This is a genomic window from Aeromonas sp. s7(2024) (genome assembly GCF_040907825.1).
Taxonomy (GTDB): domain Bacteria; phylum Pseudomonadota; class Gammaproteobacteria; order Enterobacterales; family Aeromonadaceae; genus Aeromonas; species Aeromonas veronii.
This window is the reverse complement of sequence record NZ_JBFOCM010000012.1, coordinates 169,658-227,328: the sequence shown is the minus strand read 5'-3', so window position 1 is coordinate 227,328 and position 57,671 is coordinate 169,658. Positions and strand designations below refer to the sequence as shown.

The following is a 57,671-nucleotide window of genomic DNA, read 5'->3' as shown; positions in this document are numbered from 1 at the left end:
GGGCCAACAGCGATATCACCGGCCGCAGCAAGGGTCAGGAGCTGCTGCTGTGGGCCGACTTCCCCATCCAGCGCGACAACCTGCTCATCATGCCGGGGATGGGGGTGATGCTGCGCAGCGACAAGATGGCCAACTACTACTTCGGCGGCATCTCCGAGAGCGAGGCCACCGCCCAGCGGCCAGCCTGGGATACGGGGTCAACCCTCTCCCCCATGGCGGCCCTCATCACCAGCTACCGCTTCAGCCCCAACTGGATTGGCATGTTTGCCATGAACTACGAATGGTATGATCGGGACATCAAAAACAGCCCCATCGTCCAGCACGATGGCGAGCTCTATGCGGGTTTTGCGCTGGGCTATATCTGGTAACGGTTATGAGTCTTGAACAGTGAGACACGACCAAACAAAAGGGAGCCCTCGGCTCCCTTTTTCACGGCCATCATCAGGCTGGTAGTACAGCCTGCTCAAGCTGCCTATTCAGGCTTACAGCGCCGCCAGAAACCCGGCCAGCTGCTGATTGACGAAGGCCGGATTTTCCAACGACGAGATGTGGCCAGCCATCGGGATCTCCCTGAACGGGCAACCCAGCACCTCGGCCATCAGATAGCCCTCCAGCACCGGGCGCGCCTTGTCCTCGCAGCCGGTCATCACCAAGGCAGGAGTGGTGATCTCCTCCAGCCACTCGATGCGATCCTCGCGGGTCACAAAGCTGCGGCCCACCGCCACCATGGCGGCAATCTTATCCTTTGGCCAGGCGGCAAGGCGCGCCTTGAAACCGCTCATCAGCGCCTCATCAGGCTGATTGGCAAAAAAGAGCGGCGCCACCTGTTCGACGATGGGCGCCGGCACGGTGCCGAGCTGCTCGATCATCGCCAGCATGCCGAGGTAGCGCTCGCAGGTGATCTGCGGTTCCAGGCCGACAAAACTGTCCATCAGCACCAGCCCCTTGAGGCGGTTTGGCACCATGCGCGCCAGCTCAACACCCCACATGCCGCCGATGGAGAGGCCCACCAACACGAACTCCTCAATGCCGAGGGCATCGAGCAGCGCCAGGTGATCCCGCGCCAGCGTCGCCAGGGTGCAGCCACCTTCGGGGAGCAGGTCGGAATCACCGTGGCCCCACAGCTCGGGAACGATGCAGCGATAGCTGCCCTTGAGCGCCTCGATTTGCGGCGCCCACATGGCGCTGTCCCACAGATAGCTGTGACCAAACAGCAGTACCGGCCCTTGCCCTTCATCCAGATAGGCCATCCGGCGGCCCGCTATCTCCATAAAATGCTTCATGTTATCTCCTGTTGCCAGCGATGGGCGGGCAGTGTATCACGTCCCCCTTGGCAGGTGACGCCTCCCTGGTGCAAGCTGGCAGTGACTCAAAGAAGTCACCCATGAAAGGATGCCAAAAGGAGAAGCCCATGGCGAAGGAGAAGAGCAAGAAGCGGCCACGTCTGGACAAGAAGTGCTACGAGCACCACCTTGCCCATCTGCAGGAGGAGCTGGTCAAGCTGCAGGAGTGGGTCAAGCAGGAGGGGCTGAAGGTAGTGGTGCTGTTCGAAGGACGGGACGCCGCCGGTAAAGGGGGCGTCATCAAGGCGATTACCGAACCGCTCAACCCCCGGGTCTGCCGGGTCACGGCGCTGCCCGCCCCCTCCGATCGGGAGCGCTCCCAGTGGTACTTTCAGCGTTATGTGGCCCACCTGCCCGCCGCTGGCGAGATGGTGCTGTTTGACCGCTCCTGGTACAACCGGGCCGGAGTCGAGCGGGTGATGGGATTTTGCAGCGACGCCGAGTATCGCGAGTTTCTGCGCGCCTGCCCCGAGTTTGAGCGGATGCTGATCCGCTCCGGCATCACCTTGATCAAATACTGGTTCTCGGTCAGTGACGAGGAGCAGGAGAAGCGCTTTAAAGAGCGGATCAACACCCCCATCAAGCGCTGGAAATTCAGCCCGATGGATTTGCAGTCCCGCTCGCGCTGGGTGGAATACTCCCGCGCCAAGGATGACATGTTCACCTACACCGACACCGAGGATTGTCCCTGGTTCGTGGTGGAGGCGGACGACAAGCGCCGTGCCCGCCTCAACTGCATCGCCCATCTGCTGAGCAAGGTGCCCTACGAGGCGATCCACTACGAGCCCATCAAGCTCCCCCCCATCAAGACCGAAGGGTATGAGCGCCCGCCGCTGGCCAGCCAGACCTTTGTGCCCGATATTACCGCCGAACTCGAGGCTTGAAGCGGGTTACCTTGCCTACCTGCATGTTCAAATCGCAGGCAATAAAAAGCCGGTCTGACGACCGGCAAAAAGGCATTGATTATTAAGAAAGGAAAACCGGCACAACAAAAAATCAGGTACGGATATATTTGGCGGTACGGGGGAACGCCTGCTCCTTGGCATCGAACAGGTAGCAGGCTTCGGCCGGGATACCCACGCTGTAGGTCTGACCGGTCGCCACATCCACATCCGAGGTGGCCTTGACGGTAAAGTCGTGACCATCCACATCCATATAAACGAAGGACTCGGCACCCAGGTGCTCGGCCACCTGCACGGTCCCGCTCACCTTGCTGTGCGCATGGGGGTGATCCAGCGGCATCAGGTGCTCGGGGCGAATACCCAGCTCCACCTTGTCACCCACAGCGCCACTGCGGGCATCGACCCGGGCACGCACGGTATCGCCAGAGGTCAACTTGACCAGGCACTCCTGCTCGCCAATCTCCAGCAACTCGCCCGCCAGGAAGTTCATCTTGGGAGAGCCGATAAAGCCCGCCACGAACTTGTTGTCCGGGTTGTGGTAGAGATCCAGCGGTGAACCGAACTGCTCCAGGTTGGTGGCAGCTTCGGCCTTGAGCGGGCTCAGCACCACAATCTTGTCGGCCAGGGTCATCGCTTCCACCTGATCGTGGGTCACGTAGATGATGGTGGAGTTAAGCTCTTTGTGCAGCTTGGCGATCTCGATCCGCATCTTGACCCGCAGCGCGGCATCCAGGTTGGACAAGGGTTCGTCAAACAGGAACACCTGCGGCTGCTGCACGATGGAGCGACCGATGGCGACCCGCTGACGCTGACCACCGGAGAGCGCCTTGGGCTTTCTGTCCAGCAGCGGCTCAAGACCCAGGATCTCGGCGGCGCGCATCACCCGCTTGTGGATGTTCTCTTTGTCCATCTTCTTGAGCTTCAGACCAAAGGCCATGTTCTCGTAGATGTTCATGTGGGGATAGAGGGCGTAGGACTGGAACACCATGCCAACGTTGCGCTCTACCGGCGGCACATCGTTCATGTAGCGACCGCCGATGGTCAGCTCACCGCTGGTGATGTCTTCCAGACCCGCGATCATCCGCAGCAGGGTGGATTTGCCACAGCCGGACGGGCCGACGAAGACAATGAACTCCCCTTCCTTGATGGAGAGGTTGATGTTGCGCAGGGTGTCCTTGTGAACAGCCGGATCGTAATTTTTGCGAACGTTGTTGAGTACTACTTCAGCCATGACGAGCTCCGCTCTTGAATCTTTGCAAATCGTGATAGCGGGGGGAGTCAGCTCCCCCGGCCATAAACTTAACCTTTCACACCACCTGCAGTCAGACCGCCAACCAACCAGCGCTGTGCCAACAGGAAGACCACTGTGATGGGGAAACCGGAGAGCACTGCAGCCGCCGCGAAATCACCCCACAGATAGTTCTGCGGATAGAGGTACTGCTGGGCCCCGACCGCCAGGGTCAGATTGTTCACATCCTGCAGCAGGATGGAGGCCATGGGCACCTCGGTAATGGAACCGATAAAGGCCAGAATAAACACTACCGCCAGGATGGGCACCGACAGAGGCAACAGGATCAGACGGAATGCCTGCCACGGGGTCGCCCCATCGATGGCCGCCGCCTCCTCCAGGGAGGAGTCGATGGTCTCGAAGTAGCCCTTGATGGTCCAGACGTGGAGGGCAATCCCCCCCATGTACGCCAGGATCAGGCCACCGTGGGTGTTGAGACCGAGCCAGGGGATGTAGTCACCAATCTTGTTAAAGAGCGCGTAGATGGCTACCAGTGCCAGCACTGCCGGGAACATCTGGAAAATCAGCATGCCCTGCAGGATGGTGGACTTGCCACGAAAACGCAGGCGGGCAAAGGCGTAAGCACAGGTGGTGGAGAGCGTCACGATCATCAGGGCAGTGATGCCGGCGATCTTGATGGAGTTCCACAACCAGGTCAGCACCGGGAACGGCGGCGGCGTGATGCTGCCGTCGGCGTTGGTGATGGACATGCCCAGCGCCAGCTTCCAGTGATCCAGCGTCGGATTGGAGGGGATGATCTCCCCTACCGCGAAGTTACCGTTACGGAACGAGATGGCGATAACCATGATCAACGGGAAGATGATCAGCGCCAGGAAGCCCCACATGACCAGGTGGGTTGCCCACACCCGGTATTTGACTGATTTGGGTTGTACGATTGCCATGTTGAAGCCTCCTTACAGCTGCTTGTCGGCTTTGGACAATTTCAGGTTGAGCAGCGCCAGCGCACCTACGATGAGGAAGATAGCTGTGGCGATGGCACTGGCCAGACCGTAGTCCTGACCACCAGATCCCTGGAACGCAATCCGGTAGGTATAACTCACCAGCAAGTCGGTGGTACCGGCCGGGGTGCTGGCGCCGATGATGTCGGGCGCACCGTTGGTCAACAACTGGATAAGCACGAAGTTGTTGAAGTTGAACGCGAACGAGGCAATCAACAGGGGTGTCAGCGGCTTCATCAGCAGCGGCACGGTGATCTTGAAGAAGTTCTGTACCGGACCGGCACCGTCCATGGCGGACGCTTCATAGAGATCTTCCGGAATGGCTTTGAGCAGGCCCATGCAGAGGATCATCATGTAGGGGTAGCCGAGCCAGGTGTTGACAATCAGGATCATCACCTTGGCCAGGAAGGGGTTGGTATACCAGTCCGGCTTGATGCCAAACGCCGCTTCCAGGAACATGTTGATCTCACCGAAGTTCTGGTTGAACAACCCCTTGAACACCAGGATGGAGATAAACGCCGGGATCGCATAGGGCAGGATCAACATGACCCGATAGAAACCGCGCCCCTTGAGCTCTTCCCACTGCACCAGACAGGCCAGCACCATGCCGATAGCCAAGGTGAAAGCGACGGAGCAGGTTGAGAAGATCACGGTCCAGATGAAGATCTGCAGGAAGGGTGACTGGATGCCCGGATCGGTGACGATGCGCGCGAAGTTCTTCCAACCGACGCTCACCACAAAGCCCGGAGCAATACCCTTGCCGACAAACTGACCCTGTTCGTCGATGTACTGATAGAAGCCGGTCTCGCCATTGGGCAGCATCAGCTCGCCATTCTGGGTATCACGCAGCAGGTTGCTGTCTTTGATCACCACGCCGGACTTGAGCACGGCACCATCCATCAGACGGGTGTAGTGCTGCTTCTGGGCGGCAAACTTGCGCAGGCTGCTCAGGGTCAGGTGGGTACCGCCATCCGGCAGTACCAGATCAAGGTCACTCAGGTGAGTACGATGCTCAACAATGGCGCGGATCGGTGCGGCCTTGCTGGCCGCTTCGCCAGTGAAGGGCTGCAGCTCGACCACTTGCTGGGTGTTCTGCACACGGCCCTCGCGGGACGCCAGCTCACGGGCCTTGTTGGTCATCAGGGAAACAGGTTGGCTGATAAAGGATTGATCATCCTGTGTCAGCAGCAGCTGGAACTGGCCGTTGTCGCCACCCAGCAGGGTAAAATCGAATTCACCGCCCGCCACCTTGTAGGTTTTCTTCAGGTGGTAGTCCCGCGCCTGCTCCACGGAGAGCAAGTTGGACCCCGAATAGTTGGTGAAGGCAATGCCAATGGTGTAGGCAAGAGGGAAGATGATAAACACAACCATGCCCGCAACACCCGGAAAGATGTAGCGATGGGCATAGGTCTTCTTGTTCATGAAGACATACAGACCGACGGAAACCACCACCAGATCCAGCAGCGCGAATACCCACTCGCCACTGGCGTACATCATCACGGCTGCGTAGCCGTTGAGGATGGCAACCAGGGCCGCTATGGTCCACTTAAGCCAGGTGTGCTTATCCTTCGGACCGGCATAGGACTCAACAGAAGGTACTACTTCCATGCCAATTAACCTTTATAACGCCAAGAGAGATTTGAGAGAGTGGGAGGCCATGACGGCCTCCCGGGTAGTGCGTGCTTACTGAACGATACGCTTGGCAGCGGTATCCAGAGCTTCGTCAACACCCTGACGACCGGAGGTCACGTTCTTGAGGGCAGTTTCGAAGGAAGACCAGAAACGGCTCATCTCGGGAACGGATGGCATCGGCTCGCCAGCCTGGGCGTTCAGCATGGTGGCCTTGATGTGCGGATCGGATTCCAGGGTCTTCTGGAAGGATTTCAGCGCAACGGCACCCAGCGGCTTGTCGGCGTTAACCGGCGCCAGACCGGCATCGGTCAGCAGGTAGTTTTCCAGGAACTCGATAGCCAGATCCTTGTTCGGGCTGGCGGCGTTGATGGTGGCACCCAGTACGCCAACGAAGGCTTTGGCCGGCTTGCCGTTCAGGGTCGGCAGCGGCGCTACGCCGTACTTGATGCCGCTCTTGTCCAGGTTGCTCCAGGCCCAGGGACCATTGATCATCATGGCCACTTCGCCCTTGTTGAACTTGGCGTCCATCACACCGTAGTCGATGCCTTTTTCCAGGTGACCGGACTTGATCATCTCGGAGATGTAGCCCACGCCCATCTTGGCACCTGCGTTGTTCACGCCGGTATCTTTGACGTCATAACCGGTAGCGGTTTTCTTGAAGGCGTAACCACCGTTGGCAGCCACCAGCGGATAACTGAAGTACGGGGTGTCATAAGCCCACATGATGGCGCGCTTGCCGTTTTTCTTCAGAGTCTCGTCAATCTTGGCGATCTCTTCGAAGGTTTTCGGCGGCTCGGGCAGCAGGTCCTTGTTATAGATCAGGCTGACGGCTTCCATGGCAACCGGGTAGCCATAGGTTTTGCCATCAACAGTCATGGCATCCCATGCCAGCTGTTCAAATTTGCCTTTGGTGGCAGCGTTCGGCGTTACCGGAACCAGCAAACCGGCTTTGACCCACTCACCGTAACGGTCGTGAGCCCAGAAGAAGATGTCCGGGCCGTTGCCAGTGGCGGCGGCTTGCTGGAATTTCACTTCAACCTGATCCGGGTGAGCCACAGTAACCTTGATGCCGGTTTCTGCTTCAAACTTCTTACCCACTTCAGCCAGACCGTTGTATCCCTTGTCACCGTTGATCCAGATGGTCAGCTGGCCTTCATCGATGGCAGCAGTAGCAGAGCAAGCGACGCCAAGAGTGGCCAGACCGATCAGGGATGACAGCAATTTCTTTTTCATGAGCCTTTCCTTGTATTAGTTCCGCGCTGTAAGAGCATTGTGTGCGAGATGAATATTATCCCAAGCGGCAAACGGCTCACATGACGCAACTCGCATTTTTGAAATGCAATTACGTATTTCCTTCCAGAAAGTTTTGAAAACATTTTCTTATTTCAGGGGATTACGGCCATTTATCGGCTTAATTCCAGACAACCACAGAATAATAATTACCAAAATGAAATAAAATTTCATGAATGAAAGGGTTTTCACCTCAATGAAAACCCTTTCAGGTGGTTTATTTTGTTTGATTTGTTAACAAAGTACCGCGCCAGTTTCGAGGTCTGCCCGGGCGCAATAAAAAAAGAGACCCCGCCGTGGCGGAGTCTCTTTTTGCGAGAAATGACGAGTTGATCACACTCGGGAGCATGACTACGACTGGCGCAGCAGCTGATCCTTAAGATTGGGCGGCACACCCTTGATGGTCAGGGTGTCGGTCTGGGGGTCGTAAAAGATCCGGCTGTTCAACAACTTCTGCTCAAAGCTCAGAGTCAGACCGCCGCCGGAGCCAACAAACTTGGTCAAACCACGCAAGGTAGAGCGATCTGCCGGGAAGCGCTCTTCCAGCTCATACTCCTGACCAATAAAGCTGTAAAAATCTAGGTCACCGTCACCGGGCAATTCTGCAGACAGCTCCTTGATTTCGATCTCTTCACCGGCACTCGCCTGTTCGGTGCAATATTTGAAGACCTGCTTTTTATAGTCATTGCGCTCGGTCGGTTCGAGCTGACGACTGTCGCAATAATCTTCGACCGCCTGCAGCAAGCCTTTATTTTGTACCTTGGCATCCATGCCCTCGCGGGCACCCAGCAGATCCATAAAGAAGTCGCCCAGTTTGCGACCAATGCGCCCCTTGCTGAAGGTGATATAGCGGCGCGAATCAGGTTGGGTTTTCCATTCGGTCAAATCAATGCGGGCCACCAGATTGAGTTTGCCGATATCCAGATACTGGATATGGCGCAATTCCAGCGCTTCGCTGACGGTGACGCTCTCCTTGCCCTCCAGCAGAGCAATCAGCAGATAATCGACCCCGACGTAGTTATATTTGGCAAACAGCAGCACCCCCTGCTCATCGAGGGCGTGCTCCACCAGCTGCTTGACCAGCATCTGGGTCACGGTGACCGAGAAGGGAACGAATTCGGTCTGCTCGTCGAGTAGCTGTTCGAGGGCGATACGAAATGCGGGTGAAGGCTGCTTGGGAGCCTCTTCACCGTCGGCCAGCTCGGCGACGGCCGTTTCGGGGTCGGCAAAGAAGCCAAAGCCCTTGCCACCCTTGCCGTTATAGATCCGATGCAGTTCCGCCATCAGTCCCTGTACCGCCTCATCAGGGGGCAGGGTCTGGCTGCGGGTATCGGCGTGGGGTTGACCATCGCCGCCCTGGCGCAAGGAGTGAAGAATGATCTTGTCGATATCGAGACTCATGTCACAAAGCCATAGTGTTAGCCGAAAGGGTGAAGTATTATAAGGCGCTTTGAACCGAGATGAACTGAAGATTATGCCTATCGTATCAAAGTACAATAACGAGCAATTTGACGCCCTGATGAACGACCTGATCACCGCGCTGGAAAAGCATAAAGCGCCGGTAGATCTCAGCCTTATGGTGCTTGGCAATCTGACCACCAATATCATCAACGGTATGGCACCGGCCCAGCGCCAGGCCATCACTGAAAAGTTTGTCCAGGCCCTGACCGCATCGGTCGATAATCGCCACGACGCACACTGAGTCCCCGACTCTGTTGATTTGACGTTTCTCAACGCAGATGGATCACTATGGTCGAAACCGGTAACCCCTATCGTGATAATGTCTCTCGCCTGATCACCTGGGGGCATTGGTTCTCCTTCTTCAACATTATTCTGGCCATGCTCATCGCCACCCGTTATCTGGGTGCCATCAGCTGGCCATCGACCACGCTTGGCGTGATCTATCTCGTTGTAAGCTGGATTGGCCACTTCTCGTTTCTGAGTTTTGTCACCTACCTGTTGACGATCTTCCCGCTCAGCTTCGTGCTGCCCAAGGAGAAGTCGTTGCGGTTCATCTCCGCCATCATCGCCACCCTGGCGCTGGTGCTGCTGCTGATCGACACCCAGGTATTCCGGCTGTTCAAGTTCCACCTCAACAGTCAGGTATGGCAGTTGCTGCTGGATCAGGCGCAAACCGAAGAGGGCTCAATCTGGAGCATCATCTTCGTTGCCGTGCCCACCATCTTCCTGCTGCAACTGCTGCTGTCGGCCTATGTCTGGCGCAAGATCAACAAGCGCAAGCGCCGCCAGTACGGCAATCAGGTGGGGCTGGCCCTGCTGATCTGCTTTATTCTGACCCACGTGGTCAACAGCTGGGCGGATGCGACCCTCTATCAGCCCATCACCATGCAGAGAGCCAATTTCCCCCTCTCCTACCCCATGACGGCCCGCTCCTTCCTGGCCAAACATGGCTGGCTGGATCTGGATCAGTACGAGAAGCAGGCTGCTTCCCAGGGGGATAACAGCGACAGCCGGATGCATTACCCACTGCGCCCGCTCAACGTCAACGCCCCCCTGACTCACAACAATCTGCTGATTGTGGTGGTCGACTCATTGCGTTTTGACATGCTCAACAACATCAACATGCCCAATCTGCAGCGCTATGCGGATCAGCATCTGACGTTCCGCAATCACCTGAGTGGCGGCAACGACGACCTGATGGGCATGTTCAGCCTCTTCTACGGGTTGCCCGGTCACTACTACAAGGACATCAGCAGCGACAAGCGTCCACCGGTGCTGTTTGACGAGATGTTGCGTCAGGATTACCAGTTCGGGCTGTTCGGCGCGATGGAAGATGCCCAGAAGTATCGCAAGAGCATCCTCGCCGGTCTGCGCAAACAGGTGTTTGTCTCCGAGCAGAGTGACGATGGCAAGCTGCTGACCGACTGGCAACAGTGGCTGGAGAAGCGCTCTCCCGAGCGTCCCTGGTTCTCGCTGGTCTATCTCTCGAGCCCAGGCGACTACCAGTTGCCCGCCACCATGAAGGGGCCGTTCCAACCGGAGCTCGCCAACTTCAATCCGGCGACCGCCTATCGGGCGGAGAACCTGCAAAAACTGGAGAACCGCTACAAGAACTCGGTCTTCTATACCGACCAGTTGCTTGAGCAGATGCTGACCAAATTGCAGTCGCAGGGGATGGACAGCAACACCATCGTCGTCATCACCTCCAACCACGGTCAGGAGTTCAACGACACCCGCAGCAACAGCTGGGGCGCAGGCAGCAACTACTCACCCTATCAGGTGCAGGTACCGCTGGTACTGGCCTGGCCGGGGCGCGGCAGTGACGTTCGGGAACAACCGAGCAGCCATTTCGATCTGGCGCCGACCCTGATGCAGGGGATGCTGGGCGTGCGCAATCCGGCGCGTGATTACAGCGTTGGCCGCTCGCTGTTTGATACCAGCCCGCGCAACTGGCTGCTGGCCGGGGATCAGAACGACTTCGCCATCTATGAAGGGGAGACCATCACCCACTTCAACAAGCAGGGTGACTTCGAACTGCTGGAGCGCAACAGCTATCGCCCGATCAAGCACGGCACACCGGATATGGGCGCCATGATCCAGGTGATGAACGAGCTGAACCGCTTTTATCGCAACCAGTGAAGCGCCCGTTGATGGCTTGATACCATAAAAAACGCCCCGAATTCGGGGCGTTTTTCGTTGTATAGCCGGGCCACGTTCACGACAGTTAGCGACCCCACCCTTGCGGGTACTTGTAGCCGACGAAACGCTTGGCTGCATAGGCTTTGAAAGCCGCCGAGTTGTAGGCCGCCGCCACATCTTTGGCAAACGGCTGCTCCGCATCTGCGCTTTTCACCACCACCCAGTTGATGAAATCGTAGCTGCGCTCCAGAAACAGTCCTTCACTGAACGGGATACCGCTGGAGGCAGCAAAATTACCGTTGATCACCGAGAAGTCCACATCCTCCCGCGAGCGGGGCAACTGCGCGGCTTCCAGCAGTACCAGCTTGAGATTGTGCGGATTGTTCACCACATCAAACTCGCTCGCTTTTAGCGGGTTTATCCCCTCCTTGAGAGTGAGCCAACCAAGATCCTGCAGCATCAACAGCGCCCGCGCCTGATTGGTGGGATCGTTGGGGATGGCCACCGTGCTCCCCTCTTTCACCTTGTCGAGTGCTGCCAACTTGCCAGAATAAAGTCCCATCGGACCGGTTGGCACCTGGGTAATGGGCGCCAGCGACAAGCCGCGATCTTTGGCAAAACTCTCCAGATAGGGTTTGTGCTGGAAGCAGTTCACATCCAGTGATCCGTCAGCCAGAGCAATATTGGGGGTCACATAGTCGGTGAACTCCACCAGCTTGACCTTATACCCCTTGGCCTCCAGCTGCGGCTTGATGGAGTCGGTGACCATGTCGGCAAAATCCCCCACCGTAGTACCAATCACAATCTCCTGTTTGGTCGGCAAGGACGCATTGGCGGCAACCGCGGAAAAAGAGAGGCTCCCGACCGCTATCGCGGCAATAAAGGTGCTGACGCCAGCAGTGGCGCGCAAGGAAGCAGTAAAAAGAGAAGATAAGAAGGAACGAAACGGCATAGGGACTCCCTGTCAGGTACGCATCAAGCTATGGGACTGCGGCGGGGGTTGCCCCCAGAGGCAACGCCTCTCACATCGCGGCAATCCAGCCATCTAAACGGCCATGACGATTACCATAACAGAGCTATCCACCGCAGCCAAGCAATAAACAGCTGGCCCCCCCCCGCCATATCGCCCTTGCAGTGCCTGCCACCCGCCTATCCGCACTCACGTTGGCACACACAACCATGCCGCTCACGTTCAAGAGCGCACGACCTCCCCTCGGGATTGCCCCGAATCGAGATGGCTGCGGCGAAGGAGAGTCACGAGAGAGTGAATTACAGATAAAAAGATCAGTAGCGAGCGGTGAGAACCATTCTCAATAGAACACATAACCAGTGTCATTGGAATACCTACCACAAACTGAATCGGATTTCTTTGAACCTCATTGCGTTTTTTGAAAATGGCTCTTTTTGAACCCCTGTCACCCGTGTATAGATTTCCGTCGCACTCAGGATGAGTGCGATCCAAGATGGAGTTAAAAAAATAATGAAGCAAACATCGTTAGCACTGGCGATCACAGCACTGCTGTCGACCCTGCCCAGTGCGCTCGTTCAGGCAAATGAAGGTTGTGCGCCGCTCACCGGCAAGGAGAGCGGCATGGATATCGGACGCAGCAGCACCGAGCGCTGCCTGCCAGGAGCCAATCCCCTGCAGGATCAGCAGTGGTATCTGCTCAACAGCGGCCAGGATGGATTCAGCGCCCGTGGCGGTATAGCGGGCAATGATCTCAACCTCTGGTGGGCTCATCGCACAGGCGTGCTGGGCCAGGGGGTCAATGTGGCCGTGGTGGATGATGGTCTGGCCATCGCCCACCCGGATCTGGCGGAGAACGTGCGCCCGGGGTCGAGAAACGTGGTAACCGGCAGCGATGACCCGACACCGACCGATCCGGATACGGCCCACGGCACCTCGGTCTCCGGCATCATTGCGGCGGTAGACAACGCCATCGGTACCAAGGGGATTGCCCCGCGAGCCCAGTTGCAGGGGTTCAACCTGCTGGATGAGAACAGCCAGCAGTTGCAGAAAGATTGGCTCTACGCCCTTGGCGACAGCGATGCCAGCCGCGACAACCGGGTGTTCAACCAGAGCTACGGCATGAGTGTGGTGGATCCCCGCTCTGCCAACTCTCTGGATCAATCCCAGCTTGATCGCCTGTTTGAACAGCAGACCCTCAAGGCGCAGGGCGCGGCCTATATCAAGGCCGCCGGCAACGGCTTCAACAAGATAGCGGCGGGCGGCTATGTGCTTAACCGCACCGGCAATGGTCCCAAATTGCCGTTTGAAAACAGCAACCTCGATCCCTCCAACAGCAACTTCTGGAACCTGGTGGTGAGCGCGCTCAACGCCGATGGCGTCAGATCCTCCTACTCCAGCGTCGGCAGCAACATCTTCCTGAGCGCGACCGGCGGCGAATACGGTACCGACGCTCCGGCGATGGTGACCACGGATCTGCCCGGCTGCGACATGGGTTACAACCGCACCGACGATCCCAGCACCAACCGACTGCACGGCAACCCGCAACTGGATGCCAGCTGCGACTACAACGGTGTGATGAACGGCACCTCCTCCGCCACCCCCAGCACCTCCGGCGCCATGGCGCTGCTGATGTCCGCCTACCCGGATCTGTCGGTACGTGACCTGCGGGATCTGCTGGCGCGCAGCGCAACCCGGGTCGATGCCACACAGAAACCTGTGATGGTCAGCTACACCAGCAGCACCGGCAAGGTGCGTGATGTGAAAGGGCTGGAAGGGTGGGAGCGCAATGCCGCCGGCATGTGGTTCAGCCCGACTTACGGTTTCGGTCTGATCGACGTCAACAAGGCGCTTGAGCTGGCAGCCAATCACCAGCCCCTCCCCCCGCTGGTACAGCTGCCATGGCAGAAGATCAATGTCAGCGGCAGTGCCGCCGCCATTGCGGATGTGGGCAACAGCCCGACCAGCTCAACAACCCGCATCGCGACACCATTGACGGTAGAAGCGGTTCAGGTGATGGTGAGTCTGGATCATCAGCGTCTGCCCGATCTGCTGATCGAACTGGTCTCCCCCGCCGGCACCCGCAGCATCCTGCTGAGCCCCTTCAACAGCCTAGTCGGCCAATCTCTCGACCAGCAGCAACTGGGCTTTGTGCGAACCAAGGGATTGCGCGACATGCGGATGCTATCCAACAAGTTCTACGGCGAATCGGCGCAAGGCACATGGCGACTGGAAGTGACCGACGTTGCCAACGGTACCCGTCAGGTCTCTCTGCTCAATCGCGAGACCCGTGAGCGTACCACCCTGACCGAGCGCAACAATCGCCAACCGGGCAAGCTGATCTCATGGTCCCTGCGGGTCCTGGGTCACGATGCCAACCGCAGCTAACACGCTAGGAGTATTACCATGAACAAACCTGTTACCTTGCTTCTGGCAACCCTGCTGGCCCCCCTCTCGGGACAGCTCTGCGCCGAGGAGTCCGTCACCATGGATGGCAAGCAGTACAGCACCATAGAGGTGAACGGCCAGACCTACCTCATTCCTGACAACGGCAGCAAGAAGCGGGTCGCCCGCAGCCTTGACAGCAAGGTCCCGCAACAGACCCTGCGCCGCGGTGACGTGTTGATGCAAGGGGCCGCCAGCCCCGAGCTCACCGTCAGCGGCACCCTGCTGGTGGAAGCTGACGATGCCACCGCCAAGGCGCTGGCGACTCGCCACGGCTTGAACTTCAAGCAGAGCAGCGGCGGCATAGCCCTGCTGGAGGCCAAATCGGGCACCGATCTCAACGCCATCGCCACCAAGCTCAAGAGCGAAGGGGTGAATGTGCAGATCGAGCTGTCGGGGGCCGAACAGCAGCCGAAATAGGTCGCGACACACAGATAACAAAGGGGGCCATCATGGCCCCCTTTCTGCTGCTCATTTTGACAGTGACTTACTTGGCGCCATGCTGCTCCGCCAGATAGAGCCAGGTATCGACCACGGTATCGGGGTTGAGCGACACCGAGTCGATCCCCTGCTCCACCAGCCAGGCAGCGAAGTCCGGGTGATCGGATGGGCCCTGACCGCAGATCCCCACGTACTTGCCCGCCTTGCGCGCAGCCTGAATAGCCATCGCCAGCAGCGCCTTGACCGCCTCGTTACGCTCGTCGAACAGATGGGCGATGAGCCCGGAATCCCGATCCAGCCCAAGGGTGAGCTGGGTCATGTCGTTGGAACCGATGGAGAAGCCATCCACGTGCTCGAGGAACTTGTCTGCCAAGAGGGCGTTGCTCGGGATCTCGCACATCATGATCACCTTGAGCCCCCGCTCGCCGCGGCGCAGACCGTTCTCGGCCAGGATGTCGATCACCTGCTCCGCCTCGCCCACGGTACGCACGAAGGGGATCATCACCTCGACGTTGGTCAACCCCATCACATCGCGCACCCGCTTGATCGCCTCGCACTCGAGGGCAAAGCAGGGGCGGAAGCTGTCGGCAATGTAGCGGGACGCACCACGAAAACCGATCATCGGGTTCTCCTCGTGGGGCTCGTAGCCACGACCGCCCACCAGATTGGCGTACTCGTTGGACTTGAAGTCCGACATCCGCACGATCACCCGCTCCGGCCAGAACGCGGCCCCCAGAGTGGCGATCCCCTCGGTCAGCTTGGCCACGTAGAACTCCCGCGGGCTGTCGTAACCGGCGATCATCTTGCCGATGGTGGCCTTGAGCTCTGGGGTTTGCTGGTCAAACTCCAGCAGCGCCTTGGGGTGCACCCCGATCATCCGGTTGATGATGAATTCAAGGCGTGCCAGTCCTACCCCGGCATTGGGCAACTGGGCAAAGTCGAAAGCGCGGTCCGGGTTGCCGACGTTCATCATGATCTTGATGGGCAGGCGCGGCATATTGCCCACCTCGGTCACCGCCACGTCGAAGTCCAGCTCGCCGTCATAGATAAAACCGGTATCCCCTTCCGCGCAGGAGACGGTGATCCGCTGGCCCGGCTGAATATGATCGGTAGCGTTGCCACAGCCCACCACTGCCGGAATGCCCAGCTCGCGGGCGATAATGGCGGCGTGACAGGTGCGCCCCCCCCGGTTGGTGACGATGGCGGAGGCCCGCTTCATGATGGGCTCCCAGTCCGGGTCGGTCATGTCGGTCACCAGCACATCGCCGGGCTGCACTTCGTCCATCTGGCTGATGGAAGAGATGACCCGCGCCGGGCCCGCGCCAATCTTGTGGCCGATGGCTCGTCCCTCGATCAGCACCTTGCCCGCTTGCTTGAGGGCAAAACGCTCGAGGGTGTTGGCCTCCTGACGGCTGCGCACGGTTTCCGGGCGGGCCTGCACGATGTAGAGTTGGCCATCCTGACCATCCTTGGCCCACTCGATGTCCATCGGGCGGCCATAGTGCTGCTCGATGATGAGGGCCTGTTTCGCCAGCGCCATCACCTCCTCATCGCTGATGCAGAAGCGGCTGCGCTCGGCCTCATTGGTGTCGACAATCTTCACCTGGCGGCCGTGACCGGCATCGTCCGAGTAGGTCATCTTGATAAGCTTGGAGCCGAGGGTCTTGCGCACCACCGCCGGGCGCCCCCCCTTGAGGGTCGGCTTGTGCACATAGAATTCATCCGGGTTGACCGCGCCCTGCACCACCATCTCGCCAAGACCATGGGCGCCGGTGATAAAGACCACGTCGTTGAAACCGGACTCGGTATCCAGAGTAAACATGACGCCGGAGGCGGCGAGATCCGAGCGCACCATCCGCTGCACCCCGGCCGAGAGGGCAACACCCTTGTGGTCGTAGCCCTGATGCACCCGATAGGAGATGGCGCGATCGTTGAACAGGGAGGCAAACACATGCTTGACCGCCGTCATGACGGCATCGATGCCACGTACGTTGAGGAAGGTCTCCTGCTGACCGGCAAAGGAGGCGTCCGGCATATCCTCGGCGGTGGCGGAGGAGCGCACCGCAAACGAGGCCTCGACACCGGCACTCAACTTTTCATATGCAACCCGGATAGCCTGCTCCAGCTCGGGCTGGAACGGGGCTTCGATCACCCAGTCACGGATCTGCTGACCGGCCCGGTTGAGGGCGGCGATATCGTCCACGTCCAGATTGTCGAGCAGATGGTGGATCTTGCCGTTGAGGCCGCTTGACTCCAGAAACTCGTTAAACGCAAAGGCGGTGGTAGCAAAGCCCCCCGGCACGGATACGCCGGCGCCAGAGAGGTTGCTGATCATCTCGCCAAGGGATGCGTTCTTGCCGCCAACTCGTTCTACGTCCTGCATTCCGAGTTGTTCGTACCAGAGCACGTACTGTTGCACTTGGATGTCTCCAGGTTGGTGGGCACCGATGCCATAGCACCTCGTGCGCCCGATTTAATCGATGAGGTTATGGGTAAGTCAGGTGCGTTATTGTCTGTTTCTTTTGTTGCCAACGACCATGAAAACGTTTTCTACTGGTTTTCAAAAAAATCCCCGAGCAAGAGTTGGGGATGGTCGAATGACCGGAACATTCTACAATGGCGACACAAAAAGATAACGATTCAGGTTTGCAAGCCACTTCACAACTTGGGCACAGCAGGCCGGTTGACAAAACTGGTATGGTTTCGGGAGATACTTCTCACCCCTTACCCCATGCGACCCCACCCGCGGTATCACAGGAGCCCTACGTGCACACCGTATTTTATGTTTCAGACGGCACCGCCATCACCGCCGAAGTGTTCGGCCACGCGGTACTGAGCCAGTTTCCGCTGGCCTTCGAGCAGATCACTATCCCCTTTGTGGAGACACTGGAGAAAGCCCGTCAGGTACGGATGCGGATCGACGAGCAGTTCCGCCAGACCGGGGTACGCCCCATCCTGTTTCACACCATCGTCGACCCGCAGGTACGGGAAGAGGTGCTCAAATCGGAAGCGTGCGGCCACGACTTTCTCAACACCTTCGTCAGCCCGCTGGAGCAGGAGCTGGGGGTAAAAGCCGAGCCCCGCCTCCACCGCACCCACGGTATGGAGAACCGCAAGCTCTATGACGATCGCATCGAGGCGGTCAACTTCGCACTGGCCAACGACGATGGCATCACCACCAGGGAGTACGATGAGGCGGACATCATCCTGATCGGGGTCTCCCGCTGCGGCAAGACCCCCACCAGCCTCTATCTGGCGCTGCAGTTCGGCATTCGCGCCGCCAACTACCCCTTTATCGAGCAGGACATGGGGATGCTGGAGCTGCCGGCCCCCCTCAAGGCCAACCGTCACAAGCTGTTTGGCCTCACCATAGCGCCGCAGCGGCTGCACGAGATCCGTAACCAGCGCCGAGCCAACAGCCGCTACTCCTCCATCGAACAGTGCGAACAGGAGCTGGCCTGCGTGGAGAGGCTGTTTCGCCAGGAGGCGATCCGCTTCCTCGATACCAGCTCCCACTCGGTGGAGGAGATCAGCGCCAAGGTCCTCGAGGCAACCGGTCTGCGCCGCCAGCTCTGTTAAGCCAGCTTGACAGCTATCGGCATCAACAAAAGATAAAAATTACAGTGTCGCGGCGAAAGTCAGCTGTGGCGAACTGCAATCCACATAGATGACAGTGAAAAGCGTGGATAAAAAAGGGATAAGCACCACAAATGCTTATCCCTCTTCTTGTCGACCTTGCCGTTGTGCCCTTGTCACCTGCTGCCAGTTAGCCGCTATTCGATTCCGTTCTGCTGCGCTCGGCAAACAGCCTGCGTTAACTAACGATTGAGCTCAGGGTTGTTCATCAACCGGGCATAGAAGGCCAGCAAACCGTGGCGCTGGCGAACCCGCTCCGCCAGCCAGCCGCCAACGAGCGCCCCCGTCACCCCGCCAATCAGCAACAGCGACTGCCAGTAGTGCAGCAACTCCTGATCACCGAGTAACAGCCAACCCAGCAACATAATCGCGGCCACCAGCAACAACAGCGGACTGGCAGCAATCCCTAACCAGAGCGCCACCAACACTCCCCCGCCAACCCCTTGTTGCAGCACGCTTTCGCGCTCTCTGTACTCCAACTCCCTGCACTCTTCCTTGCACTCCCGCTTGTTTGGCATCATTTGCATCCATTTGTGGCTTGGCACCACAAAAGCACACCAACAAGACAAAATGTCAACAAAACAGAATTCAATTGCACAAACATCAACCAAAAACTACCAAGAAGCCTCTTCAAATCATGAAAAAGCTGCCTTTGGTACAAAATACGGCCATTAGAGATGGAAAATAGGTGCATTCATGGCGGATTATCACTATTCTGCTTCGGTTGCCAGCCAACACTAAAAATTGAAAATGGCATGGCGTAACGAAATAAATACAGCTTTCGTCAGGTTTTGGCTACGCACTGCGGCCTGCTCAGGATGAGCCCAACACCGACCAGAGACAACAGAGACGTAAGGACAGACCCATGGATTTGAAACAAGACGGTGAGGAGCTGAAACGCGGCCTTAAAAACCGCCACATTCAGTTGATTGCTTTGGGCGGCGCCATCGGCACCGGCCTCTTTCTGGGCATTGCCCAAACCATCAAGATGGCAGGCCCCTCAGTCCTGCTGGGTTATGCCATCGGCGGCTTTATCGCCTTCCTGATCATGCGCCAGCTCGGTGAAATGGTGGTGGAAGAGCCGGTAGCCGGCTCCTTCAGCCACTTTGCCTACAAATACTGGGGTGAGTTTGCCGGTTTCGCGTCCGGCTGGAACTACTGGGTGCTCTACGTGCTGGTGAGCATGGCCGAGCTGACCGCGGTGGGCATCTATGTCCAGTACTGGTGGCCCGAGATCCCGACCTGGATGTCGGCCGCCTTCTTCTTCGTGCTGATCAACGCCATCAATCTCTCCAACGTCAAAGCGTTTGGCGAAATGGAGTTCTGGTTCGCCATCATCAAGGTGGTCGCCATCATCGGCATGATTGGCTTTGGCGGCTATCTGCTCCTCTCCGGTGCCGGCGGACCCGAGGCGAGCGTCACCAACCTGTGGGCTCAGGGCGGTTTCTTCCCCAACGGCATCAGCGGTCTGGTGATGGCCATGGCGGTGATCATGTTCTCCTTCGGCGGTCTGGAGCTGGTGGGCATTACCGCCGCCGAAGCGGACAACCCCGAGAAGAGCATTCCCAAGGCCACCAATCAGGTGATCTACCGCATCCTAATCTTCTACATCGGTGCTCTGGCTATCCTGATGTCCCTCTACCCTTGGGGTAAAGTGGTGGAAGGCGGCAGCCCGTTCGTGATGATTTTCCACGCTCTGGACAGCAATCTGGTCGCCACCGTACTCAACATCGTGGTGCTGACGGCGGCACTGTCGGTCTACAACAGCTGCGTCTACTGCAACAGCCGGATGCTGTTCGGTCTGGCCAAACAGGGCAACGGCCCGAAAGCCCTGCTCAAGACCAACAAGAGCGGCGTGCCACTGGTTGCCCTCTCGGTCTCGGCCATCGCCACCCTGCTCTGCGTGCTGATCAACTACCTGATGCCGGGCAAGGCGTTCGGCCTGCTGATGGCGCTGGTGGTCTCCGCACTGGTGATCAACTGGGCGATGATCAGCCTCGCGCACCTCAAGTTCCGCAAGGCCAAGGTCGCAGAAGGCGTCCAGCCCAAGTTCAAGGCGTTCTGGTATCCCTTCGGCAACTACCTCTGCCTCGCGTTCATGGCTGGTATCCTGGTGATCATGTACATGACCCCCGATTTCCGCATCTCAGTCGAACTGATCCCCGCCTGGCTGGTGGTACTGGGCATTGGCTTTGTCATCAAGCGCAAAGGACAAGCCCAAAGCAAGGTCGCAGCCAATCTGGGTTAATGCCCGCAGCTGAGAAAAACAATGCAAAACGCCGATCGCATGATCGGCGTTTGTCTATTCCGTATGGCAATCTGCAACCGGCGTTACAGATATTGCCCGACGATGGGGAGCAGATCCTCGACGTCACGGGCGATATGGTCGGGTTGGTGTTCCCAGCGCTCCGGGGTCGCGCGGCTATAGGCGACAGCCACCGAGATCACACGGCTCTGCTCGCCAAGCGCCGCTTGCAAATGACGGGCAAACTGCACATCTGCTTCATGGTCACCGATATAGATCAGCGACTGGCACCTGGCTGGGCCGAAGATAGACTCCAGACATTTGAGGCCACCGTAAGGATGGGGTTTTTGCTGCTGTCCGGGCACGTCATCATAGCCGATCACAGCCTTGAACAAGCTGTTCACGCCATGCTGCTCCAGTACCCGGCGAATGTTCTTTTGGGAGTTCTGCGAACAAATTCCGTGGGGAATGGCAGAGAAATGGTCAATCACCGCCTCCAGCCCCGCAAAAAAACGCACCTCGGTCCGGTTCATCTCCTGATGCTTGGCCCACAGACTGCCAGCCAGCACCATCTCGTCCCGCGACAAACCGTAGTAATCCATATAGAGCGCCTGCCAGTTTTTGGCGGCGTGATTGACATGGTGATACTCCGCTTCGCTGCGCAGATAGCGCGGCAGATACTCTCCGGTCAGATGGGGGGCGACCTCAGCCAGGATCTGCTTGGTGATATCGATATTCTTCGGCACCGAATTGACCAGAGTACCGTCATAATCCCATAAAATCGCATCCAACTTCATTGCGTTACCTGTCTCGCTGCACAGCCATAAGTCACGCCATGTTACTTGGCTTGCCTCTCCTCGCCAAACCGCGCTGTAAAAATGTGAGACCCATCCCGTCCCCACGCAGTAGCACAAGAGTTAATGTGCAACAACACAATAAATGAACATCCTCTGCCATACTCAGACGAAGTATTCCGTTACGCCGAAACCGGAGTCTGATCATGGTAACCAGCTCGCTTCACACCACAGATACCGAGGTTGAATTTGCCGACGATATCCAGTTGGTATCGACGACCGATCTCAAAGGGGACATTACCTACGCCAATCCGGCGTTTTGTCAGGTGGCAGGCTATCGCCTGGAAGAGATGTTGGGGCAACATCACAATCTGGTGCGCCACCCCGACATGCCCAAGGCAGCGTTTGCCGATCTCTGGGCCCACCTGCAGGCGGGCAAACCATGGCGGGGCATGGTAAAAAACCGCTGCAAAGATGGTCGCTATTATTGGGTTGATGCCTATGTCACCCCGATTTATGAAGATGGCAAGATGGTGGGTTACCAATCCGTCCGCTGCCGCCCCGCCGCAGAGCACAAAGCGCGTGCCAGCCAGATGTACAAAACCCTTAAAGCCCGTGAAACCGGCTCTGCCATTCACATGGGCCTGCGTCAACTCACGCCGGCCATGATGACCATCCCCCTGCTGCTCGTCAGCGTGATCAGCGCGCTCTGGCTGATCTCACCGCTGCAGGCGCTCTGGGTAATCATACCCCTCTTGGCAACAATCTGGTTCAATCGCCACCCTCTCTTCCTAACGCCGCGATTCTTGCAGCAGCTCGAGCAGGATTACGACAGCATCAGCCGCCTTATCTTCTCGGGGGATGCCCCCCACAGCATCGCCGATTTCCATATCAAACTCGGGCAAGCGAAGATCCGTACCGTACTCGGCCGGGTGGATGACACCACGGCTTCGCTCAATGCCATGGCCAATGACCTGCGCGGCTCCGCCTCGCTGGCCAGCCAGGATATCTCTTCGCAAGACACGCAGATCCAGCAGATTGCCACCGCCGTCACCCAGATGGCCTCGGCCGCCGAGGAGATCAACCGCAATATTCAAGACAGCAACAGCCAGATCGAAGAGGCCCGCAGCCACTGCATCACCACCAGCACCCAGCTTTCGGAAGCAGGAGAAGAGATGTCGGCGCTGGCCACCCAGGCAGAGCAGGCCTTCCAGTCAGCCGTTGAGCTGGCGAGCGAATCCGAGCGGATCGGCACCATCATGAGCGAAATTCGCGGCATTGCAGATCAAACCAACCTGCTGGCGCTTAATGCCTCCATCGAAGCCGCACGGGCAGGCGATCAGGGGCGCGGCTTTGCAGTGGTGGCGGACGAGGTTCGCAGCCTGTCGACCAGAACCCACAAGGCGACAGAGCAGATCCAGAACAGCATTGGCCATATCCAGCAAACCCTGGGGGGATGGAAAGAGATGATGCATCTCAATGTGACCAGAACCAACGCCTGCCTCGCCACTACCCGGGCAAGTACCGGCAACCTGAATCAGGTTGTGGTCGAGATAGACAAGGTCTCTGATTTTTCCAACCAGATCACCGCCGCGGCCACCGAGCAACAAGCGGTCATCGAGGAGATCAGTCGCAATATCAACCAGATATCCTCGCTCTCTCACGATAACAGTCTCAAAATCGATCAAGTGAGTGAAACCAGTGCCAACTTGCAGAGCAAAGCGAGCCAGCTCAAGGACTTAAGCCGGACGTTCGGATAGCAGCATGCAGATAAAGTCCATGTAAACGAAGGGCCACCCGTCTGGGTGGCCCTGTTGTTTATACGGCTTAACTGTTGCACCTAAACTGATCACAACCATTTAAGTTGGAAACTCTCTGGTCAAAAAATTCAATATCTTAGCGATTCCCAATATGACAATTAAGTTGGAAACTCAATAGCAATCCTCCACCAGCTCAACGAACAAGCAGGACATTGAAGTTGGAAACCGAGCACTGCATGGCGTGATACAGTTTGTGAAATTTTATTACAAATAAGGGCGGTCGTTTAACGTAACCGCCCCTTATGTACAGTGCTCTTACTGATCGCCCTGTCGGTTACGACTGGGATGAGTGCTGCTGAATATAGCGGTCGGCCAGCGCCTGCGCCTCTGCCAGTTCGGCTAGTGTTAATTGTTTGGCAGCACGATCGCGGGACTTAACAGCCTTGTCGCCATAACCGCTGGCCGCAGCGACCGAGAACCAGGCATATGCCTGCTTGACGTCCTGTGGCACCCCTTGGGCATGGTAATACATCACCCCTAGGTTGAATTGCGCTTCGGCATACCCTTGCTCAGCCGCCTTACAGTACCAAACCAAGGCTTGGGCATCGTCCTGCACCACTCCTTGGCCATTGGCGTACGACACACCAAGGTTGTACTGCGCATCGGCATATCCTTGCTCGGCCGCCTTGCGGTACCAAGCCACGGCCTGGGTATAGTCCTGCGCCACCCCTCGACCATTGTCGTACGACACTCCAAGGTTATACTGCGCACTGGCATTACCTTGCTCGGCGGCCTTGCGGTACCAGGCCACGGCCTGGGCATCGTCCTGTGGCATCCCTTGGCCCTCGTCGTACATCACGCCAAGATTGAACTGCGCATCAGCATCTCCTTGCTCGGCGGCCTTGCGATACCAGGCTGCGGCCTGGGCATAGTTCTGTGGTACCCCTTGGCCCTCATCGTACATCATGCCGAGGTTGTACTGCGCAATGGCATGCCCTTGCTCGGCCGCCTTGCGGTACCAGACTACGGCCAGAGCATCATCCTGCTCCACCCCTTGACCCTCATTGTACATCCAGCCGAGCTTTGCCTGCGCCATGGCAGCCCCTTGTTCAGCCATCTCAATGATTATTTCCCGTGCACCATCATGCCCATTTTTGGCTATTTCCCCGAGAGCGTTTAGGGCATGGGTATTACCTTGCTTTACCATCTTATAGATGGCGTCCAATGCATTGGCATTGCCTTGCTCGAACGCCTTGTGGTACCAGACGACCGCCTTCTTGTCATTCTGTACCACCCCTCGACCATCATCGTACATTCTGGCAAGGTGGTACTGCGCCTCCGCATGGCCTTGCTCGGCAGCCTTGCGGTACCAGGCTGCCGCCTGCTTGTCATTCTGAACTATCCCTCGGCCATAGGAGTACATCGTACCGAGTAGGAACCGCGCCTCCGCATGACCTTTCTCGGCTGCCTTTCGGTACCAGGCCGCTGCCTGTTTGTCATCCTGTGTAACCCCTCGGCCCGTGGCGTATATTCCGCCGAGTAGAAACTGTGCCTCCACATGAGCTCGCTCGGCCGCTTTGTGATACCAGAGCGCCGCCTCCTTGTCATTCTGGGCGATCCCTCGGCCATAGGTGTACATAATACCGAGTAGGAACCGTGCCTCCACATGGCCTTGCTCGGCCGCCTTGCTGTACCAGGTCACAGCCTGCTGGCCATCCTGTGCTACCCCTCGGCCCTCAGAGTACATCCTGGCTAGGTCGCACTGTGCCTCAGCATGGTCTTGCTTGGCTGCCTTGCTGTACCAGGCCACAGCTTGCTCATGATCCTGCGCCACCCCTTCGCCATTGGCGTACATCCCGGCGAGGTTGTACTGCGCCTCTGCATGATCTTGCTCAGCCGCCTTACGGTACCAAGCCACGGCCTGGGTATCGTCCTGCGCCACCCCTTGGCCATTAGCGTACATCACGCCGAGGTTGTTCTGCGCACCAGCATGCCCATGCTCTACCGCCTTGTGGTACCAGACTATCGCTTGTTTATAATCCCTATTAACCCCGTTGCCCTCATCGTACATCCTAGCTAGGCAGTACTGCGCTTCCACATGACCTTGCTCGGCCGCTTTACGGTACCAGGCCCACGCCAGCGTGTGATTCTGAGCTATCCCTCGGCCATTGGTGTACATCATGCCGAGCTTAAATTGAGCTTTTACATGGCCTCGTTCGGCCGCCTCGTGGTACCACGCCGCAGCTTGTCTGTCATCCTGTGCAACCCCTCGGCCAGTGTCGTACATCCAGCCAAGTAGGAACGGCGCCTCCACATGACCTTGCTCGGCAGCCTTGCTGTACCAGGTCACTGCCTGCTGAAAATCCAGTGCAACCCCTTGGCCAGTGGCATACATTCCGCCGAGTTGAAATTGAACCTCCATATGCCCTTGTTCAGCCATCTCGATAATTATTTTTTGTGCACCATCATTCCCAGCTTTGGCCATTTCGCTAAGAATGTTCAAAGCATGGGTATTACCTTGTTTTACCATCTTATCGATTGCGTTAAACGCCATGGCATTGCCTTGCTCGGCCGCTTTGCGATACCAAAAAATGGCCTGTTCATCATTCTCTTCCACCCCATTACCTCTAAAATACATTTCTGCGAGTCGTAATTGCGCATACGCATGCCCTTGGCTTGCCGCTTTTAGCAGCCAATTGAAAACCCATTGTGCGCGGCTATTTTGTATAGAACTATTATCCCAATACATCATGCCGCGAACATACTGTGCCTCTGCATGGCCTTGCTCAGCCATCACAGTGATGATTTCATGTGCCCCCTTATGTCCATTTTTTGCTATATTGCAGAGAGCACTAAAGGCATGGTGATCACCTTGCTTTGCCGTCTTAACGATTATTTCCAATGCATCAGCATTGCCTTGCATGGCAGCCTTGCAGAACCATGCCAAGGCTTCATGAGCATCTTGTTTCACTACATGACCAAGACTATACATTTGGCCGAGACGGTATTGTGCTTTGGCATTTTCTCGCTTGGCTGCTTCGATATACCAAGTCATGGCTTGATCATTATCTTGTGCTGCACCTTGGCCAAGTTCGTACATCTCGCCTAATGCGTACATCGCATTGGTATTTCCTTGACTAGCCGATTTATGATACCAAGCCTCTGCGTGCTCATCATTTTGTGCTACCCCATGGCCATATTTGTACATCTCACCAAGTCGGAACTGCGCTCCAGCGATCCCTTGATCGGCAGCTTTTCGGTACCATGTTACGGCTTGTTCATAATTTTGCTCCGTCCCTTGGCCACGGCTATACATCCGGCCTAAGGCGTATTGTGCATCAGCATGGCCTTGATCGGCAGCCTTACTGTACCAATCCACGGCTCGTTCATACTCTTGTTTAAGATCGTGAGCTAGCATCACCGTACTTCCGAGATAAAACCCCATACCGCTATGCCATTGCTCGTGCAATTTCCCGAGGCGATACTGCGCATCAGCATACCCATTGATGGCTGCCTTGCGGTACCATGCTAAAGCTTGCTCATAATCTCTTTCTTCCCCATTTTCGTATATCTCCCCCAATGCGAACTGAGCACTGGCAACACCTAACTCAGCTTCTAGCTCTAATTTTCCCAGATCCATATTCATCTATTTTATCCTTGTAAATATTTAACACTGGGCCACCCACACAATCGACCACATATTCACATCTTATATTTTAAAATCACACTACGCCATAAAATGGTTGCTCGCTAGCAAGAATGTAAAAGTAATAAAAATATTTTACGTGATTTACATCACAATACAAAATGTAGTAGTTCAATAATTTTGGTAATGTTTGTAGATCGAGTTAACTATGCTACGCCAATAGATATACCACTCAACATCAGTAGCAAACTCCAATCCATTAGTTGACTCCATGAGTTTCCTGAGCGGTGGTCCAGGCAGTTTTGATTTCTCGCCAACGAACAACGCACTGAGGGGTAATTGATTAGCAGTAATGTCGATATGATATCGAGTACATAGCTCTGTACTAAGTTCCCGACGGAGTTGGTTAAGTTTGATCTCGTCATTTATTTTTACTTCAATGTAAGGAGGGTGTTCGTTCTCCACACCTAGGAATATATTTCTCACCACGGTGTTTAAATTAACTAGCGTACCGCTCTTCGCGGCATGATTTAAAGTGGCGTAAAGTACACATGGTTTCAACATTTCATATCCTTTAGGAGTAATTTTTTCGTAAAAAATATCCGGGGATATCCCCAATCATTAAAAACTCTTTACCCAGCAAACTAAATACTAGAGATAAAAACACAGGATTTTATTAATTGAATAATGCAATTAAATAACATCGCCAATGCTAACAAAAGCAACAATTGTGCTGATAATGCAGGATGATTAATTAGAGACTTGCGATCATTCCAATCTTTAATATAAGACATCTCGTCACGAGCTAGTTATAGTAGTAACTCCACAGGCAAAGACAGGATCTCCGTTACGGCTCGTCGGACACACTCATCCTTATCACTTGCCAGTTTGAGCAGAACCTGAGTTGGCAACATGGGGTTGTAGATAAGGGCCTTGCGAACATATTTATCCTCATCAGACGCCAGCTCTGCCATCAGCTCTACAGGCAGTCTAAGATTGCTAGCTGCTGCCATACGAATTAGCGGTCTGTCATCAGACACCAAGCTGGCTAACTCATCGGATGGCAGGGAATGGTTGCTCGCTACCGCAGCCAAGATTCTAACTTCATCATGCCTTGCCAAGCTCAATATCCGAGCCAACAAACTAGGCGGGATCATGGGATTACAGGCAACTCCAGCGCGAACCTCTTCCTCTGTATCACGAGCCAGCGTATCCAGCACGGTTGGCGGAGTATTAGGATTGCTGGCAACGCCACGACGAACATGCTTATCCACATCACAACCTAACATAGCTAGTGCCTTGGTCGGAGTTGAGCAATTCCTTGCCACAGTAGCGCGGGTTACTACATTTTTGTGTCTTGCGAGTGCTATGAGCATATCGGCTGGGAGGGCTGGGTTACTAGATGCAACCCCGCTTATCTCGTCATCATCGTCACTCGCTAGCTCAATGAGCACTTCGATTGGAGTCGCAGGATTGAGAGCTAGATAGTAGCGAACTTCCAACTCTTCATCAGTCGCCAACACAACCAACACCTCAGAAGCTGTTGTCGGGTCTCGGGCCATATTAGAGCGTTCGTAAACAGAGAGATTATTCAGAAAAAGCATATCTACCTCCTCATTTTTAGAAATTAACGTGTACATTTATAATCAACAAAATGAAGTCGACTTTGTCTAGTACGATTTTCGTCAACTGGTGTGTCTGTCAGAAAGCCCAAGTGTAGCGGTCACTTGGGGCTGGGGAAGTTGTGACATGATGGCGGATTGGGGAAACAACACCGATTGAAAGTTGATGCCTGTTTACAGGTGTGTAGGGCCTCGAATAGGTTGATTCGATTCGCAGCAATAGTGGCCTTAAAGGAAACATATTGAGTGAATATTGGTTTCCATATGGGGGTCAGCCTGCTGATTTGTGCTCGAGCCTAATGATAAATGATGGTTATAATTGGTCGGCAAGATCATAACAGACTGATTTTAATGGTGTTTTTTTTGTTGTGTCAATTTTGTAGCCAACGGCTTGCGAAATGCCCCAAACTAGATGATGACCCAATGAACTCCTGAGTGATGATTCGCATTGGGCTGCCATCAACAACCCCCAGACGGAGACGGAGGCGCAGACTCATCATGACTCATGTAGAGCAATCTCCCACAACCAGCAATCTATCTGTTCTAGAGTCGCTCGGTCTACCACGTAACTGGCTAGCAGCCCATCAGCACATAGTGTCTGGTGTATCTCCTGAGATCGTCGTCAAACTGAGCTCGCTATTGGGGTCTAATACCCGAACAATTTGCCAGATGATTGGCATTAGCCGAGACACACTGAATCGCCAAATCAAACGGGGCAATCGCTTATCGACAGCTCAGGGAGATCGCGTTTACTGGGCAGCCTTAGCAGTGGACGCAGCCATATCCCTACACCGGGGAGATACTGCTAAAACGATGAGATGGCTCACCCGCTCTGCGTGGGGATTAGGTGGTGAAAAACCGGCCGATGTGATTACTACGCCTATGGGAGCGCAGGCAGTTATCGATCTTGTCGGCCGGATTAGGCATGGCATCCCCTGTTGATTAACAGTTCATACGTGACCATAAAGCACCAACAATAGGCTCATTTGATGAGCCGATCACCCCGACCAATCGGCTCATTTGATGAGCCGATCACCTCGACCAATCGGCTCACTTGATGAGCCGATGACCTCGACCAATCGACTCACTTGATGAGCTGATCAACACAACCACTCAAATCGTGGTTAGATAAGCTCTCGATTGCCTTCAATTTTCCCAAATTGATCAGGGTCTGCGGGTTGATAATCATCCGAAAACATATTCATCAACCGATACTCCTGTCTCAGGTTGGCCAGCGCCCCAAAAAAGCAGCCTTCACATAGGTGTACCTGATATCGTTCACCATCGTGCTGCGAACCATAACCCCAGCAAGCTTCCAGCGTGCCGAATTCCTGCGTACCGAGCGATTTAGTAGTACTAGCACCACAGACATCGCACAAAATATCGACGACCTGTGTGGTAGGAACGATTGCTTCGACCTTCATGGCAATACTCCTCGTTGTGATGCCTGATATCAGAACCTGTATAGTTATCGACGGCGAGCATCAGGGCATAGGATGTTGAGCGGCATACGCCGCAACCAGCCGCACAGCCAATGCGTAACTGAGCGGTAGACGTGTTTTGTATTTCATCAGGCAGTCTGGCCTATCGACTGCCCGTTCCAGTGCAGATAGAGAGCTTGCCTGCTCGGCCAGCAGCCCCAGTTGCTCAGCCAGTTTCCTATCCCGTTCTTCCCAATCCACACTGGGATGGTGAACTGCTCGCTTGGCGGCAGGTAACTGTTGATACAACCAGGCACGATCATGTTTATAGAGCCAGGTGAAAGCCGTTCTGCACACCTGCTCGACAAAGCCTCGACTAGCATCAGCATGTTTTGCCAAATATGCAGCCACCGTTACACGGTGCTCACGGAGACGGTTAACCCTTCTCAAATGCCGTCGCCAGTCAGACAGCCCTTGGTGGCTCTGAATAATGGCTTCGACCGCCCCGACAGAAACGCCATGACTGTGCGCGATCTGCTGCCGTGATCCCCCCATGAACGCCTGACGCCATATTCCCCGCTCAACTTCAGCTGTAATGCGCTTGGCACGGTGATCAACCGGTTGATTGTGTCTCAGGGCGAGTTGCTTGATATAGCCGATGCTGTATCCGGTCTGGCAGGCAATCTGTCGCATGGAAACCCGCTTCACCAACAATGTCAGTATTGCTGTTTCTGATAGCTGTCCGTCGCTAGGCATAGTGGATTGTATCTGCACCGCAGCTGGGCTACTGATAGAAAAAAATTCCGCTGGGCTACGGCTTACAAACGCCATCATTTGCCTTGCTCTCCGTGGAGAAATTGCTTTAGCTAACTGGGCAGCTTGTAAAAGGTCATTGGCCTTTAACTCATCCCGATTATTCCAGCAATCTTCCACAAAAATGCTAAGAGACTCCCAGTCACCACCAAATATAGATAGATTGATCTCAAGAGTTTTAAGATCAGTCTGTTGCGACTTATACTGCTTCAATCGAACAATCTGTTCATGAGCACCGATTAAGTCTCCTTTTCTAAAAAGAGACCAAGCCCAATGGGCTTGCAGCCTCTCGCTTCTTTTTACAAGATCTATCTTATCTAATAAAAACTGATGAAGTTCAGCAAACCGCCCCAATAAACAGGCCGCATTACAGACTCTGATAGCATCAGTTTCCTGGCCTGTACGGTAAAAAAGATCTCGGCAGTATGAGTAGTATTTACTACCTCGATTTGTCCTTTCTAACAAATTAACCAAATGAGCAAGATCAGTTGTATCTTCACTTTGTTGATATTGACTTATAGCTAATGCAACTGGGTCAGCCCCCTTAACTGATTCGATGATATTTTGCAACTTTCTGACATCAGCATCTGACGCTCCAGAATTCCCGACCTTCTGTAAAAGCTGTTGTGCATCATCGACCAACCCTGACTTCGCTAATGCCTCTATCTCTAGCATACTAATTGCAATGGAATTAACGGCGGCTTCCATTTGAGTTCTGTGGCGGTTAATATAATCCACTGCTGCCGATATTGGCTGTTGTACCTGTGCCAATACAAATCTGGCTAAACCAAGAGTTGCATCATTCTCTGGACTTAGTGCTGTTTGTCTATTTACTTCCTTTTCTATCGCATCAAAATCGATTTCAATTCCAAAAGCAAATGCCAATGACAAATTCTCAAGTGTTTTCTGAGTGTAACTAACAAAGTAGCTCTCAAGTTCTGAAATTGCTTGTTCGTGTGTTTCACTGTTTCTAAGCTGTAACCACAGCACATATTTATCTGATATATTAGCGACATCTTCAGCACCGAGGTGCCTTGCCTGACCTGAACAATATTTGAATAGTTCGACAGCTCTATTTCTAAGCGCTGTCGATTCAGAATCATCTGCAAGTGGAAACTTATCTGCTGCTAAAGGAATAAAAGCCAACACGCTCTCGCGGAGTTCAACCGCCTTAATTGCATTTACCAAGAATGCAAACGCAGAAATCTGCGCCAGTGCTGGTGAAATATAAAATGATGCGTCGCCTATCGCCTGCGCCGAATCTAAAGCCTTTTCCCATTGATGCTCTATCAACAATGTAGAAACCAAAAAGACTTTGCCATCATTGTCTAAATCTTGAGAGCTTAATCCTGCACTTTCTAACCAGAGCAAAGCAGCGTCGTTTCCTTCTACTATTTTTTTAATCATAAAAAAGGCAGAATAATTTTAAGCCCCCCCTGCAAGCAAACCAGACGCCGCATCTACTCTGCTCAATTCAATAGCATCGATAAAGGCCTGTGCTATCGCAGCCTCCTCCGTTTGACACAATTTTTTAGAACATGATAGCCATTTTTTCGCTAGCTGAGCCCTTTCTCCTACACATAAGTATCTTGCAATTAGCGCTAGCGCCCTAGCTTTTACTTGAGGGATGCCGCCGGACAGCTCTCCATCAATAATGCTTTCTGCTAAAGCAATCGATTTCTCTTCCTTAGGAAAAGAACCGAAAAATCTCAGCAAGGTAATTTCGTGGGCAAGTTTTTCTATTCTTTCGTCTTGAAGATGCTGAGCGGTAAATCCGGCCCCCCTCATCTGATCAACTATCAAATCCGCTGTTTGTTTGGGATGATTTTTAACGGTATCCAGTAGCTTTTTTTTCACTTTCCTGGCGCATTGATTTAATTTGAAGCCACACTTCAATAAAATAAATAAAAATACTTAGACCAATTAACACCCACCCGGTTATAAACATTGGAGTTGATATTGGTCCACTATATGGTTACTCAAAAGCCAATTTAAAATATCTAGCCATAAAGGAGTGTTGAGAATGCCTACTCCTGCCAACAACAACGGTACACTTAGTGCTTTCGCTAATGAAGGTCTATATAGTGCAACTAAAAATTTTATGTTTTTTCGCACAACATCCCAATCAATATTCATGTTGTTCTAAACCCTCTCTGAAGGTGGAGTTTCCTTATCAAATGGCTTGGATATCTGCGCCGTTTCGGTATTGGTTGGTAGCGTCACCTCTTTTGGTGGGCTCTTCTCTTATCAACTCGGTCATCTGTATGCCCATCTACCGCACAGAGAAGTAATCTCGTAGAGCTCATATTCCATGGCGCCATCGCAGATGGTTATTCCACTGCTGCATGTAGTGAATTCGCAGCATGGTGTCGAGTGGATAGGAACGGCTGCCGTTGTCAGCTTTCGGGTAGACCGGTTCAATGACACTGAGCATTCTGGCCCATGGGAGCAAAGCGTCCATGCGGGCTAGGAATGTCTCTTTGCGGGTTTTGCGGCGTTTACCATTGAACTTGCTATCCGCGAAAGTAAACTGTTGGACCATGCTGAACCTCATCCCTGATACCAAGTGAGACTGATAGTCTCACACCAGAGACTTGTTCGCACCTTCCCCAACACGGCTGAAAGATCAAAATGCGATCATTTTTATAATTTAATGACTCTCAGTCCACGGAATAATAAAAAGGCCCTGCTCTTGCAGGGCCTTTGAGTTTCCAACTTGAATGGTCGGTTTCCAACTTCAATGTCACGGTTTCCAACTTAAATGTCCGTGATCATAAACGCCACTTACTTGGCGTAATCCTCAGTCGGGATACAGGAGCAGAACAGGTTGCGATCGCCGTAGACGTCGTCGATGCGGTTCACAGAGGGCCACAACTTGGCGGCGCGCACGGCGTCCGACGGGAAGACCGCCTCGGCGCGGCTGTAGCCACGGGACCACTCTGTATCCATCACATCGTCCTGAGTGTGCGGCGCATGGACCAGCGGGTTATCGGCGAGGCTCCACTGCCCCTCCTGCACCTTGGCAATCTCGGCGCGGATGGAGGTCATCGCTTCGACGAAGCGATCCAGCTCGCGCTTGGATTCCGACTCGGTCGGTTCGACCATCAGGGTACCCGCCACCGGGAAGCTCATGGTCGGCGCGTGGAAGCCGTAGTCCATCAGCCGCTTGGCCACGTCCATCTCGCTGATGCCGGAAGCCTCCTTGAGCGGGCGAATATCCAGGATGCACTCGTGGGCCACCCGACCGTTGCGGCCGGAATAGAGCACCGGGAAGGATTCACCCAGCTTCTTGGCCAGATAGTTGGCGTTGAGGATGGCCACCTGAGTGGATTTCTTCAGTCCTTCGTCACCCAGCATGGCGATATACATCCAGCTGATGGGCAGGATGCTGGCCGAGCCGAACGGTGCCGCCGACACGGCGCCGTTGTCACGGCTCTCCTTGTCGGTCTTGACCACGGCGTGACCAGCCACGAACGGTGCCAGATGCTTCTTCACACCGATGGGGCCCATGCCCGGGCCGCCACCGCCGTGCGGAATGGCAAAGGTCTTGTGCAGGTTGAGGTGAGAGACGTCTGCCCCGATAAAGCCCGGTGCCGTCAATCCAACTTGCGCGTTCATATTGGCGCCGTCCAGATAGACCTGACCACCGTGCTGGTGAACGATGTCGCACACCTCCTTGATGGTCTCCTCATACACCCCGTGGGTGGAGGGATAAGTCACCATCAGACAGGAGAGTTGATCCCCCGCCTCGGCGGCCTTGGCGCGCAAGTCGTCGAGATCCACGTTGCCGGACTTGTCACAGGCGGTGACGATCACCTTGAGCCCCGCCATCTGGGCAGAGGCCGGGTTGGTGCCGTGGGCAGAAGCTGGGATCAGGCAGATGTCGCGATGCCCTTCACCACGGGATTCATGGTACTTCTTGATGGCGAGCAGACCCGCGTACTCCCCCTGAGCACCTGAGTTGGGCTGCATGCAGACCGCATCGTAACCAGTCACCTTCACCAGCCAGTTTTCGAGGTCGGCCAGCAGCAACTGGTAGCCCTTGGCCTGTGCCAGCGGGGCGAACGGGTGCAACTTGCCAAACTCGGGCCAGGTCACCGGGATCATCTCGGCGGTGGCGTTGAGCTTCATGGTGCAGGAGCCGAGCGAAATCATGGCGTAGTTGAGCGCCAGATCCTTGGCTTCGAGACGGTGGATGTAGCGCAGCATCTCGGTTTCGGAGTGGTACTTGTTGAACACCTCGTGGGTCAGCACGGCGTCGGTGCGCAGCAGATCCTGCGGGATAGCGTGATGAGCCTGAGCCGCCTTGTCGAGAGCCTCGATATCAAGCCCGTGACCTTGACCGAGGAAGAGCTCAAACAGCTCGGCCACATCAGCGCGGGTGGTGGTTTCAGAGAGGGAGACCCCTACCGCACCGTCGAGGTCTGCACGCAGGTTGATGCCATTAGCTTCAGCCTTGGCAATGAGTGCTGCTTTATCTGTCGTCTGCACGGTCAGGGTATCGAACCAGCTGGCATGCTTAAGGGCTACCCCCTTGGCCTGGAGGCCGAGCGCCAGAATGGTGGTGAGACGGTGCACACGGGAGGCGATGGTTTTCAGCCCCACCGGGCCGTGATAGACGGCGTAGAAGCTTGCCATGTTGGCCAGCAGCACCTGAGCGGTACAGATGTTGGAGTTGGCCTTCTCGCGGCGGATATGCTGCTCGCGGGTCTGCATCGCCATGCGCAGCGCGGCCTTGCCACGGGCATCCTTGGAAACGCCGATAATGCGGCCCGGCATGGAGCGCTTGTAGGCATCGCGGGTGGCGAAGAAGGCGGCATGGGGGCCACCGTAGCCCATAGGCACGCCAAAACGCTGGGCAGAGCCCAACACAACATCGGCGCCCAGCTCGCCCGGGGATTTGAGCAGCAGCAGAGAGAGCAGATCGGCGCTGACGCAGGCCAGCCCTTTCTGGGCCTGTACGGCGGCAATCAGGGCGCGCAGATCTTTCACTTCCCCTGTGGTGGTGGGGTACTGGAACAGGGCACCAAACACCTCTTCGCTCACTGCATCGCTCGCGGCGCCAACCGCCACGTCGAAACCGAAGTGAACCGCGCGCTCCTTGACCACGTCGATCACCTGCGGGTGCACGTCATCGGCCACGAAGAAGAGGTTGGATTTGGACTTGGCCATCCGCTTGGCCAGCGCCATCGCCTCGGCGGCGGCGGTCGCTTCATCCAGCAGGGAGGCGCTTGCCAGATCCATGCCGGTCAGATCCAGCGTCAGCTGCTGGAAGTTGAGCAGGGCTTCGAGACGGCCCTGTGCCAGCTCGGGCTGATAGGGGGTGTAGGCGGTATACCAGCCCGGATTTTCCAGCACATTGCGTAAAATGACGTGGGGCACATGGGTATCGTGATAACCCATGCCGATATAGCTCTTGGCAATCTTGTTCTGAGCGGCATAGCCCTTGAGCTTGGCCAGCGCCTCCACTTCGGTCATGCCGGCACCGATCCCAAGCGGGCCCGGCAGGCGAATGGCGGCGGGCACGGTCTGTTCAATCAAATCGTCCAGGCTTTCGGCCCCGACGGTCGCCAGCAGCTGGCGCAGCTCTTCCTCGCCCGGGCCGATATGGCGGCGGACAAAATCGGTTTTTTGCTCGAGTTCAAACAGTGACTGGGTCATTTCCCTATTTCCTGATAAATAAGTCCTGGCATGACATCCTGATAACCAAGACCTGATGTTCCTGATCGTCGGCTGATACCGACTCCACTCATGTTCTGGGTCCCGCAGACAGGGCGCGGCACCGGATGCTGCGGCAGCATCGAGAGGGGATCGCCTTGTTGCGAACCGGCCTGTTTGCCCCTAGGCTCCCAGGCTGGCAAACGGCAGGCGCGGACGACTTCACCCTTCCACCGGCCGGTGCTTGCCCGGCTGGCGGTCATACAAAGGGGCCCTGCTGTGTTGGCAGGGCCCGGGGGCATTACTCTTCGTCCACCACGTTCTGGTAGCCTTCGGCATCCAGCAGGTTGGCCAGCTCGCTCTCGTCATCGAGCTTGATGCGGAACAGCCAGCCAGCGCTGTAGGGGTCGGAGTTGACCAGCTCGGGGCTCCCTTCCAGCTCTTCGTTAACGGCAATGATCTCGCCGCTCACCGGGCTGTAGATGTCGGAGGCCGCCTTGACCGACTCGGCCACGGCGCAGTCGTCACCGGCACTGACCTGCTTGCCCACTTCCGGCAGCTCGACAAACACCATGTCACCCAGCAGCTCCTGGGCGTGCTCGGTGATACCGACCACGGCCTCGCCGTTGGCTTCAACACGGATCCACTCGTGGGAAGTGGCATATTTCAGTTCGCTCGGGATATGGCTCATTTGTGCTTCCTTTGATCTTTGAGTCGCGTTTAAAAACGAATATGAAAAGGGATGGGGGGGAGGCACAGCCCTCCCCCAAGACGATGTTAAACCAGCTTCTGGCCGTTACGGACGAAAGCGGGCTTGGTGACCTTCACGGTGACCAGCTTCTTGCGGATCTCCACCTCGGCCAGCTCACCGATATCGCGGGGCACCCGCGCCAGGGCAATACTGTAGCCCAGGGTGGGGGAGAAAGAGCCGGAGGTGATCACACCTTCCCGCTTCTCACCGTTTGCCGCGGTGAAGGTAACCGGCATGCCGGCACGCAGCACCCCTTTCTCTTCCATCACCAGACCCACCAGCTTGGGCTGATTGCCCGCCGCTTTCTGCGCTTCCAGCACGTCGCGGCCGATGAAGTTGCGATCGCTCGGCTCCCAGGCGATGGTCCAGGCCATGTTGGCGGCGAGTGGAGAGATTGACTCGTCCATATCCTGACCGTAGAGGTTCATCCCCGCCTCCAGGCGCAGGGTATCGCGGGCACCGAGGCCGCACGGGGCCACACCGTTATCCAGCAGCGCTTGCCACAGCTCGCAGGCTTTCTCTTGCGGCACCACGATTTCATAACCATCCTCGCCGGTGTAGCCGGTGGTGGCGATAAAGAGATCGCCAGCCTGCACGCCGAAGAAGGGTTTCATCCCCACCACGGCGGTACGCTGAGCGGCGCTCAGCACAGCAGCAGCCTTGACCTTGGCGTTGGGGCCCTGCACCGCAATCATCGCAAGCTCGGGACGCTCGGTCACTGTGATATCGAAATCGATGGCGTGATGGCGGATCCAGGCCAAGTCCTTCTCGCGGGTGGCGGAGTTGACCACCAGTCGGTAGAAGGTATCGGTTAGGTAATAGGTGATGAGGTCATCGATCACGCCGCCTTCCGGATTGAGCATGCCGCTGTAGAGGGCCTTGCCGGGGGCAGTGAGTTTGGCCACGTCGTTGGCCAGCAGGTGTTGCAGAAAGGCTTTGACCCGTTCGCCGGTCAAATCGACGATGGTCATGTGGGAGACATCGAACATACCGGCATCGCTGCGCACCGCGTGGTGCTCTTCCAGCTGGGAGCCGTAGTTGATGGGCATTTCCCAACCGTGGAAGTCCACCATCTTGGCGCCAGCTTCCAGGTGTTTGGGATGCAGTACAGTAGTCTGGATCATCGCATTCTTTCCTTAGCAAAAAGCCTTTTCGCTTTGGCGACCACCCTTGCGACCCGCGCCACCGCTCTGACTGCACTGTGCGCAGCAAAAAGCGACCGGATCCAAAAGTGTGTGCTCGCTCCTGCCCTTGCCAGGCAAGAGGGATTCCTTGAACGGAGCGGATTATATGACAAGCAGGCGAGCGTGCCGCTCAAAAAAAACTAATCCCCTCCCGTAAAACTGACTCCAGACACTAAGATAAATGCAGTGATAAAAACAGCTATAAGCCGACTCAGGCGAGATTAAATTTTGATTTTTACCGTTTCGTCACAATTTGCAGAAAAACGTTTCGCTCCAGAGCAAAATTAAAGGCTGACACCCAAAACGGGTCATCAGCCTTGTCGGATTACTTTTGTTGTCAAAAACGGCGAGTAATATTAGTTTTTTTCACCCTTGGCCTGCATGGCACTGCCTTTGGTCGCAGCAACAGCCCAGTCAGGACGGGCCAATGCGGGCAACTCTCCCTCCAGCCCCATGGCGGCGCGGATCACCCCCTCCTTGAAGGGCGTCAGCAGATTGGCCGCGCGCAATCCCACGCCCCGCACCAGCTTCTTGAGCGGGTTGGCCCCGCTGAACAGCCGCTTAAGCCCCTCCATTGCCGCCAGCATGCGAGCCGCTTCGCTCTTGCGCCAGCGCTCGTAGCTGCGCAGGTTGGCGAGCAGGCCGATATCCTCACCCGCGGCATGATTTTGCAAGATCTGCTCCGCCAGCGCGGCAGCATCCAGCAGGCCAAGGTTGACCCCCTGCCCCGCCAGGGGGTGGATGGTGTGGGCGGCATCTCCCACCAGCACCAGCCGCTCGCGAGCAAAGTCGCGGGCATAGCGGGCAGTGAGGGGAATGGCGCTGCGCGCCCCCTCCACCTTGCACAGACCGAGCCGGGCATCGAAGGCGGCGGTAAGCTGGCGATTGAACTGCTCGTCATCGCAGGCGCAGAGCGCCTCGGCGCGGGCCGCAGGCAGCGACCAGACGATGGAACAGAGGTTCTCCTGCCACAGCGGCAAAAAGGCGAGCGGGCCATCCGGGGTGAAGATCTGGCGAGCAACAGCTTCATGGGGTTCGGCGCAGCGCACCGTCGCCACCAGCGCGTGGTGGCCATAATCCCAGCTGGTGAGCGGGATATCAGCCTGACGGCGCACCCAGGAGTGGGCGCCATCGGCAGCCACCACCAATTTGGCCGAGATGGCCTGACCATCCTCAAGGAGCAGCAGGGCGCCCGCCGGGCCGCTCTGCAGGCTCTTGGCTCTGGCGGGGGTCAGCAGCTGGATATTGCTGGCACCTTCAATCGCCTCAAGCAGCGCCAGCTGGATCACCCGATTCTCGACGATATGGCCGAGGTTGGCCTGACGCAGGCTGGCGGCATCGAAGTCGATATAGCCAAAACTGTCCTGCTCCCACACCGCCATCTTGTCGTAGGCCTGCAGGCGGCGCGCTTCAATGCCGTCCCAGGCGCCGACATGGCGCAGGATCTGCTGGCTGGCCAGACTCAGGGCGCTGACCCGATTATCGGCCACCTCCCCCAGCTGCGGGTCGGGCAGTTGTCCCTCCACCACCAGCACCTTGAGGGCGCTATGTTTCAAGGCCGCAGCGAGCCCCAGTCCCACCATGCCGCCACCGACAATCACCACATCCACATTTTGCATCTGCATCATCTCATCCTTTCAGGGCTGACCGGCTGGCCAGCGAGGGGACGCCCGCAGGCATTACCTCTTTATTCAATAGGTTTTGATCAACGAATGGTGGTCAACAGGTTCCACTCAACAAGTGCTGGCTAGTTGCCGCACACATCAGCGACAAAGCCCAGGGTGCGCGAGGCAAGCGGTGCCTTGAGGCACGGGAATCGCCCCATCATGGTGAGCGCCAGATTGCGCCCCGCCACCAGCGGATCGTGACCATTGGAGAAGAGCTGGGCCAGCGAAGAGGTGAGCCAGACTGTCTGCTCCTGATCCTGCTTGCGCTGCTGCCAGTAGCCACTCAGTACCTTGAAGCTGCCGATATCCTCCCCCTCTGCCAACGCCTTGGCTACGGCGCCGGTAAGCAGGTCGAGATCCCGCATCCCGAGGTTGAAGCCCTGTCCGGCAATCGGGTGCAGGGCGTGGGCGGCATTACCGACCAGCACGGTGCGCTGGGCCAGCGGGTAGTCGCAGGCGGTCAGAATGAGCGGATAGACGTTACGCACGCCGCATCGCTCGAAGCGACCAAGCCGCCAGCCAAAGGCCTGCTGCAGACGGGCAAGAAACGCCGCCTCATCGAGGGCCATCAGCTCATCCACCTCATGCTGCCCGACGCTCCATACCAGCGAGGAGAGTCCCTCCTGCATCGGCAACAGGGCCAGCGGCCCCCCTTCGGTAAAGCGCTCGAAGGCGCGTCCCTCAGGGTCTTGCGCCGTTTTGACCGTGGCGATGATGGCGTGCTGCTCAAAGTCGTGGCGGATCACCGGCAACTTGAAGTGCTGACGCACAAAGGAGTTGCCGCCGTCTGCCGCCACCAGCAGGCGGGTCTCAATCTGTTCACCGCTCTCGAGGGTGAGGGTCACCTTCTCCTCATCGGGCGCAATCTCGCTCACCCGAGCCGGACAGCAGACCCGGATATTGGGAGAGGCCGCCATCGCCCGTTGCAGCTCATGACCGGCAGCTGCCAGCTCGATCACCTGGCCCAGCGCGGGCAGACCGTATTCGGCAGCCGACAGGCGAGCCTGACCGAAGTGGCCCCGATCCGAGACATGAATCTGGGTAATGGGGGCGCAATGGGGGGCAAACAGCGGCCAGAGTCCGCGTCGCAACAGCGCATCGCAGGTACCGGCCGAGAGCGCAATGGCGCGGGCGTCGAACCCTGAATGGGTGTGCTGTTCGGGGACGCTTGCCTCCAGCAGCAGGATCTCGAGGGGGGAGCCATCGGATCGAAGCAGGGCTGCCAGCGAGAGGGCCAGCACGGCACCACTCATTCCACCGCCGACCAGGGTGACATCGACCTGTCGCACATCAGATTGAGACATAAGCAGAGAGGAAGAAGTGAAAAAGGTGGCCTCATGCTATCACAAAGCCGCTGGCCGAATGCGAGGCCACCGGCAAAAAACCGGTTGCGCCTCACAGGGTTAGCCACCACAAGGAAATAAAAAAAGAGCGCCATCAGGCGCTCTTGCAGATTCAGTAAGGGTCTCGTTGACCCGCACCTCAATGAAGGGTCGGCGGCGCGCTCGGGGTATCGGGGCGCTTGCCAAACTCTTCGAAGGCCATCATGACCCCCAGTTTGACGTGTTCGTAGAGCACCAGGAAAGAGGCTTCATTCTCGTCATCTTCCTGATCGAACTCGGCGGAGACCTGAGTGATGCTGGCGATATCCTGGATCATCTCCTGCAGCTCTTCCGATGCGCGGGAGAGCTCCTGCTGCACCACGCCGAAACCGGCCAGAAATGCCTGTGACCAATCCACCAGCGAGTCGATGCGCTCGTCGAGGGGGGCATCATCACTTGGCAGCAGCAACTCGACGCCCTTCTGGGCCATCAGGCTCTCGACCACATTGTGATAAAGATCGGTCATCACCTGGCGCACCGGGGCCGGCAGGCCGAAACCGTCGTTCACCAGATCGTTGAAATGGGGCACCCAACTCTTGTCGTCCAGTGCCACACCGCCGCACACCAGACCGCAGATCACACCATGGGCCTCTACTGCGCTGGCCATCAGCTCATGTTGTTCCATGATGTCGGCCACTGCCGCATATTTAAGGGGGTTCGTTTTGCTCATCGAGGATCCGCTCAAAGTTCAGTCAAATTTGCAGAATTAATGGTCAGGATCCTAGCATTCTCCCTCTTGCAGAGCCAGCAAGGCCTTGAAACTTATGCATCTGCGCTATATAGTCCCGCCCAGTTGTCCACGTGGATAAAGGCGGAAATCAGCTCCGCCGTATTGAGGAAGGCATGAGCACAGAGGCCGTAGAAATCGTCATTTTGGGACGTCCCTACAAGGTATCCTGTCCCTTGGGACAGCAGGATGCCCTGCGCCAGGCCGCCGAGCAGCTGACCGACAAGTTGATCGACCTGCGTCAACGCTCCAAAGTCTCCAGCAACGAGCAATTGGCTATCATGGCGGCGCTTAATTTCTGTCATGAGCTCTGCCTTGAAAAAGAGAAGAACCACCAATACTCTGAGACCATGGACAAGCGGATCAAAATGCTGCAGCGCACCATCGAAGCGGCCCTGATCGAGCACGGACAATATGGTGATTCCAGCGAAGAGGGGCAGCAGCCCTAATCGCAAACCGTTTTAAAATTCCCTGGGATGTTTGTCAGCCGGTTCAAGTCCCCGAGCCGATATTCATACCAAACAGGGGATCTGCCTTCTGGCTATTGCGCATGCTCGGCACGACCGAGAAGCCTGCGGTCAGATCCGATCCCCGCCTTGAACCGACGGTTCAAGGGCCCAAACCGGCAACGGCATCTCGGGGTACCAACAGCAAAAGCCCGTCACTCATGTGACGGGCTTTTTCTTTGCCTGATGATCAACGAACCCTACCCCTTTCAGACCTGAAAAAATGCCCCGGATGAAAAGCTCACCCGGGGCATCACCGCATTCACTGTGCAGGCTGTGTTAGCGCAGCCAGTCGCGTTAGCACTTTTATTTGACCAGCAACAGGTTCTCCGGCTGGCGGGAGGCTGTCACCAGCACCGGAATGGACTTGGAGGTGGGGGTAAACGAACCGGCGCCGATACTGTCGATAGGCACTAGCGGGTTCGTCTCCGGATAGTAAGCCGCGATGTTGCCACTCGGGATCTCGTAGAGCACCACCACAAAACCCGTCACGCAGCGCTCGCGCCCATCGTTGCAGATGGCCGCCATGTCGACCCGATCCCCTTCGGCAAAGCCAAGCTGGCGAGCATCCGCCTCGTTCATGAACACCACGTTCCGCTGGCCCTTGATGCCGCGATAGCGGTCATCCATGCCGTAGATAGTAGTGTTGTACTGATCGTGAGAGCGCAGGCTCTGCAGCAGCAGTACCGGCTGATCCGCCATCTGTTCGGCATGGCGAGTACACTCCGGCAACACAGAGTGCGGCAGGGTACTGGCGCGAAACTCGGCGCTGCCGCTGGCAGTATTCCAGGTCAGCAGCGCCGCAGAGTTATCGAGATGAAAACCGCACGGCTGCTGGATGCGGGCATTGAAATCGGCAAAGCCGGCGATGGTCTGCTCGATAAGATCGCGAATACGAGCATAGTCATCGCGCAGAGCCAGCCAGTCGACCCGCTCGCTGCCCACGGTGGCATGAGCCATCCGCGCGACTATGTCGGTCTCGGAGAGGCAGAGCGGCGATACCGGCTCGGCTGCGCCGGTCGAGGCGTGCACCATGCTGAAGGTGTCCTCCACCGTGATCTTCTGGTTGCCGCTGCGCTGGATATCGAGCTCGGTACGGCCGAGACAGGGCAGGATCAGCGCCGCCTTGCCCACCTGCAGATGGCTGCGGTTGAGCTTGGTACTGATCTGCACATTGAGCTCGGCTTTTTTCATCGCCCCGTAGGTGAAGTCGGTGTCGGGCGCCGCTGCAGCCAGGTTGCCGCCCAGGCAGATGAGCACCTTGCTCTTGCCTTCGTCCAACGCCTTGAGCGCTTCGTACACGTTGTGGCCACGGGCCCGCGGCAGGCTCACCTGCAGGTGACGCTCGAGCCGCTCGATAAAGGCGGCGGTCGGCTTTTCGTTGATACCCATGGTGCGGTTGCCCTGCACGTTGCTGTGACCCCGTACCGGACAGAGTCCCGCCCCCGGCTTGCCAATCTGGCCGCGCATCAGGTGCAGGTTGACGATTTCACGGATGGTATCGACCGAGTGCAGATGCTGGGTCACCCCCATGGCCCAGCAGCTGATGATGCGCTGGCTGGCGGCAAATACTCGGGCGGCCTGCACGATCTCGGCGCGAGTCAGGCCGGACTGCAGCTCGATCGCCGCCCAGTCGGTGGCACGCACCTGCGCCTCGTACTCGGCAAAGTGGCGGGTGTGGCGGGCGATAAAGTCGCGCTCCACCGCCTCCGGCGCCTCTTCCAGGATGTACTTGGCCATGCCGCGGATGGCGGCCATGTCGCCACCCAGTTTCGGCGTCAGGTATTGGTGGCTGATGGTGGTGGCAGCCGGGGTCAGCAGCTCAAGCGGGCTCTGCGGGCTGGCGAAGCGCTCCAGCGCCACCTCTTTCAAGTTATTGAAGCTGACGATCTTGCAGCCGCCGCGCGCCGCCTGGCGCAGTGCATTCATCATGCGCGGGTGGTTGGTACCCGGATTCTGGCCATAGACGAACACCGCATCGGCCTGGTCGAAATCATCCAGCACCACAGTCCCCTTGCCGATACCGACCGACTGGATCAGCGCAACCCCGCTCGCCTCGTGGCACATGTTGGAGCAATCGGGGAAGTTGTTGGTGCCAAACAGACGACCAAACAGCTGATAGAGGTAGGAAGCTTCGTTGCTGGCACGCCCCGAGGTGTAGAACTCCACCTCGTCCGGGCTATTCAGCCCCTTGAGAGTGTCGGCAATCAGGGAGAAGGCGTCGTCCCAGCTCACAGGCTCATAGTGATCGGTCGCCGGGTTGTAGCGCATCGGCTCGGTCAGCCGCCCCTGATACTCGAGCCAGTAGTCGCCCTGGGTAGCCAGCTGGCGCACCGAGTGGGCGGCGAAAAACTCGGCCCCCACCGTCTTGCCGGTAGACTCCCATGCCACCGCCTTGGCGCCGTTTTCACAAAACTGGAAGGTGCCGTGGTCGTTGTCACCCCAGGCACAGCCCGGGCAGTCGAAGCCGTCAGTCTGGTTGACCCGCAGCAGGTTCTTGATGTTCTGACGGGTCTTCTGGCTGCGCAGCACCTGTTTCATGGTGGATTGCAGGGACGAAAAACCGCCGGCTTTGGCGGGCTTTTCAATATGACTCATGGCACTCTCCGATGGGATCCGCCGGGCGATAGCTCGAATAGCTGACCGGGGCATCAAACTTGGGAATATGAACGACGTTGAGGTTGTATTTGAGGGCCAACCTGACCGCCAGCTGGCTGGGCGATGCCAGGCAGATGAGGTGACGGGCGCCGAAGCGGGCGGCTTTTTGCACCAGCTCGCTGCCACAGCGGCTGGTTACCACCAGGGTATCGCACGCACTGTGTTGCCGTAGCAGCAGGCCGATCAGCTTGTCGAGGGCATTGTGGCGCCCGATATCTTCCCGGCAGTGGAGGATCCGCCCCTCGGCATCCAGCGCCAGCGCCGCATGCAGGGCGCCGTGCTGCTGACCCTTGAGCTGCCACTGGGCGATCTGCGCACGCAGCCCCGCCAGCAAGGCCCCATCCAGCGGCGGCGTCAGCGGCAACACCGACAGGGCGGGCAACGCCTGCTCTACCGCCGCTACGCCGCAGATGCCGCAGCCGGTCACCCCAGTCAGCCGGCGCTTGTGTTCGGCCAGAGCGGCCATAGAGCGGTTGGCGATGATCACATCCAGCACAATACCCTGTTCGGCTGGCGCGACCTGGATGTCGTGGACTTCGTGGTTATGCCGGATGATCCCCTCGCCAAACAGAAAACCGACGGCAAAGTCGTCGAGATCGTCCGGGGTCGCCATCATCACCGCATGGTTGATGCCATTGATGTTGATGGCGACGGCTACCTCTTCCACCAGATGATCCAGTGACGGCAAGTTGGCGGGGGTTGCGACGGGAGAATGGGCAGGCATGCAGGTTGGCCTAAAAATGCAAACTGCATTCAAGTTTAGAGAGGCGACTGACGCAAAACCAATGAAATAAATCTATATCCTGATAGAGTTACTCTATCGAAGATGTTTTTTCAATTGATTGATTCTTCAATAGCCGGTTCCACTGCCTCCACTACAACCAGATGAACATCAAGCAACTTCACTACTTTCACGAGCTGGCCAAACACCGGCATTTTGCCAAAGCGGCCAAAGCCTGCCACATCACCCAACCCACCCTCTCGGCCAGCATTACCGCGCTGGAAAAGAGTGTCGGCACCGATCTGGTGGTACGCACCAGCCAGTTTGTCGCCCTGACCGAGGCCGGCGAGCTGGTACGCCAGTATGCCGAACGGATGTTGCTGGAACAGGAGGCGCTCAAGCAAGAGCTGGCGCTGTTCCAAGGCGAACTCTCCGGCACTCTGCGCATCGGCATCGTGCCCCAGTCCAATCTCGACATTATGCCGTTTATCGCCCGCTGCAAGCAGCGCTATCCCGACATTGTCATTCGCCTGTCGGTGCTCAGCAACGAAGCCCTGCTCTCACAGCTGGAGCTACATCAGTGCGATATCGGACTGGGATTTGATGAACCCGCCGGAGGGGCTGGCCGGCGCGCCTTTCATGTCTACCCGCAAGGCGCCAACCAGATGGCGGTGCTGATGAACCGTGACGAAGCGGATCTGTACCCGCACAGCGGCGACATTGCGCTTGCTGAACTACAGCAACAGCCGTTGGTGCTGCCCAGCCGCACCATGCAATTTCGTCAGTATCTGGATCGCGCCGCCGAGCAGGGGGGAAACTCGCTCAACGTGGTACTGGAGACCGACTCGCTGTTCCATCTGGTCAGCGCCGTACGCCACCGGCTGGGCTGGGCCATCGTCAGCGCCGGCCTCGCCCGCTCTGCCAGCAAGCTCTCGGATCTCGTTTGCCTGCCACTCGCTCCGCTGGAGAATATCGGCCATACCGCCTTTTTGACCCGCCAGCAGAGCATCACCCCTGCCATGCGTGCCTTTCTTGAACTGGTGGCAGAAGGTGAACCGGCAAACGCGCCTTGACGCAGGCCGAGCAGTAGACTGCATCCGGTTCTGGCAAAGAAAAAGCCCGCCAGAAGGCGGGCTTTCAGAGAGCAAGCGCGGGCATCAAATCGCCATCTGCTCGTGCGGCGAGCCGTGGTGGCGCAGCCAGACAAAACTCAGCGCCACGATCAGCACCATCAGGGTCATGATGGCCCCCAGCGTCACCTGACCAGTCATCGGGAAACCGGCCGCCAGCAGGGTCACCACACCGGCACCCAGATTCTGCATCCCGCCGAGAATGGCACCCGCGGTGCCGGCTTGACCCGGAAAGGGCTCGATGGCACAGGAAGTGGCGGTCGGGTAGAGAATGCCGCTACCGATGAAGTAGACGGCCGCACCACCGACCAGCGAGGCGGCACTCACCACCCCGAACAGCCCCGGCACCAGAATGATGAGGGAGCCGAGCGCTAGAAAGGCGATGCCAAGGCGCATCAGTTTGCCCTGAGTCAAACGGAAGCTCAGCTTGGCAGAGAGCCAGGCACCGAACAGATAGCCGGGCAGCGGCAGCACGAACAGCACGCTCACGGTACGGGCGCTCAGTTTCAGCACATCGCCGAGCAGCACACCGGCCGCCGCTTCAAATACCGCCAGTCCCGCAAAGGTCGCCATCAGGCAGAGCAGGTTGCCCTGAAACTTGGGGTTGCCCAGTACATGGCGATAGGCAGCACCGACGCGCAGTGGCTGACGGGCAGCAGCAGGCAGGGTCTCGCCAAACCAGGCCATGATCGCCAGGGTGGCTACGGCACCAAAACCGAACAGGAACCAGTAACCGGCGCGCCAGTTGAACAGCTCGGTCAGCCATCCCCCCAGCACTGGTGCCAGCAGCGGGGAGAAGATCACCCCCATGCTCACCAGACTGTTGGCGCGGTTGAGCTCGGCGCCATTGTAGCGATCGCGCATCACGGTGCGGCTCATGGCGCCACCAGCACCGGTACCCAGCCCCTGAATAAAGCTGCCCACCAGCAGGGCGGCAAAATGGGGGATGACCTGAATGATCAGGGTGCCCACCAGAAATACCATCATGCCGACGATCAGCACCGGACGACGGCCGATGCGATCCGACAGCGGCCCGTAGACAAACTGGGAGAGGCCATAGGGGATCAGGTAACAGGCCATCACCGCCTGCAACTGGCCCGAGGCCACATTGAAGTCCCCCGCCATCATGGGAATGGAGGGGACATAGAGGGTCTGGGTCATCTGGCCCACAGCGACCATCAGAATGGTCAGTAAAAACAACGGATAAAAACTGTGCCGATCCATATCAGTCCCAAAAAATCGAAAAAATGCTGCCGCCCTCTGGCACAAAATGGCCCAGAGGAATCTGATCACAGAGGCTGTGATGCAATCAAAAACAGTGTTGGAAACAGTAGGCGGGGAGCCCGCCAGACCACCGCACAGGACGCTTGGTGGTATGGGGGCATCATAGTGATTCAGCTCACAGAAAACGAACGAATCTTTATAATCGGCTTGCCTTAGTTTTTCTAATATTATGGGGCAATACGCCCCGTCTGCGGTTCAAAATCAACGTGTTACCATCTGTTGTGCCTGCTTGATCAGCTCATCCGGCTGCTCTTTGCGCGGCGGTATGGTGATCCCCTTCTGGCAGGCAGGTTTCTCTGCCATGCGATCCATCCAGGCTTGCAGATGGGGTAACCCCTCGATGGAGATACCGCTCCAGTCATAAATACGCACCCAGGGCCAGGTGGCGATATCGGCGATGCTGTACTCGTCCGCCAGATATTCTTGGTGGGCCAGATGGCTATCGAGCACCTCGAACAGACGGCGCCCCTCCTTCTGGTAACGTTCGATGGCGGCGGGGATCTTCTCGGGGAAATAGCGGTAGAAGACATTGGCCTGCCCCATCATGGGTCCTACCCCGCCCATCTGGAACATCAGCCACTGGATGGCCTGAGAGCGGCGTTTGGGATCAGCGGGCAGCAACTTGCCTGCTTTCTCCGCCAGATAGATGAGGATGGCCCCCGACTCGAATACGGCGAAATCGTCGTTATCCCGATCGACGATAGCCGGAATACGGCCATTTGGGTTGATGGCGAGAAACTCGGGCTTCTTCTGATCCAGTGCCGAGAGATCGAGAGGAATGACCCGATAGGGCAATCCCAGCTCTTCCAGTGCAATGGCCACCTTGAAGCCATTGGGGGTTGCGGCGGTATAAAAGTCGATCATCCTTCACTCCTTCCTTGCTGATTTGATCACACGAAAAACGGAACATCCTGATGCCCGCAATTTCACCAGATATGGTTTTACCATAAAGAGTACGGCGCACTATCTGCCAGTGATGACAGATAGTGCGCCGCTTGCATAGCTTGCCGGGGAAATCAGTTCAAGACGACGGCCGACTTGCGCTGACGCAGCAGGATAAGACGAGAGAGCAGCGGGAAGTAGGATTCCAGCTTGCGCAGCAGCACCCGGCTGCAGGCAGGTTCGGCCAGCTCCGACTCATCCAGCACGATGCCGTTTGAGACAAAATAGAAACGGGGGTCACGCACATCCGGCCCGCAGACCGTCAGATCCTTGTCTCCCTTGCGGATCAGCAGCGGCAAGACAGGTAAACCGATCGTCTCATCCTCTCCCCGGGCAAATCCGGCATCCTGCCAGGGCGCATCGCCGTCGATCAGCAGGATCGCCGCCTCCGTCTTGGCCGGTTGCCACTGGGCCAGGGGGGTCACGGTGATGTGGGCAAAGTGATCACCATACTCGGGTGATGACCGCAAGATGGCCAACAGTCCCTCGCTGGCCGCTGACACGTTCTGACTCACTAATGACAAATTCATGGTTCACATCCCTATGCTCATGACAGCCTGTATCCGGCTGCTGGGATAAGACTAGCGCAGATCTGGTCTATATTGGAGCCGTCAAATCTGGCAGTGGTAATCAATTGGTCGTAGGGGGATAACAGTTGCCATCGCACAAAATACTGGTATCATACCGCGTCCTTTTATCCCCCGTTCTTTAACATCCAGTGGTGAACCTATGCATCCGATGCTGAATATCGCCGTGCGCGCTGCGCGCAACGCCGGTCAAGTTGTAGTAAAAGCCTTCTCCCAGCCCGAGAACATTGAGGCTATCCAAAAAGGCAGCAATGACTTCGTGACCAACGTTGACCGTGAAGCCGAAGCGGCCATCATTCACACCATCAAAAAATCTTACCCGGAGCACAGCATTGTTGCTGAAGAGTCTGGTGAGATTGCCGGTACCAATCCGGACTACCAATGGATCATTGACCCACTGGATGGCACGACCAACCTTGTCAAAGGCATTCCGCACTTTGCCGTTTCCATCGCCCTGCGCGTAAAAGGCAAAACCGAACAAGCCGTTGTTTACGATCCCATCCGTGACGAACTGTTTACTGCTACTCGTGGTAGCGGCGCCCAGCTGAACGGCTACCGTATCCGTGTCGGCAAAGCCAAAGAGCTGGCTGGCACCGTACTGGCCACAGGTTTCCCCTACAAGCAAAAGCACCACATCGAGTCCTACCTGAAGATGTTCCAGAGCATGTTCATCGAATGTGCCGACATCCGTCGCTCCGGCTCTGCCGCACTGGATCTGGCCTACGTGGCTGCCGGTCGCGTCGACGGTTTCTGGGAAATCGGCCTGAAACCCTGGGACACCGCTGCCGGTGAGCTGCTGGCAAAAGAAGCCGGCGCCATCGTCACCGACTTCGTAGGTGGTCACAACTACGAAAACTCCGGCAACATCGTGGTTGCCAACCCGCGCGTCCTGAAAGAGATGCTGGGCAAGATCCGCGAAGAGCTGCCGGAGTCTCTGGCCAAATAAGCCAGCACCCCAGCCTTCACCAATATAAAAAAACCGGCGCAAGCCGGTTTTTTTATTGCTGCGATATACCCTGTCAGGGCATTCCAACCAACTGCTTATGCTCTTCTTCCCCGTAGCTCGCACCCCAACAGCTCGCCCCGTTCCCCATCCCCAAAACCGTTCGTCGCCCTTCTCTCATTAGCAAATACGCCTTAACCAACCTTCTTGAATATCACCGCACACAGCCCGGGATAAACACCTGGCCTCCTGTTTGCCCTGACCTTCATCCCCTTGCGAAGAACCCCGACCATCTGGCCTCGTACCCATCGTCAGATAAAAAACACCCGGCACATGGCCGGGTATCGTGAGGGCATGTAAAACGCCCCGACTTTTATGAATGAAGAGGCCGGTGCACGCCAGCCCCTTTATCAGGCGAGGCGGAAACGACCGATGGTCTGCTTCAGACCCACCGCCAGCTGGCTCAGCTCCAGACAGGCACGGGCAGTATGGTCGGCGCCCAGAGCCACCTCGTTGGCGGACTCATTGATCCGCTCGACGTTGCGGCCCAGCTCGTCGGAAACCGCATCCTGCTCGCCGCAGGCGCTGGCAATCTGGATCGCCATGTCGGCAATCTGGGCGACCGCCTCTTCAATCTGCTGGATGCCGTTGCTGGTCTGCTCGCTCTGATCCACACACTGGCGGATCATCTCGCAGCTCTGGCCCGTCACCTCTTTCGCCTGATTGGCACGCGCCTGCAGGGTTTCGATGATGGCCACGATCTCCCCAGTCGAGGCCTGGGTACGACCCGCCAGGGTGCGCACCTCGTCGGCCACCACGGCAAAGCCACGGCCTTGCTCGCCAGCGCGGGCAGCTTCGATGGCCGCATTGAGGGCCAGCAGATTGGTCTGCTCGGCGATGCCGCGGATCACATCCACCACTACGTTGATCTGGGCAGATTCGCGCTCCAGCTCGGTCACCAGCGTACCGGCCTGCTCGATCTCTTCGGCAACCCGGGTGATGGCCACCAGCGAACGCTGCACATCCTGATTGCCGTTGCGGGCCAGCGCATTGGCTGAGCTGGCGGAGCTGGAGGCGGTTTCGGTATTGCCAGCCACATCGGCCACGGTGGCCTTCATCTGGGTCATGGCCGTCGCCACCAGCGAGATCTCCTGCTGCTGGCTCTGAATGCCCCTGGCGGACTGCTCGGAGACGGCGCTCACCTCCTCGATGGCAGTGCCAAGCTGGGTGACCGCAGCCACCACCTCTTCAATCAGACCGCGCAGGTTGTCCTGCATCTTGAGAGAGGCTTTGGCCAGCATGCCCAGCTCGTCGCGGCCGATGTGCTGACGCTCCAGCTGATGGGTCAGATCGCCGGCAGCAATGGCATTGGCCTGAGCCACCACGGCTTGCAGCGGCAGGCAGATCTGGCGGGTCAGGAACCAGGTCATCACCACCATGAACACCAGCAGGGCACCGATGCTCACCATGGCAAAAGTGGTCACCATGCTGACGCTGCCAAGCAGGCTGCCACGGTTCTCTTTGACGAAACCGAGGTTCACCTGGATCAGCGAGTTGACCGCCTGCTCCAGTGCTCCGAAGAGCGGGTTGGAAGCAAACAGCTGGGTTTTGGCCTGCTCGTGCTGACCCTGCACCAGCAGCATATCAAACTCGTTTACCGAACGTTGATAAGTGAGCCACTGTTGTTTGGCTTGGTTAAACACTTGGCGCTCGTTGTCGGCACCCACAGTCGCCTCGTAGGCACGAAATGCCTCGTCAACCTTGCGAATATTCTCCTGAATACGGCCACGACGGGCCTGCAAGTCGGCGGCATCATCTACCATCAGCAGGGCAAACTGGGCCCGACGTACATAAGAGACGTCGTAGAGCAGGGTTTCGACCGACAGGACACTCGGCAGCGTAGAGTCGGTAAAGTTCAGCACCCGATCACGCACACCGCGCAATTCGCTGGAGAGAAAAACACCGAAGAGAACGTTGACTGCGGCAATGACCGCAAAAACCACGGCAATCTTTTTGCCGATGGAGAGATTCTTGTAAAACATAGTGGCGGGTGATCCTCTACTGCTGACAGGCGAATGGAGTGTGGCGATCACGTCCCTATGAGCAAATCCCCGGACCTTCCTGACGGGAAAAAATGCAGAACACTGGGAAGGTAGAGTTCCGCAAAGGCGCGCACTCTAGCACAAAGCGACCACGCCCTCACTTTTCTTTAAAAATTAAAAGCAACTTAACAAAACCAGCAACAGGAGCCGGATCACAAAAAATCTCATATTCACCTGACGCCATTTTCTCGATAACGGCAATCGCCTTGCAGGCATGGACAAGGGACGGCCAAGTGGATGTAATGCCACCATCCACTTTGCACACTCGAGGTCATGCCATGGACCATCTCTCAGCTCTTCCTCCGTTATCCTGGTCACAGCAACTGCGTAGCCAGATGCAAAGCCGCCCGCTCACTGCCCTCGGTCTCTTTATCGCGCTGGCTGCCGTCTTGTTACTGCTGTTGCAGAGTCTCATCATGCTCGCTACCGGAGAGGTGACCAGCGGCGTGCGCTACGGCCTTGTCGGTGGTGCTGCCGGGTTTGCCGCCACCGCCATCGGCGCCCTGCCCGCTCTGTTTCTGCGCTCGGTACCGCAAAAGGTAGAGGACACTATGCTGGGCTTTGCCGCCGGTATGATGCTGGCGGCCAGCGCCTTCTCCCTGCTGCTGCCGGGGCTGGAGGCCGCCGAGGGGATTACCGGCAACGGCTTTAGCGCCGCCGCCGTGGTGGTGGTCGGCATGACCCTCGGGGTGCTGTTGATGCTGGGACTGGACCAGTTCACCCCGCACGAGCATGACAAAACCGGCCCCTGCGGCCCCGGCCATGAGAGCTGCTCCCGGGTCTGGCTGTTCGTCTTTGCCATCGCCCTGCACAACCTGCCGGAGGGGATGGCCATCGGGGTCAGCTTCTCGCAGGGGGATATGTCGGTGGGGCTGCCGCTCACAACCGCCATCGCACTGCAGGATATTCCCGAAGGACTGGCGGTAGCGCTGGCCATGTGCGCTGCCGGTTTTCGCCCCTCTGTCGCCGTGCTGGTTGCCATCGCCAGCGGCCTGCTCGAACCGGTTGGCGCCCTGCTCGGGGTCGGGCTCTCCAGCGGCCTTGCCATCGCCTACCCCATCGGACTGGGGCTCGCCGCCGGCGCCATGCTGTTTGTGGTCTCGCACGAGGTGATCCCTGAGACCCACCGCAACGGTCACCAGACCTATGCCACCCTCGGCCTGATGGCGGGCTTTGCCCTGATGATGACCCTCGACACCGCGCTCGGCTAAAGGCTCTCTCTCCTCTCTCATCAATGCTTTTTGTCACCTGCGGCGCTCCCATATGGAGCGCCGCACTTCATCTCTCCTTTCGCTTGTGCCTCTCGGCGCCGACGCCATCTTTTGTTATGATCTACAGCAACTTAAATTCAGCCACACGGCTATCAAGACGAGGTCAGCAATGAAAGTAGGTATTATCGGCGCCATGGAGCAAGAAGTGGCCCTGCTGCGCAGCCAGATGAGCACCCCCACCACCCTGCAACTGGGCGGCTGCGAGTTCTATCAAGGGATGCTGGCAGGCAAAGAGGTGATCCTGACCCGCTCCGGTATCGGTAAGGTCGCCGCCAGCGTGGCCACCAGCCTGCTGCTGGAAAAATTCGCCCCCGACTGCGTCATCAATACCGGCTCTGCGGGCGGCTTTGCCCAGGATCTGCACATCGGTGATGTTGTGATCGCCAGCGAGATGCGTTTCCACGATGTCGACGTGACCGCCTTTGGTTACGAGATGGGCCAGATGGCGCAGCAACCTGCCGCCTTCCCCTGCGACGAGAAGCTCATCGCGGTCGCTCAGGATTGCATCGCCGAGCAGGGCAAGCACCAGACCAAGGTCGGCCTTATCTGTACCGGCGATCAGTTCATGTGCAAACCGGACGCCATCGCCAAGGCTCGCGCCGACTTCCCGCAGATGCTGGCGGTCGAGATGGAAGGTGCCGCGATCGGTCAGGTGTGCCACATGTTCAAGGTGCCCTATCTGGTGGTGCGTGCCATGTCCGATATCGCCGGCAAGGAACAGGTTGAATCCTTCGATGCCTTCATCGAAGTGGCCGGCAAGCACTCCGCCGAAGTGATTATCAAGATGCTCGGCAAACTGTGATCGAGACCGGCTCGCTTGATTTGATGGCCGACGCCCTCCTCTCGACGACGGCGGCCATTCTGGTAGGTGCTGCCATGCTGGAGGCGGTGATCCCGTGGCCATCCCATCTGCGTCTTTCGGCCGTCACGCCCCTGCTGACCCGGCTGGGGCACAAGGTACACAGACCCGATGGTTCACCCGGCCAGCAAATGCAGGCCGGCCTGTTGGCAATGCTGGTAGTCTGGCTCCCCTGCGCCGCCGGGCTCTGGTCGCTGCGCAATCTGGCCCTGAGCGAGCCGATCTTCGACCTGCTGTTCCTGCTGCTGATGCTCGAATCCCGTCCGCTGCGCGAACTCGCCCATGCCACCCGCTCGCTCGCCACGCAGGAGACCCTGCCGCTGGCGAGATTGCAGTCTGCCCCCTGGCTCAAACGCGAAACCGGCAAACTCTCGGCCATGGGGCTCGCCAAAGCGGTGACGGAGAGCTGCGCCCTGCGTCTGATCGGCCAATGGGCTGGCCCGCTGCTGGGATTTGCCCTGGCTGGCGTACAGGGCGCCCTGCTCTGGCGACTGGTGCAGCTGATGAATCAGAGCTGGAGTCGCAAAGATCCCGCCTTCGACCACTTTGGTTGCGCCGCCAGCGCCCTCTATCAGGGGCTCAATGCCCCCACCATCCTGCTGCTGGGGCTGCCACTCCTGTTGCCACGGCTCAAGCAGGCCACTCAACTGCTGCGAAGTGGTGCGATCTGGCCCTATCCCGCCATGGGGATGCTGCTCACTCTGCTAGTAGATAAGTGCCGGACCCGCCTTGGCGGCCCTCGCTACTATCAGGGAACCTTGCAACGCTGGCCGATACTTGGTAGCGGTGATGACCCCGATGGTGAGTCACCGCGCAAGGTGCTCAATATTCTGCAAGGAATTGGCTGGGGCTGGTGGATGCTGGCGCTGCTTGTCACGGTGGCGGGGTTACTTCATGGTTAGATGGTTGCGATTGCCGCTCTGGCTGCCCTGCGTACTGATTGCCTGGTTGCCCGGTGCCCTGCAGGCCGCAACGCCGACCCGGGTGGTGAGCATAGTACCCCATCTTACCGAGCTGCTTTATGACATCGGCGCCGGTGACAAGCTAGTGGCCATCGACGATGCCTCAGACTATCCCCCCGAGGTCAAAACCAAGCCAAAGGTGGCAAATTATCGCAGCATTAACGTCGAGGCAGTACTGGCGCAAAAGCCGGACCTCATTCTCGGCTGGCGCTCGGCTCAATCACGGATGCTGGCCCCGTTGGAGCAGCTCGGGATCCCTGTTTTCTACTCTGAGCCTACCGATTTTGCCTCGCTGGCGACCGAGATGCGGGCGCTGGGCAAATTACTGGGGGTGGAAAAGAGCGCCAACGAAGCCGCCGATCGCTATCTGGCACGCCTGCATTCCCTGCAACAGCGCTATGGCCAACCAACCGGCGTCAAAGTGTTCTACCAGCTCTGGTACCCGCCACTCACCAGCGTGAGCGGTAACGCCTGGCCTGCGCAGGCCATCGAACTCTGCGGCGGGATCAACATCATGGCGAATGCCAAGACCCCCTATCCTCAAGTTGACATGGAACAGGTGATCAGGGCCAACCCCACTCTGATCCTGGCCGGGAGTCAAGATCCTGACGCCCTGCGTCACTGGCAGCAGTGGCCAAACCTTGATGCGGTGAAACATCACCGACTGATGCTGGTCAACTCCGATGAGCTGCACCGATTCACCCCAAGAGCCCTCAATGCGGTGGAGGATATATGCAGAGCGATCAGAAAGTAACAAAAGCCAAAGAGACCAAGACCTGAGTAATACCCTTGGCTTTAAAACCGTTTTTATGAATTGATCACACTCTTTACAGAAAAAGCTGGTACTTTATTTGCTAGCATATGATTCATCTACTGTTTTTGAGACGAGATGCCCACAATGTTCAACGATAAAACGCTACTCATCACAGGTGGCACTGGCTCGTTTGGCCAGCGATTGGTCAAGACAGTACTGGAACGTTATAAACCCAAACGCCTTATCATCTATTCTCGCGACGAGCTGAAGCAGTTCGAGATGCAGCAAGAGTTCAACGACCCCTGCATGCGTTATTTCATTGGGGATGTCAGAGACGCCAACCGCCTTACCATGGCAATGCGCGGTGTGGATTACGTGGTTCATGCAGCAGCACTGAAACAGGTTCCTGCAGCTGAATACAACCCCATGGAGTGCATCAAAACCAATATCCATGGTGCTGAGAATGTCATCCAGGCAGCCTTGCTCAATCAAGTCAAAAAAGTTATCGCCCTCTCAACTGACAAAGCCGCCAACCCGATCAATCTCTATGGCGCCACCAAGCTGGCATCAGACAAACTCTTCGTGGCGGCCAACAACATTGCGGGTCAAGACCCAACCCGTTTTGCAGTCGTTCGGTATGGCAACGTTGTTGGTTCCCGCGGTTCTGTTGTTCCCTTCTTCCAAAAGCTGATTGATCAGGGTATTGATGCCTTGCCGATTACCCATGCAGAGATGACTCGCTTCTGGATCACCTTGCAACAAGGGGTGGATTTCGTTCT

46 protein-coding genes, 1 other RNA gene and 1 pseudogene (2 of these 48 running past the window's edge) are annotated in these 57,671 nt (G+C 57.1%); 20 read left to right on the top strand and 28 right to left on the bottom strand.

The annotated features are described in order from the left end of the window. Positions 1 to 368, top strand: partial view of a MipA/OmpV family protein gene (locus AB5Y73_RS04495; protein ID WP_107684432.1) — the end only. 439 nt of this gene lie to the left of the window's left edge; the window shows 368 of its 807 coding nt (coding positions 440-807); its start codon lies off the left edge, out of view; it ends in the stop codon at positions 366 to 368. Between the two features lie 114 nt (positions 369 to 482). Here the strand turns inward: AB5Y73_RS04495 and AB5Y73_RS04490 are convergent, their stop codons facing one another. Continuing rightward, the gene (locus tag AB5Y73_RS04490; protein WP_064339942.1) at positions 483 to 1,283 is read right to left on the bottom strand and encodes an alpha/beta fold hydrolase; all 801 of its coding nucleotides are present in this window, start codon (positions 1,281 to 1,283) and stop codon (positions 483 to 485) included. A gap of 128 nt (positions 1,284 to 1,411) precedes the next feature. Here AB5Y73_RS04490 and ppk2 point away from each other — a divergent pair, with 128 nt between their 5' ends. Further along, positions 1,412 to 2,227, top strand: coding sequence for a polyphosphate kinase 2 (ppk2, locus tag AB5Y73_RS04485; protein WP_005361444.1), 816 nt, complete (start codon positions 1,412 to 1,414; stop codon positions 2,225 to 2,227). A 112-nt stretch (positions 2,228 to 2,339) separates the two neighbouring features. On the opposite strand, the gene AB5Y73_RS04480 is transcribed toward ppk2, so the two are convergent. The 5 genes from AB5Y73_RS04480 to yejK all read right to left on the bottom strand — a co-directional run bounded on the left by AB5Y73_RS04480 (position 2,340) and on the right by yejK (position 8,815). Beyond that, positions 2,340 to 3,476 carry an ABC transporter ATP-binding protein gene (locus AB5Y73_RS04480; RefSeq protein WP_064339941.1) on the bottom strand — a complete coding sequence of 379 codons (1,137 nt, stop codon included), beginning with the start codon at positions 3,474 to 3,476 and terminating at the stop codon, positions 2,340 to 2,342. Between the two features lie 68 nt (positions 3,477 to 3,544). Next, a complete protein-coding gene (malG, locus tag AB5Y73_RS04475; protein ID WP_005333868.1) occupies positions 3,545 to 4,435 on the bottom strand; it encodes a maltose ABC transporter permease MalG in 891 nt (296 codons plus the stop codon). Between the two features lie 12 nt (positions 4,436 to 4,447). Then, positions 4,448 to 6,100 carry a maltose ABC transporter permease MalF gene (malF, locus tag AB5Y73_RS04470; protein WP_005333870.1) on the bottom strand — a complete coding sequence of 551 codons (1,653 nt, stop codon included), beginning with the start codon at positions 6,098 to 6,100 and terminating at the stop codon, positions 4,448 to 4,450. A gap of 75 nt (positions 6,101 to 6,175) precedes the next feature. Next, positions 6,176 to 7,357, bottom strand: a complete 1,182-nt coding sequence (gene malE, locus AB5Y73_RS04465; RefSeq protein ID WP_005333871.1) for a maltose/maltodextrin ABC transporter substrate-binding protein MalE — start codon at positions 7,355 to 7,357, stop codon at positions 6,176 to 6,178. A 408-nt stretch (positions 7,358 to 7,765) separates the two neighbouring features. After that, positions 7,766 to 8,815: a nucleoid-associated protein YejK gene (gene yejK / locus AB5Y73_RS04460; RefSeq protein WP_162516181.1), complete on the bottom strand. Its 1,050-nt coding sequence runs from the start codon at positions 8,813 to 8,815 to the stop codon at positions 7,766 to 7,768. A gap of 73 nt (positions 8,816 to 8,888) precedes the next feature. Here yejK and AB5Y73_RS04455 point away from each other — a divergent pair, with 73 nt between their 5' ends. Further along, positions 8,889 to 9,116: a YejL family protein gene (locus tag AB5Y73_RS04455; RefSeq protein ID WP_005333874.1), complete on the top strand. Its 228-nt coding sequence runs from the start codon at positions 8,889 to 8,891 to the stop codon at positions 9,114 to 9,116. Between the two features lie 47 nt (positions 9,117 to 9,163). Beyond that, on the top strand, positions 9,164 to 11,014 hold the full coding sequence (locus AB5Y73_RS04450) for a DUF3413 domain-containing protein (protein WP_042053125.1): 1,851 nt from the start codon (positions 9,164 to 9,166) through the stop codon (positions 11,012 to 11,014). An 85-nt stretch (positions 11,015 to 11,099) separates the two neighbouring features. Here the strand turns inward: AB5Y73_RS04450 and AB5Y73_RS04445 are convergent, their stop codons facing one another. After that, positions 11,100 to 11,966, bottom strand: a complete 867-nt coding sequence (locus AB5Y73_RS04445) for a MetQ/NlpA family ABC transporter substrate-binding protein (protein WP_234829644.1) — start codon at positions 11,964 to 11,966, stop codon at positions 11,100 to 11,102. Between the two features lie 528 nt (positions 11,967 to 12,494). On the opposite strand from AB5Y73_RS04445, the gene AB5Y73_RS04440 reads away from it, so the two are divergent. Both AB5Y73_RS04440 and AB5Y73_RS04435 read left to right on the top strand, forming a co-directional pair. After that, a complete protein-coding gene (locus AB5Y73_RS04440; RefSeq protein ID WP_118853683.1) occupies positions 12,495 to 14,369 on the top strand; it encodes a S8 family serine peptidase in 1,875 nt (624 codons plus the stop codon). An 18-nt stretch (positions 14,370 to 14,387) separates the two neighbouring features. Beyond that, a complete protein-coding gene (locus tag AB5Y73_RS04435) occupies positions 14,388 to 14,846 on the top strand; it encodes a hypothetical protein (protein WP_107684434.1) in 459 nt (152 codons plus the stop codon). A 67-nt stretch (positions 14,847 to 14,913) separates the two neighbouring features. Here the strand turns inward: AB5Y73_RS04435 and ppsA are convergent, their stop codons facing one another. Next, positions 14,914 to 17,286, bottom strand: a complete 2,373-nt coding sequence (gene ppsA / locus AB5Y73_RS04430) for a phosphoenolpyruvate synthase (RefSeq protein ID WP_118853682.1) — start codon at positions 17,284 to 17,286, stop codon at positions 14,914 to 14,916. 347 nt (positions 17,287 to 17,633) lie between these two features. Between ppsA and AB5Y73_RS04425 the strand changes: the two genes are divergently transcribed. Further along, positions 17,634 to 18,446, top strand: a complete 813-nt coding sequence (locus tag AB5Y73_RS04425; RefSeq protein WP_118853681.1) for a pyruvate, water dikinase regulatory protein — start codon at positions 17,634 to 17,636, stop codon at positions 18,444 to 18,446. Between the two features lie 239 nt (positions 18,447 to 18,685). On the opposite strand, the gene AB5Y73_RS04420 is transcribed toward AB5Y73_RS04425, so the two are convergent. Then, on the bottom strand, positions 18,686 to 19,021 hold the full coding sequence (locus tag AB5Y73_RS04420; protein ID WP_107684436.1) for a hypothetical protein: 336 nt from the start codon (positions 19,019 to 19,021) through the stop codon (positions 18,686 to 18,688). A gap of 347 nt (positions 19,022 to 19,368) precedes the next feature. Between AB5Y73_RS04420 and AB5Y73_RS04415 the strand changes: the two genes are divergently transcribed. After that, on the top strand, positions 19,369 to 20,751 hold the full coding sequence (locus AB5Y73_RS04415; RefSeq protein ID WP_005352966.1) for an amino acid permease: 1,383 nt from the start codon (positions 19,369 to 19,371) through the stop codon (positions 20,749 to 20,751). Positions 20,752 to 20,834: 83 nt separating this feature from the next. Here the strand turns inward: AB5Y73_RS04415 and AB5Y73_RS04410 are convergent, their stop codons facing one another. Next, positions 20,835 to 21,545 carry an HAD family hydrolase gene (locus AB5Y73_RS04410; protein ID WP_107684437.1) on the bottom strand — a complete coding sequence of 237 codons (711 nt, stop codon included), beginning with the start codon at positions 21,543 to 21,545 and terminating at the stop codon, positions 20,835 to 20,837. A 203-nt stretch (positions 21,546 to 21,748) separates the two neighbouring features. Between AB5Y73_RS04410 and AB5Y73_RS04405 the strand changes: the two genes are divergently transcribed. Continuing rightward, positions 21,749 to 23,302 (top strand): PAS domain-containing methyl-accepting chemotaxis protein, encoded by a 1,554-nt coding sequence (locus AB5Y73_RS04405; RefSeq protein WP_100645568.1) that lies wholly within the window; start codon positions 21,749 to 21,751, stop codon positions 23,300 to 23,302. Positions 23,303 to 23,636: 334 nt separating this feature from the next. On the opposite strand, the gene AB5Y73_RS04400 is transcribed toward AB5Y73_RS04405, so the two are convergent. Together AB5Y73_RS04400 and AB5Y73_RS04395 are read right to left on the bottom strand one after the other, a co-directional pair. Next, positions 23,637 to 26,948, bottom strand: a complete 3,312-nt coding sequence (locus AB5Y73_RS04400; RefSeq protein ID WP_368147325.1) for an SEL1-like repeat protein — start codon at positions 26,946 to 26,948, stop codon at positions 23,637 to 23,639. Positions 26,949 to 27,757: 809 nt separating this feature from the next. Next, positions 27,758 to 28,588, bottom strand: a complete 831-nt coding sequence (locus tag AB5Y73_RS04395) for a hypothetical protein (RefSeq protein ID WP_107684439.1) — start codon at positions 28,586 to 28,588, stop codon at positions 27,758 to 27,760. 420 nt (positions 28,589 to 29,008) lie between these two features. Between AB5Y73_RS04395 and AB5Y73_RS04390 the strand changes: the two genes are divergently transcribed. Next, positions 29,009 to 29,512, top strand: coding sequence for an antitoxin Xre/MbcA/ParS toxin-binding domain-containing protein (locus tag AB5Y73_RS04390; RefSeq protein WP_337464701.1), 504 nt, complete (start codon positions 29,009 to 29,011; stop codon positions 29,510 to 29,512). 182 nt (positions 29,513 to 29,694) lie between these two features. Here AB5Y73_RS04390 and AB5Y73_RS04385 read toward each other — a convergent pair whose 3' ends face one another. From AB5Y73_RS04385 to gcvT, 7 genes and pseudogenes are all read right to left on the bottom strand, one after another. Next, entirely contained in the window at positions 29,695 to 29,994 is a 300-nt protein-coding gene (locus AB5Y73_RS04385) for a hypothetical protein (RefSeq protein WP_017784509.1), read from the bottom strand. A gap of 60 nt (positions 29,995 to 30,054) precedes the next feature. Then, complete coding sequence (locus AB5Y73_RS04380) at positions 30,055 to 32,211, bottom strand: TnsD family Tn7-like transposition protein (protein ID WP_240037428.1); 2,157 nt, start codon at positions 32,209 to 32,211, stop codon at positions 30,055 to 30,057. Between the two features lie 18 nt (positions 32,212 to 32,229). Continuing rightward, positions 32,230 to 32,661 (bottom strand): hypothetical protein, encoded by a 432-nt coding sequence (locus AB5Y73_RS04375; protein WP_139731383.1) that lies wholly within the window; start codon positions 32,659 to 32,661, stop codon positions 32,230 to 32,232. A 423-nt stretch (positions 32,662 to 33,084) separates the two neighbouring features. After that, positions 33,085 to 33,346, bottom strand: a pseudogene (locus tag AB5Y73_RS04370) (transposase); the annotation flags it as partial. Between the two features lie 242 nt (positions 33,347 to 33,588). After that, positions 33,589 to 36,465 (bottom strand): aminomethyl-transferring glycine dehydrogenase, encoded by a 2,877-nt coding sequence (gene gcvP / locus AB5Y73_RS04365; protein ID WP_107684443.1) that lies wholly within the window; start codon positions 36,463 to 36,465, stop codon positions 33,589 to 33,591. 298 nt (positions 36,466 to 36,763) lie between these two features. Next, complete coding sequence (gcvH, locus tag AB5Y73_RS04360) at positions 36,764 to 37,153, bottom strand: glycine cleavage system protein GcvH (RefSeq protein WP_005333898.1); 390 nt, start codon at positions 37,151 to 37,153, stop codon at positions 36,764 to 36,766. An 86-nt stretch (positions 37,154 to 37,239) separates the two neighbouring features. Continuing rightward, positions 37,240 to 38,337, bottom strand: coding sequence for a glycine cleavage system aminomethyltransferase GcvT (gene gcvT, locus AB5Y73_RS04355; RefSeq protein WP_058056652.1), 1,098 nt, complete (start codon positions 38,335 to 38,337; stop codon positions 37,240 to 37,242). Here gcvT and AB5Y73_RS04350 point away from each other — a divergent pair. After that, positions 38,314 to 38,541 (top strand): hypothetical protein, encoded by a 228-nt coding sequence (locus AB5Y73_RS04350; RefSeq protein ID WP_118853677.1) that lies wholly within the window; start codon positions 38,314 to 38,316, stop codon positions 38,539 to 38,541. The genes gcvT and AB5Y73_RS04350 overlap by 24 nt on opposite strands. 212 nt (positions 38,542 to 38,753) lie before the next feature. Here the strand turns inward: AB5Y73_RS04350 and AB5Y73_RS04345 are convergent, their stop codons facing one another. From AB5Y73_RS04345 to AB5Y73_RS04335, 3 genes are all read right to left on the bottom strand, one after another. Then, positions 38,754 to 40,022, bottom strand: a complete 1,269-nt coding sequence (locus AB5Y73_RS04345) for an FAD-dependent 2-octaprenylphenol hydroxylase (RefSeq protein ID WP_107684444.1) — start codon at positions 40,020 to 40,022, stop codon at positions 38,754 to 38,756. A 122-nt stretch (positions 40,023 to 40,144) separates the two neighbouring features. After that, positions 40,145 to 41,368: a 2-octaprenyl-6-methoxyphenyl hydroxylase gene (gene ubiH, locus AB5Y73_RS04340; RefSeq protein ID WP_139731382.1), complete on the bottom strand. Its 1,224-nt coding sequence runs from the start codon at positions 41,366 to 41,368 to the stop codon at positions 40,145 to 40,147. Between the two features lie 178 nt (positions 41,369 to 41,546). Further along, positions 41,547 to 42,116: a UPF0149 family protein gene (locus tag AB5Y73_RS04335; RefSeq protein ID WP_005346580.1), complete on the bottom strand. Its 570-nt coding sequence runs from the start codon at positions 42,114 to 42,116 to the stop codon at positions 41,547 to 41,549. 173 nt (positions 42,117 to 42,289) lie between these two features. Here AB5Y73_RS04335 and zapA point away from each other — a divergent pair, with 173 nt between their 5' ends. Together zapA and ssrS are read left to right on the top strand one after the other, a co-directional pair. Next, positions 42,290 to 42,622 carry a cell division protein ZapA gene (gene zapA / locus AB5Y73_RS04330; RefSeq protein ID WP_005333910.1) on the top strand — a complete coding sequence of 111 codons (333 nt, stop codon included), beginning with the start codon at positions 42,290 to 42,292 and terminating at the stop codon, positions 42,620 to 42,622. Between the two features lie 16 nt (positions 42,623 to 42,638). Beyond that, a non-coding RNA gene (gene ssrS / locus AB5Y73_RS04325) (6S RNA) lies at positions 42,639 to 42,820 on the top strand. A gap of 165 nt (positions 42,821 to 42,985) precedes the next feature. Here ssrS and AB5Y73_RS04320 read toward each other — a convergent pair. Together AB5Y73_RS04320 and fdhD are read right to left on the bottom strand one after the other, a co-directional pair. Beyond that, positions 42,986 to 45,277 carry an FdhF/YdeP family oxidoreductase gene (locus tag AB5Y73_RS04320; protein WP_201912687.1) on the bottom strand — a complete coding sequence of 764 codons (2,292 nt, stop codon included), beginning with the start codon at positions 45,275 to 45,277 and terminating at the stop codon, positions 42,986 to 42,988. After that, positions 45,264 to 46,061 carry a formate dehydrogenase accessory sulfurtransferase FdhD gene (gene fdhD, locus AB5Y73_RS04315; RefSeq protein ID WP_162895333.1) on the bottom strand — a complete coding sequence of 266 codons (798 nt, stop codon included), beginning with the start codon at positions 46,059 to 46,061 and terminating at the stop codon, positions 45,264 to 45,266. The genes AB5Y73_RS04320 and fdhD overlap by 14 nt, the downstream gene beginning before the upstream one ends. Positions 46,062 to 46,222: 161 nt before the next feature. On the opposite strand from fdhD, the gene AB5Y73_RS04310 reads away from it, so the two are divergent. Then, positions 46,223 to 47,131 (top strand): LysR family transcriptional regulator, encoded by a 909-nt coding sequence (locus tag AB5Y73_RS04310; protein ID WP_118853672.1) that lies wholly within the window; start codon positions 46,223 to 46,225, stop codon positions 47,129 to 47,131. 84 nt (positions 47,132 to 47,215) lie between these two features. Here AB5Y73_RS04310 and emrD read toward each other — a convergent pair whose 3' ends face one another. The 3 genes from emrD to AB5Y73_RS04295 all read right to left on the bottom strand — a co-directional run bounded on the left by emrD (position 47,216) and on the right by AB5Y73_RS04295 (position 49,944). Continuing rightward, positions 47,216 to 48,412, bottom strand: a complete 1,197-nt coding sequence (gene emrD / locus AB5Y73_RS04305; protein ID WP_005333920.1) for a multidrug efflux MFS transporter EmrD — start codon at positions 48,410 to 48,412, stop codon at positions 47,216 to 47,218. A 261-nt stretch (positions 48,413 to 48,673) separates the two neighbouring features. Beyond that, the gene (locus AB5Y73_RS04300) at positions 48,674 to 49,336 is read right to left on the bottom strand and encodes a glutathione S-transferase family protein (RefSeq protein ID WP_118853671.1); all 663 of its coding nucleotides are present in this window, start codon (positions 49,334 to 49,336) and stop codon (positions 48,674 to 48,676) included. A 152-nt stretch (positions 49,337 to 49,488) separates the two neighbouring features. After that, entirely contained in the window at positions 49,489 to 49,944 is a 456-nt protein-coding gene (locus tag AB5Y73_RS04295; protein WP_118853670.1) for a hypothetical protein, read from the bottom strand. Between the two features lie 199 nt (positions 49,945 to 50,143). Between AB5Y73_RS04295 and suhB the strand changes: the two genes are divergently transcribed. Then, the gene (gene suhB / locus AB5Y73_RS04290; protein WP_005352992.1) at positions 50,144 to 50,947 is read left to right on the top strand and encodes an inositol-1-monophosphatase; all 804 of its coding nucleotides are present in this window, start codon (positions 50,144 to 50,146) and stop codon (positions 50,945 to 50,947) included. A 407-nt stretch (positions 50,948 to 51,354) separates the two neighbouring features. On the opposite strand, the gene AB5Y73_RS04285 is transcribed toward suhB, so the two are convergent. Beyond that, a complete protein-coding gene (locus tag AB5Y73_RS04285; RefSeq protein WP_118853669.1) occupies positions 51,355 to 52,986 on the bottom strand; it encodes a methyl-accepting chemotaxis protein in 1,632 nt (543 codons plus the stop codon). Positions 52,987 to 53,324: 338 nt separating this feature from the next. On the opposite strand from AB5Y73_RS04285, the gene AB5Y73_RS04280 reads away from it, so the two are divergent. The 5 genes from AB5Y73_RS04280 to pseB all read left to right on the top strand — a co-directional run. Further along, positions 53,325 to 54,257 (top strand): ZIP family metal transporter, encoded by a 933-nt coding sequence (locus tag AB5Y73_RS04280; protein ID WP_047440409.1) that lies wholly within the window; start codon positions 53,325 to 53,327, stop codon positions 54,255 to 54,257. Positions 54,258 to 54,426: 169 nt separating this feature from the next. Continuing rightward, positions 54,427 to 55,119 carry a 5'-methylthioadenosine/S-adenosylhomocysteine nucleosidase gene (gene mtnN, locus AB5Y73_RS04275; protein ID WP_005361500.1) on the top strand — a complete coding sequence of 231 codons (693 nt, stop codon included), beginning with the start codon at positions 54,427 to 54,429 and terminating at the stop codon, positions 55,117 to 55,119. After that, the gene (locus AB5Y73_RS04270) at positions 55,116 to 56,078 is read left to right on the top strand and encodes a cobalamin biosynthesis protein (protein ID WP_118853668.1); all 963 of its coding nucleotides are present in this window, start codon (positions 55,116 to 55,118) and stop codon (positions 56,076 to 56,078) included. Before mtnN ends, AB5Y73_RS04270 begins: the two co-directional genes overlap by 4 nt. Further along, positions 56,071 to 56,892: an ABC transporter substrate-binding protein gene (locus AB5Y73_RS04265; RefSeq protein WP_118853667.1), complete on the top strand. Its 822-nt coding sequence runs from the start codon at positions 56,071 to 56,073 to the stop codon at positions 56,890 to 56,892. The genes AB5Y73_RS04270 and AB5Y73_RS04265 overlap by 8 nt, the downstream gene beginning before the upstream one ends. 144 nt (positions 56,893 to 57,036) lie before the next feature. After that, positions 57,037 to 57,671 carry the 5' portion of a UDP-N-acetylglucosamine 4,6-dehydratase (inverting) gene (pseB, locus tag AB5Y73_RS04260; protein ID WP_040067219.1) on the top strand. It continues 370 nt past the right edge of the window, so only the first 635 of its 1,005 coding nucleotides appear in the window; its start codon is at positions 57,037 to 57,039; its stop codon lies off the right edge, out of view.

Bases quoted from the DNA above. Each gene is read 5' to 3' on its own strand.
- AB5Y73_RS04490 (WP_064339942.1), bottom strand. From the start codon at position 1,283: ATGAAGCATTTTATGGAGATAGCGGGCCGCCGGATGGCCTATCTGGAT.
- ppk2 (WP_005361444.1), top strand. From the start codon at position 1,412: ATGGCGAAGGAGAAGAGCAAGAAGCGGCCACGTCTGGACAAGAAGTGC.
- AB5Y73_RS04480 (WP_064339941.1), bottom strand. From the start codon at position 3,476: ATGGCTGAAGTAGTACTCAACAACGTTCGCAAAAATTACGATCCGGCT.
- malG (WP_005333868.1), bottom strand. From the start codon at position 4,435: ATGGCAATCGTACAACCCAAATCAGTCAAATACCGGGTGTGGGCAACC.
- malF (WP_005333870.1), bottom strand. From the start codon at position 6,100: ATGGAAGTAGTACCTTCTGTTGAGTCCTATGCCGGTCCGAAGGATAAG.
- malE (WP_005333871.1), bottom strand. From the start codon at position 7,357: ATGAAAAAGAAATTGCTGTCATCCCTGATCGGTCTGGCCACTCTTGGC.
- yejK (WP_162516181.1), bottom strand. From the start codon at position 8,815: ATGAGTCTCGATATCGACAAGATCATTCTTCACTCCTTGCGCCAGGGC.
- AB5Y73_RS04455 (WP_005333874.1), top strand. From the start codon at position 8,889: ATGCCTATCGTATCAAAGTACAATAACGAGCAATTTGACGCCCTGATG.
- AB5Y73_RS04450 (WP_042053125.1), top strand. From the start codon at position 9,164: ATGGTCGAAACCGGTAACCCCTATCGTGATAATGTCTCTCGCCTGATC.
- AB5Y73_RS04445 (WP_234829644.1), bottom strand. From the start codon at position 11,966: ATGCCGTTTCGTTCCTTCTTATCTTCTCTTTTTACTGCTTCCTTGCGC.
- AB5Y73_RS04440 (WP_118853683.1), top strand. From the start codon at position 12,495: ATGAAGCAAACATCGTTAGCACTGGCGATCACAGCACTGCTGTCGACC.
- AB5Y73_RS04435 (WP_107684434.1), top strand. From the start codon at position 14,388: ATGAACAAACCTGTTACCTTGCTTCTGGCAACCCTGCTGGCCCCCCTC.
- AB5Y73_RS04420 (WP_107684436.1), bottom strand. From the start codon at position 19,021: ATGCCAAACAAGCGGGAGTGCAAGGAAGAGTGCAGGGAGTTGGAGTAC.
- AB5Y73_RS04415 (WP_005352966.1), top strand. From the start codon at position 19,369: ATGGATTTGAAACAAGACGGTGAGGAGCTGAAACGCGGCCTTAAAAAC.
- AB5Y73_RS04410 (WP_107684437.1), bottom strand. From the start codon at position 21,545: ATGAAGTTGGATGCGATTTTATGGGATTATGACGGTACTCTGGTCAAT.
- AB5Y73_RS04405 (WP_100645568.1), top strand. From the start codon at position 21,749: ATGGTAACCAGCTCGCTTCACACCACAGATACCGAGGTTGAATTTGCC.
- AB5Y73_RS04400 (WP_368147325.1), bottom strand. From the start codon at position 26,948: ATGAATATGGATCTGGGAAAATTAGAGCTAGAAGCTGAGTTAGGTGTT.
- AB5Y73_RS04395 (WP_107684439.1), bottom strand. From the start codon at position 28,588: ATGTACACGTTAATTTCTAAAAATGAGGAGGTAGATATGCTTTTTCTG.
- AB5Y73_RS04390 (WP_337464701.1), top strand. From the start codon at position 29,009: ATGATTCGCATTGGGCTGCCATCAACAACCCCCAGACGGAGACGGAGG.
- AB5Y73_RS04385 (WP_017784509.1), bottom strand. From the start codon at position 29,994: ATGAAGGTCGAAGCAATCGTTCCTACCACACAGGTCGTCGATATTTTG.
- AB5Y73_RS04380 (WP_240037428.1), bottom strand. From the start codon at position 32,211: ATGATTAAAAAAATAGTAGAAGGAAACGACGCTGCTTTGCTCTGGTTA.
- gcvP (WP_107684443.1), bottom strand. From the start codon at position 36,465: ATGACCCAGTCACTGTTTGAACTCGAGCAAAAAACCGATTTTGTCCGC.
- gcvH (WP_005333898.1), bottom strand. From the start codon at position 37,153: ATGAGCCATATCCCGAGCGAACTGAAATATGCCACTTCCCACGAGTGG.
- AB5Y73_RS04350 (WP_118853677.1), top strand. From the start codon at position 38,314: ATGCAGTACAGTAGTCTGGATCATCGCATTCTTTCCTTAGCAAAAAGC.
- gcvT (WP_058056652.1), bottom strand. From the start codon at position 38,337: ATGATCCAGACTACTGTACTGCATCCCAAACACCTGGAAGCTGGCGCC.
- AB5Y73_RS04345 (WP_107684444.1), bottom strand. From the start codon at position 40,022: ATGCAGATGCAAAATGTGGATGTGGTGATTGTCGGTGGCGGCATGGTG.
- ubiH (WP_139731382.1), bottom strand. From the start codon at position 41,368: ATGTCTCAATCTGATGTGCGACAGGTCGATGTCACCCTGGTCGGCGGT.
- AB5Y73_RS04335 (WP_005346580.1), bottom strand. From the start codon at position 42,116: ATGAGCAAAACGAACCCCCTTAAATATGCGGCAGTGGCCGACATCATG.
- zapA (WP_005333910.1), top strand. From the start codon at position 42,290: ATGAGCACAGAGGCCGTAGAAATCGTCATTTTGGGACGTCCCTACAAG.
- AB5Y73_RS04320 (WP_201912687.1), bottom strand. From the start codon at position 45,277: ATGAGTCATATTGAAAAGCCCGCCAAAGCCGGCGGTTTTTCGTCCCTG.
- fdhD (WP_162895333.1), bottom strand. From the start codon at position 46,061: ATGCCTGCCCATTCTCCCGTCGCAACCCCCGCCAACTTGCCGTCACTG.
- AB5Y73_RS04310 (WP_118853672.1), top strand. From the start codon at position 46,223: ATGAACATCAAGCAACTTCACTACTTTCACGAGCTGGCCAAACACCGG.
- emrD (WP_005333920.1), bottom strand. From the start codon at position 48,412: ATGGATCGGCACAGTTTTTATCCGTTGTTTTTACTGACCATTCTGATG.
- AB5Y73_RS04300 (WP_118853671.1), bottom strand. From the start codon at position 49,336: ATGATCGACTTTTATACCGCCGCAACCCCCAATGGCTTCAAGGTGGCC.
- AB5Y73_RS04295 (WP_118853670.1), bottom strand. From the start codon at position 49,944: ATGAATTTGTCATTAGTGAGTCAGAACGTGTCAGCGGCCAGCGAGGGA.
- suhB (WP_005352992.1), top strand. From the start codon at position 50,144: ATGCATCCGATGCTGAATATCGCCGTGCGCGCTGCGCGCAACGCCGGT.
- AB5Y73_RS04285 (WP_118853669.1), bottom strand. From the start codon at position 52,986: ATGTTTTACAAGAATCTCTCCATCGGCAAAAAGATTGCCGTGGTTTTT.
- AB5Y73_RS04280 (WP_047440409.1), top strand. From the start codon at position 53,325: ATGGACCATCTCTCAGCTCTTCCTCCGTTATCCTGGTCACAGCAACTG.
- mtnN (WP_005361500.1), top strand. From the start codon at position 54,427: ATGAAAGTAGGTATTATCGGCGCCATGGAGCAAGAAGTGGCCCTGCTG.
- AB5Y73_RS04265 (WP_118853667.1), top strand. From the start codon at position 56,071: ATGGTTAGATGGTTGCGATTGCCGCTCTGGCTGCCCTGCGTACTGATT.